A 57167-nucleotide genomic window follows, 5' to 3' on the forward strand; every position below is an offset into this window, starting at 1 on the left:
ACGACCCCTACCCTCCGCTGCGCCTCAGCTCAGCCGCTCGATCACCATCGCCATGCCCTGGCCGCCGCCCACGCACATCGTCTCCAGGCCGAACTGCTTGTCGTGGAACTGGAGGCTGTTGATGAGCGTGCCGGTGATCCGGGCGCCGGTCATGCCGAAGGGGTGGCCGACGGCGATGGCTCCGCCGTTGACGTTGACCTTGTCCAGTGGCAGGCCCAGGTCGCGGTAGGACGGGATGACCTGGGCGGCGAAGGCCTCGTTGATCTCCGCCAGGTCGATGTCGTCGATGGTCAGCCCGGCCCGCTTCAGCGCCTGCTTGCTGGCCTCGACCGGGCCGTAGCCCATGATCTCGGGGGAGAGGCCGGAGACGCCGGTCGACACGATCCGGGCCAGCGGGGTCAGGCCCAGCTCCCGCGCCTTGGTGTCGGACATGATCACGAGGGCGGCGGCGCCGTCGTTCAGCGGGCAGCAGTTGGCCGCGGTGACCAGGCCGTCGGGGCGGAAGACCGGCTTGAGGCCCTGCACGCCCTCCATCGTGACGCCCGCGCGCGGGCCGTCGTCCTTGGCGACGACGGTGCCGTCGGGGGTGGTCACCGGGGTGATCTCCCGCTCCCAGAAGCCGTTCTTCAGGGCTTCCTCGGCGAGGTTCTGCGACCGTACGCCGAACTCGTCCATGTCCTGGCGCGTGATGCCCTTGAGCCGCGCCAGGTTCTCCGCGGTCTGCCCCATCGCGATGTACGCGTCCGGGACCAGGCCCTCCTCGCGCGGGTCCTGCCAGGTCGCACCGGACTCCTCGGCGCGGGCGGCCGTGCGGGCCTCGGCCTCGGCGAAGATCGGGTTGTGCGTGTCCGGCCAGTTGTCGGAGTTGCCCTTCACGAAGCGGGACACCATCTCGACGCCCGCCGAGATGAAGACGTCGCCCTCGCCCGCCTTGATGGCGTGCAGCGCCATCCGGCTGGTCTGGAGCGAGGACGAGCAGTAGCGGGTGACCGTGCAGCCGGGAAGGTGGTCCATCCCCATCTGGACGGCGATGATCCGGCCCAGGTTGTTGCCCTGCTCGCCGCCGGGCAGGCCGCAGCCCAGCATCAGGTCGTCGATGTCCTTCGGGTCCAGCTCGGGGACCTTGGCCAGCGCGGTCTGGATGATCGTGGCGGTCAGGTCGTCCGCGCGCAGGTCCTTCAGGGACCCCTTGAAGGCCCGGCCGATCGGCGAACGGGCAGCAGAGACGATCACGGCTTCGGGCATCACGCGGCTCCATGAGGGCTGGAAGGCTGGCTGGACTGGCGGAACTGTCTTGGAAGTTACCCGGACGTATCGCCGGGGTCACCCGGCAGGCCATGTGATGCGGGACTCTTTTCTAAGCGCCCGCTCAGGTCGATCGGGCCCGGCGTGCACCGGGCCCGGCCCGGCCGGGTGCTCCGCCGCCGGTCATGTGCGCCGGTGTGCGGCGTCCGGGTGCGGGTGCGGGGGATGCGGAGGGTGCGGGGCCGGCTCCGTGGGCGCGGGCAGACGCCGCCGCCTGCGGTGCTTGAGGAGCGCCCAGGGGGCTCGGGCGCCCGTGACCTCCGTACCGGCCTCCCTGGCCGCCTGGGAGGCCGCCTTGGCCACCGGAAGCATGTCCTCGCGCCGCGACCCGTCCAGGTGATCGGTCTCCGGCCACAGCCCCAGCACCGCGCACAGGGTGGGCAGGACCGCCATCGCCGCGGTCGCGTACCCCTCCGCCGAGGGGTGGTAGTTGTCCGGGCCGAACAGCTCCCGGGGGTTCGCCTCGAACTCCGGGCCCAGCAGGTCCCCCAGGGACACCGTCCGCCCGCCCTGCTCCACCGAACCGATGGTCTGCGCGGCGGCCAGCTGTCTGCTCACCCGCCGGGCCAGCCAGCGCAGCGGCTGGTAGACCGGTTCGATCGTGCCCAGGTCCGGGCAGGTCCCGACCACCACCTCCGCACCCGCCGTGCGCAGCCTGCGCACGGCGGTGGTCAGACAGCGCACCGACTGGGTGGCCGGCATCCGGTGGGTGACGTCGTTCGCCCCGATCATGATCACGCAGACGTCCGGCGGACGGGCCGGGTCGGCCAGCAGCAGCGAGACCTGCCGCTCCAGATCGTCGGACCTGGCCCCCGGCAGTGCCACGTTCCGCAGATCCACCGGCCGCTCGGCCACCGCCGCGAGACCCGAGGCGAGCAGCGCCCCAGGGGTCTGCCCGGCCCGGCGCACCCCCTGCCCGGCCGCCGTCGAATCCCCGAGCAGCGCGAGCCGCAACGGGTCCGCGGGTCCGGCGAACGCCACCCCGTACCGCCCGTCCGCGCTCGGTGGAACCGGTGCCGTACCGCCGCCGACCTGGCGCTTGGCGAGCTGCACCTCGGCCAGCACCACGCCCACGGTCGCCGCTCCGATCAGCCCGATGCTGCCGCCGCCGTAGGCCGCGCCCGCCGCGATCCGCCGTGCCACCCTCGCTCTTGACACAGTCCGGTCCACCTCCTCCTCGCAGTCCCGCCGTACACGTACCTACCTGCCCCGTGGAGGGCGGCCTCCAATCGCTTCGCCCAATCTCGCCCCCGTACGCATACCCTGGGCCGGACCATCTCGGAGATCCCGGAGTACACGGTGCAATTCCACGATTCGATGATCAGTCTTGTCGGCAACACCCCGCTGGTGAGGCTGCGCAATGTCACGACGGACATCCAGGCGACGGTCCTGGCGAAGGTCGAGTACTTCAACCCCGGCGGGTCGGTGAAGGACCGCATCGCGCTGCGCATGATCGAGGCGGCCGAGGAGAGCGGGCAGCTGCTGCCCGGCGGCACCATCGTCGAGCCGACCAGCGGCAACACGGGTGTCGGCCTCGCCATCGTCGCCCAGCAGAAGGGGTACAAGTGCATCTTCGTCTGCCCGGACAAGGTGTCCACGGACAAGATCAACGTGCTGCGCGCGTACGGGGCGGAGGTCGTCGTCTGCCCCACGGCCGTTGACCCCGATCACCCGGACTCGTACTACAACGTCTCCGACCGCCTGGTCCGCGAGACGCCGGGGGCCTGGAAGCCCGACCAGTACTCCAACCCCAACAACCCGCGCTCGCACTACGAGACCACCGGTCCGGAGCTGTGGGAGCAGACGGAGGGGAAGATCACCCACTTCGTCGCGGGCGTCGGCACGGGCGGCACGATCAGCGGCACCGGGCGCTATCTCAAGGAGATCAGCGGCGGCGCGGTGAAGGTCGTCGGCGCGGACCCGGAGGGCTCGGTCTACTCCGGCGGTTCCGGACGTCCGTATCTGGTCGAGGGCGTCGGCGAGGACTTCTGGCCGACGGCGTACGACCGCACCGTCACCGACGAGATTGTCGCGGTGTCCGACAAGGACTCCTTCCAGATGACCCGCCGCCTCGCCAAGGAGGAGGGCCTGCTGGTCGGCGGCTCCTGCGGGATGGCGGTCGTGGCGGCGCTGGAGGTCGCACGGCGGCTGGGCCCGGACGACGTCGTGGTGGTGCTGCTGCCCGACAGTGGCCGCGGCTACCTGAGCAAGATCTTCAACGACGAGTGGATGGCCGACTACGGCTTCCTGGACGACACGGGCACCTCCGCCCGCGTCAGCGACGTCCTGGACCACAAGGACGGCCCGCTGCCGACCCTCGTCCACATGCACCCGGAGGAGACGGTCGGCGAGGCGATCGAGGTGCTGCGCGAGTACGGCGTCTCCCAGATGCCGATCGTGAAGCCGGGCGCCGGTCACCCGGACGTGATGGCCGCCGAGGTCATCGGCTCCGTCGTGGAACGGCAGCTGCTGGACGCCCTGTTCACCCAGCGCGCCTCGCTCACCGACCCGCTGGAGAAGCACATGTCGTCCCCGCTGCCGCAGGTCGGCTCGGGCGAGCCGGTCGAGGACCTGATGGCCGCGCTCAGCGGTGCGGACGGCGCGGACGCGGCGATCGTGCTGGTCGAGGGGAAGCCGAAGGGCGTCGTGAGCCGGCAGGACCTGCTGGCGTTCCTGGCGAAGGACGCGGTCGCTAAGCCGTAGACGCGGCCGAGGACGCGGTCGTGGTCGCGAAGCCGTGAGGAAGGGCTGCGGTCGGGGAGCCGCGGGCGGGCCGTGGGCGTTGGCACGGGGGAGGCGTCACACGGTGGGCCGGGGCTTCGCGAAAACGGTACGAGCGTGTCACGTCCGCGCAGCACCCGCTTAACACGGCTTTGGCACATTGGTGGGTGTCGGCGGGGAAACCCGCCGGCCCCACCTACGGCGACCTGGACTACGGAGCGGCTCCCGGACCTCCACCGTCGCCAGGACGCGCGAACCCGGCCCTGACCCGGACCGCGTCCCTCGCGGGGACCGCCGTCGTCCCGCCCCCCGGGCGACCGGGGGTGCGGCGGTCCCCGCGACATACCCCGGTGTCCCCGTCGGACCCGCGGCGGTGTCAGTCCTCCCAGTCGTCGGCCCCGGAGCGGTCGCGCCGCCGCAAGCGCCACCCGCCCCGTGCCGCCTGCAACGCGTTCACGCCGACGATCCCGAGCCAGGCCACGACGAGCCCCTTGAGGCCCGCGTTGGCGACGCCGATCGCGGAGAGCGGGATGGCCAGGACCAGCGAGATCACCCCGAAGCCGAAGCGCTCCCCGAAACTCCCCAGCGGCTGGGGCGTACGGGAGCCCCGGGCGACGGTCACCCGCTGTTCGGCGAGGTGGCGCCGGACGCGACGGTCGAGTGTGGTGTCGAGGCGCTGCTCGACCTTCTCCAGGAACGAGTCGATGAGCGCGGACTCGTACTCCGCCCCCAGTTCACCGCGGGCCTGGAGGGTGGCGTCGAGCTCCTTCTTGAGCTCGTGGTCACGGGCTTCCATGCTCCTCACCGTACGAAGCCGAAGGGGGCCCGCGCAGTGGGGCTAACCCCCCTGTTGGGCGTTCCGCCCGGCGGACTGTATATGGACATGCAGGCCGTCGGCTGGCTGAATAGACGCGTCGGTGACGGATTTCGGAGGGGACACCATGAGCGGGAGCAGCCCCGCTGCGCGGTTGCAGCGGCTCTTCGAGGGGCACCGGCTCACGCCCACCCAGCGGCGCATCGCGCACTGCATGGTGCGCCGGGCCGCCGACGCCCCCTTCCTCTCCAGCGTCGAGCTGGCCGAGCTGGCCGGGGTCAGCCAGCCCTCCGTCACCCGGTTCGCGGTCGCGCTCGGGTTCGACGGCTACCCGGCACTGCGCCGGCACCTTCGTGAGGTCGCGCCCGCCGACACGGGCGGGCCCGCCGCCGAGGACACGTACAACGAGTACCAGCAGGCCGTCCGGGCCGAGATCGAGAATCTGCGGCAGCTGTCCGAACTGCTCGCCGACCCCGGGCCGGTGGAGCGGGCGGGCCGACTGCTGGCCGGGTCCTGCCCGTTGCCGGTGCTCGGGCTGCGGGCCGCGTCCTCGCAGGCCCGGGGCTTCGGGTACTTCGCCGCCAAGGTGCACCCCGACGTCCGGGTGCTCGACGAGGGCGGCACCATGCTGTACGACCGGATCGACGCCGCTCGCCGGGCGGGGGCCTCCGCGCTGATGTGCTTCGCGCTGCCGCGCCACCCGAAGGAGGTCGTGGACGCGCTCGCGTACGCCCAGGGCGTGGGGCTGACCGTGGTGACCGTCGCGGACTCGGCGTTCGCCCCGGTGGCCGGACACAGCGATCTGCTGATCCCGGCGGCGGTCGGGTCCGGGCTCGCCTTCGACACCGTGTGCGCGCCGATGCTGCTGGGGCGGGTGCTGTTGGAGGCGATGTGCGACGGGCTGCCGGAGGCACAGGCGCGGCTGGAGGCGTTCGACGCGCGTGCGGCGGCGCGCGGGCTGTTCGTGGAATAGCGGCCGGGGAGCGGCGGGGCCGTGGGTGCCGCCGGGCCGCTCGGGTCTTCCGCGCTTTCTCAGACGCCGCTCATCTGCGCCGATTAATCTCCGCGCCGAGAAGCACACGGGCAGGCGCGGAAGAGGGGTACGGACATGGGGCGCGGAGCGCAGTCGTTGGCACGGGTGGCCGTGATCGTGCGGGCCGGGGCCGCACCGATGTGGTGGCCCGGCCTGTTGGCCGCCGCGGTGGGCGCGCTGCTGCCGGGACTCACCGGGCGGCGCATCGGCCTGCTGGCCGGGGCCGCGCTGTTCCTGGTCACCATGGCGGTGGTCGCCCTGGTGCGCGGCGGGCGGTACGCGGAACTGGCCCGGGGGGCCACCCGGGCGGGGCGCACCGACTTCCTCCAGGACCGCGCCGTGACCGTACGCGAGTGGCGTCGGGCGCACCGGTGGTGGCTGGCCGGCGCGTTCGTGGCGGCACTCGCGGCGGGGCTCGTCCTGCCCGGGGCGGGTGGGCTGCTGCTCGCCGGCGCGGGCGCGGGGCTCTGGGCCAAGGCCGTACGGATCGGGCAGCGCGAGCGCCGGGACGACGTCCTGTACTGGGTGCGCACCGACTGGGTGGAGCGCGGGCGGCCCACCGGCAAGCGCGTGAAGGCGTACCGGACGACGGGGCCGGTGGCGGGGGACGCCGCGCCGGGCGGGGCGCGGCGTCGCCGCTGAGGCCGGGCGGCCCGGCGCCGGGCTCAGACCTCCAGGTCCGTCTCGATCCGCTTCAGCTGGTGGCGGGCCATCGCCAGATTGGCGCGGCCGGAGTCCAGTACCAGATAGAGGAAGAGACCGTTGTTGCCGTGGGCCCCGAGCAGCCGGATCAGGTGGTACTGCGTGCCCAGGGTGATCAGGATGTCCTCGATCTTGTCCTTGATGCCCAGGTGATCCATGGTGCGGAGCTTGGAGCGGACGACATCGGTGTTGCCCGCCGCCGCGACCTCCAGGTTGAAGTCCTTGCTGCCGCCGAGGGTGCCCAGAGCCATGCCGCTGGTGTAGTCGACGAGGGCGACGCCGAGGGCTCCCTCGATGGACGTCATCGCTTCCTTGAGTGCCGCTTCGGTGTTGGCCATGAGTACGTGTTCCCTTTCCCTGACCGGTCGGGATGACCGGTGCCTCTGTGTGTGGTGGGTCTCTGTCCGGTGGCTGCGGCGGGGCCGCTACATGGGGCGCCGCGGCAGCCCGCGGGGGTGTTCGGTACGCGGTTGCGGGGTGCGCGCCTTCGGGGGCGCGGTGCGGGCGGCGCGGTCGGGGCTCTCCCGGGACAGGGCGGCTTCGACGAGTTCGCCGATGCGGGCTCCCGCCCGGCGGCCCTCCAGATGGAGCCGTCCGACGTTGACGCGGTCCGCGGCCAGCAGGGTGAGTACGGCGGAGGGGCCCGCCGCGTAGGTGGCGATGTACCCGTTCTCGCCGCGGACCAGGAGTTCGCGGAAGCCGCCCCGGGAGGTCGCGTCGGTCATCCGGATCGCGACGCCGAGTGCGGCGGCGGTCAGTGCGGCCACCCCTTCCGCCTCCACGCCGGGGGTGTCATGGGCCAGGACCAGGCCGTCGGTGCTGGCCGCCAGTGCGCCGGTCAGGAGCGGCACCCGGGCCCGTAACCGCTGGAGCTCGTCGAGGACATCGCGCGCTTCGGCCTCGGGCACCATCAGCTGTCTCCTCCCGGCACGCTGTCTGAGCGCGCGTATCACAGGGCCTCCAGTGCGTCTCTGAGCCGGCGCAGCAGGGCGACATCGGGATCGGCCGTGACCTCGGGCAGCGCGAACCGGTCCGCGGTCGCCCCGGCCCCGCTCGCGGCGGGCCGGGCCGCCTCGACGAGTCCGGCCGCCGCGAGCCGCCGCAGGTCGACCAGGAGGTGGAACGTCGAACGGCCCAGCTCCCGCGCGATGTCCGGGGCCGTACGCACGCCGTCGACCAGGTCCAGGGTCCGGCGCCGGCGGTCCGGCAGCGGGGTGTCGACGGGGTGTGCCGTCCTGGCGAGCGGGGCGCTGTCGGTCACCGCGTCGGGCCAGATCCGGTCCAGCAGCTCCCGGCGCCGGAGCGTCTCGCGGTGTACGGCCGCCACCGCCACGGGGCGTACGGGGCCGATCCAGTGCGACACCCCGTAACGGAATCTGGCCGGGGTACCGGTCGGCCCGAGGGCGAAGAACGCCGCGTCGTACAGCGCGCCCAGATGGCACAACTCCAGTGCGCCGCCCGGCACATGGCCGCTCTCCACCAGATAGCGCCCGACCCGCCGCCCGGCCCCCGCCTGCGCGACCGCGTCCCACCAGCCCTCGGGCCGCAGCGCCCCGCCCGTGGTGAGCAGTACGTCGATGCCGGGGGTGGCGGGGCTCTCGGCGTGCACCACCCGGCCGTCCGCGAGGTAGAGCGTGCCTCGGTCCCGCATCAGGGCGCCGGTGGCGCGTTCGGCGGCGAGGCGCTGGAGCATCGGGGAGAGCACGGGGTGCCGGGGGGACTCCTCGCCGGGGCCGGGTAGGGCCGTGGTGCCGGAGTCGGGTAGGGCCGTGGTGCCGGAGTCGGGTAAGGCCGTGATGCCGGGGTCGGGTGGCCGGGCGTTCATCCCAGGACCAGCCGCTCGGCCGTCTCACCGAGCCGGATCCGGGCGAGCGCGAGATTGCCCTGGGCGCGGTCCAGCCAGAGGTGCAGGAAGACGCTGCTGTCGAAGGCCGTTTCGACGAACCGGAGGATGTGGTAGCCGGTGCGGGTGGTGACGATGACGTCCTCGACCGGCGTGCTCGGCGTGCTCGGCGGGCGCGTCGCCGGGTCCGGTATGCCTGACTGGTTCGGTATGCCTGGCCCGTCCGGTGCGCCCGGCCGTTTCGCGGGACGCTCATGTCCGGTCGTGGGCCGCCCGTGCTCGTCCGGCGGCGGGAGGAGGGCGAAGACCGGCTGCTCGGCCGCCATCCTCGCCACCTCGGCGGTCTCGGCCGCGGTGGCCTCATGGTCGCCGTTGGGCGAGTCCCCGATGGTGCCTAGGGCGAGACCGCTCGTCCAGTCGACCACCGAGGCGCCGCGGGCACCGGGCAGCCTCATGACTTCGAGCAGGCACTCGTCGATTCCGGGCACGCGCACTCCCCTCCCGACACGGCGTTCGGCTGTGACCCCGAGGCTACGCAACGTGCTCGCGGCAGGTGGAGGTTTGGCATTTCCCGGTGGTACATGCGCCGCGGCGTGTATGGGGCTCCGGGCACCGCTACGCGTGCCGGTCGTCAGGAAGGTCCTGGGCGCTCCCCTCACGGGTGGCCATCACCACCTTGTTGACCACCCACAGGCCGATGCCGATCAGCAGCAGCACCCCGGCCCGGACGTAGACGTCCGCGTCCCGGTCGGCGAGCGGGCTCGCCAGGATCAGGGCCGTGACCGCGCCGAGCACGGGCAGCGCCGTCGGCGTACGGAAGTGCCGGTGCTCCACGCGGTCCTTGCGCAGTACGAGTACGGCGATGTTGACGACGGCGAAGACACAGAGCAGCAGGAACGAGGTGGTGTCGCCGAGCCCTTCGATCTCACCGGTGGAGACCAGCCCCACGGCGAGCAGCGAGACGAGGACGATGCCCACCCAGGGGGTGCGCCGGCCGGGCAGGACACGGCCCAGGGCACGCGGCAGGACGCGTTCGTTCGCCATGCCGTAGCAGAGCCGTGAGGCCATCATGATGTTGATCAGCGCGGAGTTGGTCACGGCGAACAGGGCGATCAGCGCGAACAGCCCGGGCGGGAAGTCGACGCCGCCCGCCTTCACCACTTCGAGCAGCGGTCCGCTCGACCTCTCCAGGGTCCGGTGGTCGACCAGCAGCGAGGAGACCAGGGCGACCAGGACATAGACGGTGCCCGTCACGGCCACGCCGATGAAGATGGCCCGGGGGAAGGTGCGGACCGGGTCCTGGGTCTCCTCGGCCATGTTCACCGAGTCCTCGAAGCCGACGAAGGCGAAGAAGCCGAGGGCGGTGGCGCCGAGCACCCCGGTGACCAGGGCGTATCCCGTACCGCTCGCCTCGAACTCGGTCAGCCGGGCGGGCTCGCCGTCGCCGTTCAGGACCGCGTACGCGCCGATCGAGAGGATCACGAGCAGGCCGGTCACCTCGACCACCGTCAGGACGACGTTCGCCTTCACGGACTCGGCCACGCCGCGCAGATTGAGCGCGGCCAGGACCAGGAGGAACAGGATCGCGACCAGGGTGGGCGGCAGGGCGGAGGTGAACTCGCCGAGGTAGTCACCGCCGAAGGCGCGGGCCGCGGCGCTCGCGGACGACAGGCCCGAGCACATCACCATGAAGGCGACGACGAAGGTCAGGAACGGGACCTTGAACGCCTTCTGCGTGTAGAGCGCGGCCCCGGCCGCCTTCGGATACTTGCCCACGAGTTCGACGTACGAGGCCGCCGTCAGGATCGCGACGGCGAAGCCGATCAGGAACGGCAGCCAGAGCGCGCCCCCGACCTTGCCGGCCACCTTGCCGGTGGTGGCGTAGATGCCGGTGCCCAGGATGTCGCCGATCACGAAGAGGATCAGCAGCCTGGGCCCGATGGCCCGCTTCAGGGCCGTGTTCTCCGGCGGGCCGGGTGCGGTCGGTGGCGCGGGTGTGCCTGGAGCGGTCACAGGAGCCTCCCCGGTGGGTGATGGCAGAGGTCTGCCCGGCCCCGGCGCGCCACGCACCTGTTGACTACAAGTATTCAGACCTCCAGGATGTGAATACAGGATTCACAGTCGCGAGGAGGCATTGCCATGTCAGGACCCCGCCCCGTACGGGCGCCGCGCGGTACCGCACTGACCGCCCTGGGATGGCAGCAGGAAGCCGCCCTGCGCATGCTGCAGAACAACCTCGACCCCGAGGTCGCCGAGCACCCCGACAAGCTCGTCGTCTACGGCGGTACGGGGAAGGCGGCCCGCGACTGGCGCTCGTTCGACGCCATGGTCCGTACGCTGCGGACGCTCAAGCAGGACGAGACGATGCTCGTCCAGTCAGGGCGGCCGGTCGGCGTCATGCAGACCCATGAATGGGCCCCGCGTGTCCTGATCGCCAACTCCAACCTGGTGGGGGACTGGGCGAACTGGGAGGAGTTCCGCCGCCTGGAGGCGCTCGGACTCACCATGTACGGCCAGATGACCGCCGGGTCCTGGATCTACATCGGCACCCAGGGCATCCTCCAGGGCACGTACGAGACGTTCGCCGCCGTCGCCGCGAAGAAGTTCGGCGGGACGCTCGCCGGGACGATCACGCTGACGGCCGGGCTCGGCGGCATGGGCGGCGCCCAGCCGCTCGCCGTCACGATGAACGACGGCGTCGCGATCTGTATCGACTGCGACCCGCGCGCCATCGAGCGCCGGATCGAGCACCGCTTCCTCGATGTGAAGGCCGACAGCCTGGAGCACGCCCTCCAGCTCGCCGTCGAGGCGCGCGACGCCCGGCGCCCGCTCTCCATCGGGCTGCTCGGCAACGCGGCGGAGCTGCTGCCCCGCATGCTCGCCGAGGGTGCCCCGGTCGACATCGTCACCGACCAGACCAGCGCGCACGACCCGCTGGCCTATCTGCCGCTCGGTGTCGACTTCGACGACATGGCCTCGTACGCCGCCGAGAAGCCCGCCGACTTCACCGTGCGGGCGCGGGAGTCGATGGCCGCGCACGTCGAGGCGATGGTCGGCTTCATGGACGCCGGGGCGGAGGTCTTCGACTACGGCAACTCCATCCGGGGCGAGGCCCAACTCGCCGGATACGCACGGGCCTTCGACTTTCCGGGCTTCGTCCCCGCGTACATCCGGCCGCTCTTCTGCGAAGGCAGGGGGCCGTTCCGCTGGGCGGCGCTGTCGGGCGAGGCGTCCGACATCCACAAGACCGACAAGGCGATCCTGGAGCTCTTCCCGGAGAACGAGTCCCTGCACCGCTGGATCAGGATGGCGGGCGAGCGGGTCCACTTCCAGGGACTGCCCGCCCGGATCTGCTGGCTCGGCTACGGCGAGCGGGACAAGGCGGGGGAGCGCTTCAACGACATGGTGGCGAGCGGTGAACTCGCGGCGCCGCTGGCCATCGGCCGCGACCACCTCGACTGCGGCTCGGTCGCCTCGCCGTACCGCGAGACCGAGGCCATGCTCGACGGATCCGACGCCATTGCCGACTGGCCGCTGCTGAACGCCATGGTCAACGTGGCCTCCGGCGCGTCCTGGGTCTCCCTCCACCACGGGGGCGGCGTGGGCATGGGGCGCTCCATCCACGCGGGACAGGTCACCGTCGCCGACGGGACGAAGCTCGCGGGCGAGAAGATCCGCCGGGTCCTGACGAACGACCCGGGCATGGGCGTCATCCGGCATGTCGACGCCGGATACGACATCGCGGAGTCCGTCGCCTCCGACAAGGGCGTACGCGTGCCGATGGCGGAGGGCGAGCAGTGACGTCGACGGACAGCGGCGGGCGGACGGCACCCACTCCCGGAGCCCCCGAGCCCACCCGCGAAACCCCCGAGCCCGCTCCCGGGGCCCCCGCGCCCGCTCCCGGGGATGCGCGGTCCGCCCCGTCCCCCGCGGTCGCGGCATCGTCCTTCCTCTCCATGTGGCGCGAGCTCGCGCCGCTCGGGCGGCACGCCGACAGCGGTGGATACCGGCGGTACGCCTGGTCCGGGGCCGACGCCGACTGCCGGGCCTGGTTCCGGGAGCAGGCCGAGTCGCGCGGGCTCACCCATGAGGTCGACCGGAACGGCAACCAGTGGGCCTGGCTCGGCGACCCCCTGGCCGGCGACGCCGTGGTCACCGGATCGCACCTCGACTCCGTACCGGACGGCGGCGCCTTCGACGGGCCCCTCGGTGTGGTGTCCTCCTTCGCCGCGCTCGATGAACTCCGCCGCAGGGGAGTGGAGATCACCCGGCCGTTGGCCATCACCAACTTCGGTGACGAGGAGGGCGCCCGCTTCGGTCTCGCCTGTGTCGGCTCCCGGCTCGCCGCCGGGCAGCTGACCGTGAGGGACGCCCACCGGCTGCGCGACGGTGACGGGATCAGCCTCCCCGCGGCCATGGAGGCCGCCGGATACGACCCCGAGGCCATCGGCCCCGATCCGGAACGCCTCGCCAGGATCGGCGCGTTCGTCGAACTCCACGTGGAGCAGGGCCGCGCCCTCGACCTCAGCGGTGACCCGGTCGGGATCGCCTCCGCCATTTGGCCCCACGGCCGCTGGCGGTTCGACTTCCGGGGGGAGGCCAACCACGCGGGCACCACGCGCCTCGCCGACCGGCGCGACCCCATGCTCACGTACGCCGAAACGGTGCTCGCCGCCCGCCGCGAGGCCGAACTGACCGGCGCCCTCGCCACCTTCGGCAAGATCGCGGTCGAGCCGAACGGGGTCAACGCCATCCCCTCCCTCGTACGCGGCTGGCTCGACTCCCGCGCCGCCGACCAGGCCACACTCGACGCCGTCATCACCGGGATCGAGCGCGCCGCCCGGGAGCACGCCGAACGGGCCGGGATCGATCTGGATGTCGTACGGGAGTCCTTCACCCCCGTGGTGGAGTTCGAGCACGCCCTGCGCGACGAGCTCGCCAGGATCCTCGAAGGCGGCCGGGGCGCGGGGCGCGACACCGGCGACACGGGGCGCGCCGTGCCCGTCCTCGGCACCGGCGCGGGCCATGACGCGGGTATTTTGTCCGCTTCGGTGCCTACCGCCATGCTGTTCGTACGGAACCCCACCGGAATCTCGCACTCGCCGGCCGAGCACGCCGCCGAGGACGACTGTGTGACCGGGGTGATCGCCCTCGCCGACGTACTGGAAGGACTCGCGTGCAGCTGACAACGGAGCCCACCGGCAGGCCCGTCACCGCCACGTATTGGATGTCCCACGCCTGGCTCGGCACCCATGTCGAGCCGGGCGTCACCCTGGACGTCGCCGGTGACCGCATCGCAGGGGTCCGCACCGGCGTCGGGACACCGCCGCCCGGCGCCACGGCCCTGCACGGCCTGACCCTCCCCGGGCTGGCCAACACCCACTCGCACGCCTTCCACCGGGCCCTGCGCTCCACCGTCCAGGTGGGCTCCGGCACCTTCTGGACCTGGCGCGAGCTGATGTACCAGGCGGCCTCCCGGCTCACCCCCGACACCTATTTCGACCTCGCCCGCGCCACGTACGCCGAAATGGCCCTGGCCGGCATCACCTCCGTCGGTGAATTCCACTATCTGCATCACGCGCCCGGCGGCACGCCCTACGACAACCCGAACGCGATGGGCGAGGCGCTCATCGCCGCGGCCGCCGAAGCGGGCATCCGCATCACCTTGCTGGACACCGCCTATCTCGCCGCCGGATTCGGCGAGAAGCCCAACCGGCACCAGCTCCGCTTCTCCGACCGCACGGCCGACGCCTGGGCCGAGCGCGCCTCCCTCCTCAAGGGTGACGACCACACGCTGATCGGCGCCGCCATCCATTCCGTACGGGCCGTCCCGGCCGCGCAACTGGCCACCGTCGCGCAATGGGCCGAGGAACGTCGGGCACCGCTCCATGTCCACCTCTCCGAGCAGACCGCGGAGAACGAGGCCTGCCGCACCGCGCACGGCCGCACCCCCACCCGGCTCCTCGCCGACCACGGCGTCCTCGGCCCGCGCACCACCGGCATCCACAACACGCACCTCACCGCGGAGGACATCGAACTGATCGGCTCCTCCGCCACCGGCACCTGCATGTGCCCCACCACCGAACGCGACCTCGCCGACGGCATCGGCCCCGCCGCCGCCCTTCAGCGGGCGGGCTCGCCGCTCTCGCTCGGCAGCGACAGCCACGCCGTCATCGACCTCTTCGAAGAGGCCCGCGCGATGGAGCTCAACGAGCGTCTGCGCACCCACCGCCGAGGCCACTGGACGGCCGCCGCCCTGCTGCGCGCCGCCTCCGCGGACGGGCACGCCGCACTCGGCCGCCCCGACGCGGGCACCCTGGAACCGGGTGCGCCCGCCGACCTCACCACCGTGGCCCTGGACTCCGTCAGAACAGCGGGGCCGGTGCCCCGGCTGGGAGCCGAAGCGGCCGTATTCGCCGCCTCCGCAGCCGATGTGCGGCACACGGTCGTGGGCGGACGGCACATCGTCCGGGACGGTCTGCACGCACGGATCGAGGATGTCCCCGGAGCACTCGCCGCAGCCATCGCCGCCCTGCACAGCTGACACCGGAACGGTCCGTGCCACCGGCGGAACGGTCCGGGCCGCGGAGGGAACGCTCCGGGCCGCCGGCCGGGGCGCTCCGACCGTGCGACCTGTCCGACCTGCCCGAACCCAAGGAGAACAGTCTCCAGATGACGACGACCGCCATCACCAAAATCGCCAGCCTGGTCACCAACGACCCCTCCCTCGGAAACGGGACCCCCCTGGGCCTGATCCAGGACGCGGCCGTCGTCATCGAGGGCGACCGCGTCGTCTGGACCGGTGAATCAAGCAAAGCACCCGCCACTGACAACGCCGTCGACGCGGCCGGCCGGGCCGTGATCCCCGGCTTCGTCGACTCCCACTCCCACCTCCTCTTCGCGGGCGACCGCACCCAGGAGTTCAACGCCCGGATGTCCGGCCGCCCCTACTCCGCGGGCGGCATCCGGACCACGGTCGCCGCCACCCGCGCGGCCTCCGACGACGAGCTCTCCGCCAACGTCGCCCGCTACCTCGCCGAGGCCCTGCGCCAGGGCACCACCACGTTCGAGACCAAGTCCGGCTACGGCCTCACCGTCGAGGACGAGGCACGGGCCCTGCGCATCGCCGCCCGCCACACCGACGAGGTGACCTACCTCGGCGCCCATGTCGTGCCCGCCGACTACGCCGACGACCCGGCGGGCTACGTCGACCTCGTCACCGGTCCGATGCTGAACGCCTGCGCCCCGCACGCCCGTTGGATCGATGTCTTCTGCGAGAAGGGTGCCTTCGACGGCGACCAGGCCCGCGCGATCCTCACGGCGGGCAAGGCCAGGGGCCTCCACCCCCGCGTCCACGCCAATCAGCTGACGTACGGCCCCGGGGTCCAGCTCGCCGTCGAACTCGACGCCGCCTCCGCCGACCACTGCACCCATCTCACCGACGCCGACGTCGACGCCCTCGGCCAGGGCGGCACGGTCGCCACGCTGCTCCCGGGCGCCGAGTTCTCCACCCGCGCGAACTGGCCCGACGCCCGTCGCATCCTCGACGCGGGCGCGACCGTCGCGCTCTCCACGGACTGCAATCCGGGCTCCTCGTTCACGTCCTCGATGCCGTTCTGCGTCGCGCTCGCCGTACGGGACATGGGCATGACCCCCGACGAGGCGGTCTGGTCCGCCACCGCGGGCGGCGCCGCCGCGCTGCGCCGTACGGACGTCGGCCGTATCGCGCCCGGCGCCCGCGCCGACCTCGTGCTCCTCGACGCGCCCAGTCATGTCCACCTCGCCTACCGGCCGGGAGTCCCGCTGGTCAGCGCCGTGTGGCAGCGCGGCGAACGAGTCCTCTGACCGTGCCGGGGGCCGTACACGCGGAAGGACCCGCGCCCATCGCTGGGGCAGGTCCTTCCGCAAGTGATCCAGTGATCTCCGGTGACTTCCGGCGCCGGGGCGGGCCGGTCACTCCTCCAGGGTCAGGCCCTTCCGGAGTCCGGCCAGGGTCCGGGAGAGCAGCCTGGACACATGCATCTGTGAGATGCCCAGCTCGTCGCCGATCTCCGACTGGGTCAGATTGGAGACGAACCGGAGCGAGAGGATCATGCGGTCCCTCGGGTGCAGCGCGGCGATGAGCGGCTTCAGGGACTCGACGTACTCGATGCCTTCGAGCCCGTGGTCCTCGTAGCCGATGCGGTCCGCGAGGGCGCCCTCGTGCTCGTCCTCCTCGGGCTTGGCGTCCAGCGAACTCGCGGTGTACGCGTTGCTCGCGGCCATGCCCTCGACGACCTCGTCGGTGGTGATGCCGAGGCACTCGGCCAGCTCGGACACGGTGGGTGAGCGGTCCAGCCGCTGGGCCAGCTCGTCGCCCGCCTTGGCCAGGTCGAGCCGCAGTTCCTGGAGCCGGCGCGGTACGCGGACGGACCAACTGGTGTCCCGGAAGAAGCGCTTGATCTCGCCGACGATGGTCGGCATCGCGAACGTCGGGAACTCGACGCCGCGGCTCAGTTCGAACCGGTCGATCGCCTTGATCAGGCCGATGGTGCCGACCTGGACGATGTCCTCCATCGGTTCGCTGCGGGAGCGGAACCGGGAGGCGGCGAACTTGACCAGGGCCAGGTTGAGTTCGACCAGGGTGTTGCGGACGTAGGCGTACTCGTGGGTGCCCTCTTCGAGGGATTCGAGCCGTTCGAAGAGCGTCTTCGACAGCGCCCTGGCGTCCAGTGCCCCGACTTCCGCGTAGGGCGGGATCTCGGGAAGTCCTTCGAGCCCCTCGCCGCCGATGTCTGCGGCGGCGGGGTTCGCGGCGCGGTCCGTGGCGGTGTCCGCCGTGGTGTCCGCGGTGCGGGTGGTGCCTGGGGTGGTGCTGAGGGTGGTGCTGGTGCGCGGGCCGGGAATGGCGGCCGCGGCAGGGGAGTCGGAATCGGTCGGTCCCTGAGGACATGTCGACGGCGCGTTGTGGGTACGCGGATCGTCGAGCCGGGGTGACATGCTTCTCCTCCATCGTTCTCGGCATATGGCTGCCGATGCCCATACGTGTTCCTGCGGTGAAGCGGCGCCTCCAAAGCCGGCCGTGTTTTCGGTGTCCCTCTACCCTTACCCGGTTCGTGCAGGCACTTACAAGCGCCAATTACTGCCATATGTCCGGTTTGTTGAGTTCTTCGACTACCGCGTGGCGTACGGAACGCGTACTGTTTTACGGACGTCGGCGGCAGCTACGCATACAGCCGCACAGGCAGTGACGCGCACAGTGACGAGCGGCGAAGAGGGACGGGCATGGACCGCGGGACGGTCGGCAGTGCGAACCGGGGTCGGCTTCAGGTCGAGGCCCGGACCGAGGGGCGCAGCGAGATTGTGACGCCGGTGGGTGAGCTCGATCACCACACCGCCGATCTGCTGCGCGAACCCTTGGAGAGCGCGGTCGAGCAGGGGCGTGCGCGCCTGGTGGTCGACTGCTCGCGCCTCGAATTCTGTGATTCCACCGGGCTCAATGTGCTGCTCGGTGCCCGCCTCAAGGCGGAGGCGGCCGGGGGAGGGGTCCATTTGGCAGGCATGCTGCCCGTCGTGGCGAGAGTCTTCGAGATCACCGGGGCCGAGGCGGTTTTCACCGTCCACGCCACTCTCGCGGAGGCCCTGGACACCTGACCCGCGCCCCGATCCGCGGCCCCGGGAGCCTTGAGTGTCGCCCGTGTCACGCGATCGCGTGGATGAAGTGGGTGTTGTCACGATTCGGCCGGGCAGGAGACACCCCGGCGGCGTCATGGATGGCCCGCACACTCAGTATCTGATCAGTTTCTGTTCGATGGCGACATGGCGACATGGTGAATCGGTGAGGTGAAGCGCTGATGAGCACCACCCGGCAGCATCCGCCGGGCGACCTCGGCCGCGAGCCGGACGACGAGGGCGCTGCCTCGTCCGTCCCGGCGGAGCGGCAGTGGCGCACGCTCGCACTGGGGCAGGCCAGTGGCATCGTGCCGATGGCCCGCGACTTCGCCCGGCAGGCGCTCCATGACTGGGGCTGGCTCCCGGCGGTCGGTGCCGACCGGCGTGCCGCCGCCGAGGATGTCCTGCTGGTCGTCTCCGAGCTGGTCACCAACGCCTGCCTGCACGCGGAGGGCCCCGAGGAGCTCCGTATCGGCCGCATGGCCAAGGTGCTGCGGGTGGAGGTCGTCGACCGCGGCGCCGGACAGCCCGCGCCGCGCACCCCGCACCGGGCGGGCCGGCCCGGCGGACACGGCATGTTTATCGTGCAGCGGCTCTGCCTGGACTGGGGCGTGCAGCGTACGCCCGACGAGCCGGGCAAGATCGTCTGGGCGGAGCTGGCCGCCCCCGGGTAGCCGTACCGCGTCTGCCGCGGACGACCGGACCCGCCGGTTCGGACCCGCCGGATCCACCGGTTCGGACCCGCCGGACGCGCTGGTTCGAACGCGCCGGGGTGAAATGCCCCGGTGGCGCCGCGCCCCCTCCACTCCCGTCCCGTACCCGTACACCCGTCCCACCCGTCCATATCCATGGGCACCCAGGAGCGCGCCGGATCGGCGCGCTCTTTGTCTTCCCTCCACAAGGCCCCGGGCGTACCTTGAGCGCCCAATCTGATGTGTCGTCAGTAACGTGCGCCGGTAGAGACCGTGGCGCGTGGCGACGTCCGGCATGAGGGGAACACGAGGTGTCGAACCAGAAGCGGACAGCTCTCGCGCTGGCGTCTGCGCTGGCGGGCTCGGTGGTGCTGATGGCCGCCCCCGCCGCGCACGCCGAGGTCGTGGACGTCAACTACCAGTGCCAGACGCCCATCGGGCCCAAGGGGGCGGTGTCGCCCATCGACATCAAGGGCGTCAAGAGCGGCGGCGGGTACCAGCTCACCATGTCCTTCCAGAAGGGGGTCTCCTCCAGCCCGGTCGAACTCGGCAAGGGCGCCATGAAGCCGAGCGCGGTCATCGTGCTCGGTGGCGCCGAGAAGGGGCAGGTCCAGGTCACGGGTCCGGCGAACGCGGAGGCGATCCCGGCCAACACCCCGATCAGGATCAGTGACTTGTCGGGTACGTACACACCGAAGAAGAGCGGCAAGGTCACCTTCACCGCCGGGGTGCTCACCATCAAGGCACTCGGTACGACCACCACCTGTACGCCCAAGAACAGTCCCGGACCGTCGCTGGAGCTCGATGTCCAGGGCGCGGGCGGGTCGGGCGGTTCAGGGGACTCGGGCGGTTCGGGGGACTCGGGCGGGAACGCGTCGACCTCCTCGGCGGGCGGCGGTGAGCTGCCCAAGACCGGTCCGCTCGACTCGGCCGTCGCACTCGGCACGCTCGGCGGCACCGTGCTGCTGACCGGGGCGGCCGGGGTGCTGTGGCTGACCCGGAGGGGCCGGCGCGCCGCGGGCTGAGCGCGCGGTACGGGCTCAGGCGCGCGGTACGGACGGCCGAGCGGTACGGGCATCCGAGGGTACGGGCATCCGAGGGTACGGGCGGAAGCCGGAGCGCACGCCGTGGAGCCGGAGTGCACGCGTGGAGTCAGGGAGCACGCACGGACCCGGAGCGCACGCCGTGGAGTCAGGGCACGCACGGAGTCGGGGAGCGCCACAAGCGCCAAGGGAGCGGGAGTCGTCCATGCCGTCGTTGACCTCGTACGCCGCCCGAGCGGCGCTCACCGTACTGCTGTGCGCCCTCCCCGTGGCCCCGGCGACGGCGGCCGACGGCGCTCCGCGTTCCTCCGCGCCGTCCGGCTGGGAGGCGCGGCCGGCGTCCGGGGTCACCCGTACGGGCGACAGCGGGCGGCCCTACTTCTACCTGGAGGGCGCACCCGGAACGGTCCTCCAGGACCGGCTCACGGTGACCAATCCCGGCCGGACCCCGCTGACCGTACGACTGCGGGGAGCCGACGCGGACCGGGGGCGGGCCGGGGAGCCCGCCGCACGGGAAGCGGGGAAGGGTGCCGGGGCGTGGCTGCGTTTCGCCTCAAGGAAGGTGACCGTGCCCGCCCGGACCCGCGCCGACGTGCCGTTCACCGTGACCGTGCCGCCGGACACGGTGCCCGGCGACCATCCCGGGGCGATCCTGGCGGAGGGCGGGGGCCGTGCGATGGACGTCCGGGTCCATCTGCGGGTCAGCGGACCGACGTTGGCGGCGCTCAGCGTGGAGGACGTCGCGGTGTCCGGGCGGACCATCCGCTACACGCTGGTCAACCGTGGCAACGCGGCCCTGACGCCTCGTCTGTCGGTCAGCGCAGACGGGGTGTTCGGCGCATTGCTGCGCCGTGAGGCCCGCACGCTGCCGAGGGAGCTGAAGCCAGGACAGCGGGTGAAGCTCACCGAGCCCTGGCCGGACGCCCCCGCCCTCGACTCCGTCACCGTCCGGCTGCGGGCGACGGCCGCGGGCGGCGCGCACGGTGAGGCGTCGGCCTCCGCGACGTACCTTTCCCCGGCCCCTCTGGCGGGCGGCGCGCTGCTGATCCTCGCGGCCCTCGCCGCGGGCGCGTACCGGCGCGGACGCCGCCCCGGGCACAGCCTCCCCGGGCGCAGGCTCCGGTTTCGTCTCCGGCCCGGACGCGGGCGGACCGGTCCCTCGCCGGGCGACAGCACGGGCGACGGGCCGGGCGACGGCACGGGCGGCGGGACGGCCCTCCGGCACGAACAGGACTCCGACGACAGGCACGTGGCGAAGGCGGGAGCGGAGACGTGAGGGATGAGACGGACATGCGGTGTGCGGGAGCCGCGGGAGGTGCGAGGGACATGAGGGAACCGGCCGGGCCGTCACGCCCGGCACGGAACGGCCGTCGCGGAGGCTTCGCACCGCTGCCCGCGCTGCCCGCGCTGCCCGCGCTGCCCGTGGTGCTTGCCGCGCTGGTGCTCGTCCCCCTGCTCCCGGTGCTGTTGCTCCTGGGCTCCTCCGGTGCCCGCGCGGCGGACGGTGAACCGAAGATCACCCTCTCCAAGAGCGAGGCGGGCAAGGGTGGTGCGATCACCGTCAAGGGCAGCGGCTGGCGCGCCGACACGCTGCTGATGCTCCTGATCTGCGGGCAGTCCACACCGGACAGGGGGGTGATCGGCGGCACCAACTCCTGCGCCAACGCCGAGGGCCGGGCCGTCACCACCGGCAAGTCGGGCGCTTTCAGCAAGAAGATGCCGGTTTCCGAGCCGCCGAAACCCTGCCCGTGCGTGGTGCATGTCGCCACGGTCACCGGGGAACGGGCCTCGGCCGAGGCGGTGTTCACGGTCGCCGGGCACCCGACGGCACCGTTGCCGCAGCCGGACGGCGGGAAGCTCGCGGTGCTGGCCACCACCCGCCTGGAAGGGGACAGCTCGCTCCTCACCTGGTTCGGCGCGCCGGCCTCCCGGCGGCTGGTCCTCACCGTCGGCAACCTCGGCTCCGCTCCGGTCAAGGACCCCGTGTTCCAGGTCGGCACCTCCCACGGTGTGTACGCCCCGCGGTGGGAGGAACACCAGTGGCGCGGCACCGTCGCGCCCGGCCGCAAGGCGCAGATCAAGCTTCCGGTCGAACTGGCCGCCGGAGCCCACGGCGACTACCGGATCTCCCTGAAGTACGGCACGAAGGTGCTGGCCGAGCAGCCATGGGGAGTGGGCCGCCCCTGGGGCGTCACGCTCTTCTGGATCCTGCTCTGCGTCGTCGTGCCGGCCGCCGTCTTCCGTATCGGCATGGCGATCGTGGACAAGGTACGGCCCCGCCCGGACCGGGCGGGGGCCCGGACGGGACGCCACCGCCATCCGCAGCTGTCCGAGGTGACCGCGAGACTGCCCGGCCTGCGCCGCGGGGACGGCACCGCGCCCGAGCGGCCCTCCGCCGCGGACCCGGCGGCCACGACCACGACCACGGCCGCGCTGCCGTGGTTCACCCCGGATTCCGCACCGTCAGACAACAGACCCACGACGAAGGGACATTCGTGAGTACGCAACGGAGGATGAGCGCGGCCGGAGTCGCGCTGATGCTCGGCGGCGCGGGCATACTGCTGGCCGCGAGCCCGGTCCAGGCCGCTGACGTCTCGTACGCGACGGAGTGCGTTCCGCCGCCCATCTCGGGACTGCCCGCCGTGCAGGGCACCACCGAGGTGAAGCTGACCGCGCCCGCCGAAGCCAAGGTGGGCGACGAGATCGAGGTCGTCTGGAAGACGGTGGCGGCCGCTTCCAAGAACCCCGACATACTCGACCTGGACGAGAACACGGTGAAGCCGACCGGCACCGTCAAGGTGGGCGGTGCGGCGAGCGGTGAGCTGAAGATGGAAGGGCCGCGGCAGAACCCGCCGATCCCGAAGAACAGCGCCATGCTGCTGCCGGACATGAAGGGCACGCTGAAGCTGGAGAAGGCCGGCGAGATCACGCTGACCCCGGACGCGTACAGCATCAACGTGTCCAAGCCGATCTCCACGGACACCAAGTGCGCTCCGAAGGAGGCCGTCCGGCCCGGAGCCACGATCAAGGTGACGGAGGGCGGCGGCACGTCCACCGGCGGCACGTCCGACGGGGGGACCACGGACGGCGGCACCACGGACGGCGGTACGAACGCCGGAGGGACGACCTCCGGAGGCACGGCGGCCGGCGGTACGGACTCCGGGGGCTCCGCCGCGTCCGGCGGTTCCAGCGGGGGCGGCGGTGGCGAGACGGACTTCCCCGGCAAGGAGGTGTCCGTCGCGTACGCCTGCAAGACGCCCATCGGCGACAAGAACGCCACTTCCCCGGTGAAGATCAGCGCCAAGAAGAGCGGCGGCAGTTACGCCCTCACCGTGAAGTTCAGCAAGTCGGTGATGGACAGCCCGATCGACATCCCGGCGAACCAGGTGAAGCCCTCGATGGAGGTCAAACTCGGCGGCGCGGACAAGGGGACCGTCCATGTCGAGGGCCCCCTGAACAAGGAGGTCATCAAGACCGGCGCACCGATCGACATCCCCGATCTCACCGGTACGTACAAGCCGGGCGCGAGCGGCAGGTCCACGCTCAGTCCCGGTGTCCTGACCGTGATGGCCGCCGGTACGAAGACGACCTGCACCCCGCCCTCCGGGGTCGCGGTCTCGCTGGAACTGGACACCTCCGCCCAGCCGGGCGGCGCGTCCGGCGGTGACACGGCGGGCTCCGGCGGCGCCGGGGCATCCGGTGGCGGTACGGACTCCGGCGGCGGTCTGGCCGACACCGGGGCCGAGAACGACGGCGCCCTGCGGGCACTCGGCCTGGTCGCCGGTACGGCGATCCTGCTGGGTGGCGCGGTGTTCACGTTCACCCCGTGGCGCAGGCTCCGCGGAACCCGCTGAGGCAGCACACGACGAAGGGCCGCCGCGCCGGTCTCCCGGTGCGGCGGCCCTTCCCCGTACAGGCGCCTACGGCCTACACATCAGACGCGTCAGCAGGCATCGGCAGGCGCCTGTGCAGGGCGTCATGTGTCTTTACGGGCCGCTGCGCGTCAGCGCACATCGCCCATGAGCGCGGTGACCTTCTTGCGGTACATCCAGATCGCGAACCCGGCCAGGACCGCGAGCGCCGCCTCCAGCCCCACCATCCCGGTCCTGTTCAGATCCACCCCGGCCAGCGAGAGCAGGCTGGTGGTGCAGTCACCCGCGGTGACGGCAAGGAACCAGACACCCATCATCTGGCTGCCGTACTTGGCCGGAGCCATCTTCGTGGTGACCGAGAGGCCGACCGGGGAGAGACACAGCTCACCGACGGTCTGGAGGAAGTAGATCGAGACCAGCCACATCGGGCTGACCTTGTCGCCGTCCGAGGTCAGCGTCAGCGGCATCATGAAGACGAGGAACGAGACACCGACCAGGAACAGGCCCGAGCCGAACTTGACGACCGTGCTCGGCTCCTTGCCGCGCCGGTTGAGCGCCAGCCAGATCCAGGCCACGACCGGAGCCAGCGCCATGATGAAGACCGGGTTCACCGACTGGTACCAGGAGGTCGGGAAGTCCAGGCCGAACAGGCTGTTCGTGGTCGAGGACTCGCCGAACAGGGACAGCGTCGAGCCGCCCTGGTCGTAGATCATCCAGAAGACGGCCGCCGCCACGAAGAACCAGATGTATCCGGACATCTTCGACTGCTCGGTGGCGGAGAGGTCCTTGTCCCGCTTGATCCGCACCAGCACGGCGACCGGAATGACCAGACCGGCGATGGTGATCGGGACGAGTGCCCAGTTCAGCGTGTAGACATCCGTGGCCACCAGGACGCCGTAGAAGACGACGGCGGCGATCAGCCACAGCAGACCCTTGCGCAGGGTGGAGCGGCGCTCCTGGTGCGACAGCGGCTTCGGGACGACGCTGGAGCGTGCGTCCAGGTGCCGCGTACCGATGAGGAACTGGGCCAGACCCAGCGCCATGCCGAGCGCGGCGATGGCGAAACCGAGGTGCCAGTTCACCTTCTCGCCGATCGTGCCGATGATCAGCGGGGCGGCGAAGGCACCGAGGTTGATGCCCATGTAGAAGACGGTGAAGCCGCCGTCGCGGCGCGGGTCGTCCGGGCCGGAGTAGAGGTGGCCGACCATCGTCGAGATGTTGGCCTTCAGCAGCCCGGAACCGAGCGCGACCAGTCCCAGACCGGCGAAGAAGGTGCCGGTGCCGGGCAGGGCCAGCGTCAGATGGCCGAGCATGATGACCGAGGCCGAGATGGTGACCGTCTTGCGCGGCCCCCAGACACGGTCGCCGAACCAGCCGCCGGGCATGGCGAGCAGGTAGACCATCGCCATGTAGATGGAGTAGATCGCGGTGGCGGTGGCCGCGTTCATGTCCAGCCCGGAGCTGGAGACGAGGTAGAGCGGGAGCAGGGCCCGCATGCCGTAGAAGCTGAAGCGCTCCCACATCTCGGTCATGAAGAGAGTGGCCAGGCCGCGGGGGTGGCCGAAGAAGGTCTTTCCGCCGGCAGTACTGGCCGAGTCCTTCGTCAGGCTGGACGCCATGGTCGATCCTTGCTGGTCGGGACGCGTCGCCTGGTGAGCGTTACGCGCCCGGTGGGGGGTGGCCGGCACCGACACGGTGAGCCCCGTCCCCTGCGCCTGGAAGGGGATTCGCCCCGTGCGCCGGACCCGGTTGGGGAGAGTCCGGCGCCGTGGGCGGGGGAAGAACCGCGTCGGGATCCACGCCCGGCGCGCGTCCTCGCGCTCCGGGCCCGGCCCACAGGTCATTCACTCACGTCAGGACTGGCGCTCGGCCAGCCCGCACACAAAAAAGACCTTTGGCGCTTAAAGCTGCCCAAAGGTCTTTGAGTAGTGCAACAGGCGTCGGGACACCATACGACACGCCACGCCCCGATATGAAAGGACATGAGATGTGGATCACAGGGATTAGTGGAATCGCAGTCGCATATTCGAAGGTTGCGAACCGCCTTTCGGGTCTGACCCGCAGGCCTTGGCGAGCGCCTCACTCCCAGCGGCCCGTGCGGTCTACCATCACCACATGACCCGTGTACTGCTCGCCGAGGACGACGCATCCATCTCGGAGCCACTGGCCCGCGCACTGCGTCGGGAGGGTTACGAGGTCGAGGTCCGCCAGGACGGTCCGACCGCGCTCGACGCCGGACTCCAGGGCGGTGTCGACCTGGTCGTCCTCGACCTGGGCCTGCCCGGGATGGACGGTCTCGAAGTCGCCCGCAGGCTCCGTGCCGATGGTCACACCGTGCCGATCCTGGTGCTGACCGCCCGCGCCGACGAGGTCGACACGGTGGTCGGGCTGGATGCCGGGGCCGACGACTACGTCACCAAGCCGTTCCGCCTCGCCGAACTCCTGGCCCGGGTCCGCGCCCTGCTGCGCCGCGGCGCCACCGAGCCCGCCGCGCAGCCCGCCACCCACGGGGTCAGGATCGATGTCGAGTCCCACCGGGCCTGGATGGGCGAGGAGGAGCTCCAGCTCACCGCGAAGGAGTTCGACCTGCTGCGGGTCCTGGTCCGGGACGCCGGCCGGGTCGTCACCCGCGACCAGCTGATGCGCGAGGTCTGGGACACCACGTGGTGGTCCTCCACCAAGACGCTCGACATGCACATCTCCTGGCTCCGCAAGAAGCTCGGCGACGACGCGGCCAACCCGCGCTACATCGCGACCGTCCGGGGCGTCGGCTTCCGGTTCGAGAAGAGCTGATCCGGGAAGAGCCGGTCCGGAGGAACCGATTCAGGACGGACGGGTGCGGGAAGGGCTGGTCCGGGAAGAGCTGGTCCGGGAAGTCCGGGATCCGAGAGCCGAGAGCCGTTCCGAGAGCCGTTCCGAGAAAGAGCTGACGAGGCGAAGCCCCCATGCGCCGTCGACTGATCAACTCCACGCTCGCCGTGGTGCTCGTCGTGATCGCCGTCTTCGGTGTCTCCCTGGTCATCGTGGAGACCCGCACCATCAGCGCGGGCGCCCAGGAGAGCGTGGACACCGAGGCGCTGCGGCTGATCAGCGTCGTCGAGAGCCGGCTGCTGGGCGAGGAACGGATCAACCCCCGGGTGCTGGCCGAGCAGGTCGACTCCAGCCGCTACGCGCTGGTCGAGATCCCCGGCCGCGACCCCATCGAGGTCGGGGAGCGCCCCACCGGGAATGTCATCCGCAGCTCGGAGCGGGGTGAGCAGGGCGAGAAGGTCACCGTCGAGGAGTCCCGCTCGGCCGTCACCCGTGAGGTCGGCCGGACCCTGCTGATCATCGGCGCGGTGGCGCTGCTCGCGATCGTCTCCGCGGTGCTCCTGGCCGTACGCCAGGCCAACAGGCTGGCCTCGCCCCTCACCGACCTCGCCGAGACCGCCGAACGCCTCGGCTCGGGCGACCCGCGCCCCCGCCACAAGCGCTACGGGGTGCCGGAGCTGGACCGGGTCGCCGATGTGCTGGACTCCTCGGCCGAGCGGATCGCCCGGATGCTGACGGCCGAGCGGCGGCTCGCCGCCGACGCCTCGCATCAGCTGCGCACCCCGCTCACCGCGCTCTCCATGAGGATCGAGGAGATCTCCGTCACCGACGACCCGGACACGGTGAAGGAGGAGGCGAACATCGCACTCACCCAGGTAGAGCGGCTCACCGACGTGGTGGAGCGGCTGCTGACCAACTCCCGGGACCCGCGTACGGGCTCCGCCGTCGTCTTCGATCTGGACGAGGTCGTCAAGCAGCAGATCGAGGAGTGGCGCCCCGCCTACCGCAGCGCGGGCCGGGCCATCGTCTGCTCGGGCAAGCACGGGATGCGGGCCGTCGGCACCCCCGGCGCGGTCGCCCAGGTCCTGGCGGCGCTGATCGAGAACTCCCTGATGCACGGCGGCGGCACCGTCGCCCTGCGGACCCGGGTCACCGGCAACCAGGCGGTCATCGAGGTGACGGACGAGGGCCCCGGCGTCCCCGCCGACCTCGGGGCCCGGATCTTCGAGCGCACCATCAGCGGCCGCAACTCCACGGGAATCGGCCTGGCCGTCGCCAGGGATCTCGCGGAGGCGGACGGCGGGCGGCTCGAACTGCTCCAGCAGCAGCCGGCGGTCTTCGCGCTCTTCCTCAGCCGGGTCGCGCTGAATCGCAAGGACCCGGACCGCCCGGTCCGCTGAGCGGCCACGCCCCTTCCGGTGAGCGGTCGCGCCCGGTCCGCCGGAAGCCCCCGCCCGGCGTCAGCGGCGTACGGGGTTCGGCGCGGCGGCGCCCGGGGTCATCGGGTCGGACGGTCCTCGCTGTTCCAGAAACTTCTCCGCGCTGAGCACGGCCTCCTCGGCGGGCAGCGCCTTGAACACCCAGGTGCGGTAGGACCAGAAGCGGAACAGCGTGGCGATCCCGATACCGAGGATCTTGAAGACATTGCTCTGGACCGGGCTGTTCCAGCCGAAGCCGTACGTCGCCGCGTACAGCACCCCGGTCTCGATGACCGCGCCCACCGCGCTGAACAGCAGGAACAGCATCAGTTCGCGGGTCCGGCCGGTCTTGTCACGGTCCCGGTAGGTCCAGTGTCGGAAGCCCACGTAGTTGAAGAGGATGGCGACACAGGTCGCCATCAGACCGGCCCGCACCACCGGAATGTCCGTGGTTCGCCAGATCAGGTTGGAGACGGCGATATTGACCACGAGGCCGAGCGCGCCGACCGCGCCGAACTTGGCGACCTCCCGGGCCAGCAGATCAAGCCGGGTCCGCAGTGCGCCCCGTTCGCTCATGGTGATCGCTCAGCCCCGTCCGTAGGTCTCGTCAACTCCGTCATGCTATCCAGCCCTCCCGTGTGATGCCTGTGTGATGCCTGTGAGCGGCGAAGATGCCGGTGTGATGCGGGTGATCGGGGGACGATCCGGACAGCGGCGGGGGAGTACCGGCACGGCGGATACCCTGGGAGCGTGACGTTCCCGGTAGTCGGCATGGTCGGCGGCGGTCAGCTCGCCCGTATGACCCACGAGGCGGGCATCCCCCTCGGCCTGAAATTCAAGCTCCTCAGTGACACTCCCCAGGACTCGGCCGCCCAGGTGGTGAACGAAGTCGTCATCGGCGACTATCGCGACCTGGACACGCTGCGTGCCTTCGCACAGGGCTGTGACGTGATCACCTTCGATCACGAACACGTCCCGACCGAGCACCTGCGTGCCCTGGAGGCGGACGGCATCCCCGTGCGCCCCGGCCCCGAGGCCCTGGTGCACGCCCAGGACAAGGGGGTGATGCGCGCCAAGCTCATGGAGATCGGTGTGCCCTGCCCCCGCCACCGCATCGTGAGCGACCCGGCCGATGCCGCGGCGTTCGCCGAGGAGGTCGGGGGTTTCCCCGTCGTCCTCAAGACCGTGCGCGGCGGCTACGACGGCAAGGGCGTGTGGGTGGTCCGCTCCGAGGCGGACGCCGCCGACCCGTTCCGGGCCGGTGTCCCGGTCCTGGCGGAGGAGAAGGTCGACTTCGTACGGGAGCTGGCGGCCAACATCGTCCGCTCGCCGCACGGCCAGGCCGTCGCCTACCCGGTCGTCGAGTCGATCCAGACCGACGGCGTCTGCGACACGGTCATCGCCCCGGCACCCGGACTCGACGAGAAGCTGGCCGGAGAGGCCCAGCAGCTCGCGCTGCGCATCGCGGCCGAGCTCGGCGTCGTCGGCCACCTCGCGGTGGAGCTGTTCGAGACCCGGGGACCCGACGGGAAGCCCGGCATCCTGGTCAACGAACTGGCGATGCGCCCGCACAACTCCGGGCACTGGACCCAGGACGGCGCGATCACCTCGCAGTTCGCCAACCACGTGCGGGCCGTCCTGGACCTGCCGCTGGGCGACCCGCGCCCGCGCGCCCCCTGGACCGTCATGTGCAACGTCCTGGGCGGCGACTACCCGGACATGTACCAGGCGTATCTGCACTGCATGGCCCGCGACCCGCAGCTCAAGATCCATATGTACGGCAAGGACGTGAAGCCCGGCCGCAAGGTCGGACATGTCAACACCTACGGCGACGATCTGGCGGACGTGCGGGAGCGCGCCCGGCACGCGGCCGACTACCTGCGAGGAACGATCACCGAATGACTTCCCCCGGCACCGCCACCGGCACCCCCGCGGGCACCTCTCCCGCCACCGGTCCCGTCATCGGCATCGTCATGGGCTCGGACTCCGACTGGCCCGTGATGGAAGCGGCCGCGAAGGCGCTCGACGAGTTCGAGATCCCGTACGAGGTCGATGTCGTCTCCGCGCACCGCATGCCGCGCGAAATGATCGCGTACGGCGAGCGGGCGGCCGGCCGCGGGCTCAAGGCGATCATCGCGGGCGCGGGCGGCGCGGCGCACCTGCCCGGCATGCTGGCCTCCGTCACCCCGCTGCCCGTCATCGGTGTTCCGGTTCCGCTGAAGTACCTGGACGGCATGGACAGCCTGCTCTCCATCGTGCAGATGCCCGCCGGGATTCCCGTCGCCACCGTCTCGGTCGGCGGAGCGCGCAACGCGGGCCTGCTCGCCGCGCGCGTCCTCGCCGCCCATGACGACGAGCTCCGGACCCGGATGGAGGACTTCCTCCAGGAGCTCAACGACCAGGCGACCGAGAAGGGCAGAAGACTGCGCTCCAAGGTAGAGGGTTCCGATTCCTTCGGCTTCGGAAAGTAGGCGCCCGGTGGACCACCTGGACCGGGCCCGGGAGATCCTCGCCGCCCACCCCGTCGTCGACGGCCACAACGACCTGCCGTGGGCGCTGCGCGAGCAGGTCGGCTACGACCTCGACGCACGCGACATCGCCACCGACCAGACCGGCCTCCTGCACACCGACATCCCCCGGCTGCGGGCCGGCGGTGTCGGCGCGCAGTTCTGGTCGGTCTACGTGCGTACGGACATGCGCGGCGACGAAGCCGTCAGCGCCACCCTCGAACAGATCGACGTGGTCGCCGAACTGCTGGCCCGCCACCCCCAGCATCTGCGGCGCGCGCTGAGCGCCGATGACATGGAGCGCGCCCGCGCCGAGGGCCGGATCGCCTCCCTGATGGGCGCCGAGGGCGGCCACTCCATCAACAACTCGCTGGGTACCCTGCGCGGCCTGTACCGGCTCGGCGTCCGCTACATGACGCTGACCCACAACGACAACATCGACTGGGCGGACTCGGCGACCGACTCCCCGCGCCTCGGCGGCCTCTCGAAGTTCGGCCGCGAGGTCGTACGGGAGATGAACCGCATCGGCATGCTGGTCGACCTCTCCCATGTCGCGGCCACCACGATGCGGGACGCGCTCGCCACCAGCACCGCGCCGGTGATCTTCTCGCACTCCTCCGCCCGGTCGGTCTGCGACCACCCGCGCAACATCCCGGACGACGTGCTGGGCGCGCTGCGGGCCAACGGCGGTGTCGCCATGGCGACGTTCGTCCCGAAGTTCGTGCTGCCCGCGGCCGGTGCCTGGACGCTGGCCGCCGACCGGAACATGCGTGAGCACGGCCTGCACCACTTGGACACCACCCCGCAGGCCATGCGTGTCCACGAGGACTTCGAGGCGGCCTACCCCCGCCCGGTGGCCACCGTGGCGACCATCGCCGACCACCTCGACCACATGCGCGCGGTCGCCGGTGTCGACCACATCGGCATCGGCGGCGACTACGACGGCACGGCGTTCCTGCCGCGGGGTCTGGAGGATGTCTCCGGCTACCCGCGCCTGATCGCCGAACTCCTCGCCCGCGGCTGGTCGGAGACCGACGTGGCCAAGCTGACCTGGCGGAACGCCGTACGGGTGCTGCGGGACGCGGAAGCCGTCGCCCGGGACATCCAGACCCGGCGCGGCCCGTCGCACGCCACGATCGACGATCTGGACGGCCCGGTCGTCTGACCCGTGGTCGCGGGGGCCGGGTCCGGACGGGACCCGGCCCCCGCACACGTACGACGGCCGGGCCGGTCGAGCGCCGGGACACCCCGGCCGTCAGGCGGCCGTCCGGCCGAACCGTCCGGCCGTCAGGCGGCGCACAGACAGAACGGGTGACCGGCGGGGTCCGCGTACACCCGGAACGACCGCTGCCGGTCCGCCGCGTCCAGCACCCGCGCCCCCAGCGCGAGCACCTCGCTCTCCGCCGCGTCCAGATCCGGCACGGTCAGGTCCAGGTGGAACTGCTGGGAGCCGTCCGCGTGCGGCCAGCGCGGCGGTACGAAGCCGGGCGCCGCCTGGAACGCGAGCGGAGTGCCGGTGCCGCCGGAGAGCTCCACCCAGCTGTCCCCGGAGTCCTCGACCCTCTTGACGGCGCCGCCCAGCACGGCGGCGTAGAAACCGGCGAGCGCGACGGGATCGGGGCAGTCCAGTACGACGGTGCCCAAGGTGGCGATGGCCATGATGCTTCTCCTCCAGGGTCGGAACCGGGCGTCCAAGTGGTTACCTGTAAAGCGGTTCAATGGGTAACCGTTACCCCATGCTCCCGTATCGGGGGTAACGTCGCAACCATGAATGAGCGGGCCGCCGCACCCGGAGCACTCGTACTGATCGAGGACCTGGTGAACACGCTGAACATCGAGACCGGCGCGGATGCCCTGGACACCGCGGATGGCCGCGCCGCGTACGGCCTCACCGCGGCCGAGGTACCCGCCGCCCGTGAGCTGCGCGAGGCGCTGCGCGGCGCCTGTCTGGCCCACGCGGGCCACCGGCCCCCCGCGGGCGCGTCGGCGCGGCCCCCGCTCGACGGACTGCTGGCCGCGGCGCCACTGCGCGTATCGGTGGACGCGGCGGGCGCGGCGGCGCTCCGGCCCGTCACCGCCGCCTCCGGGTCCACCGGCGCGGCGGCCCTCACCGCGCGGGTCGCCGAGGCCATCGCCGCCGCGGCGGCCGACGGGACCTGGCCGCGGCTCAAGGCCTGCGAGGCGGAGGACTGCCGCTGGGTCTACTACGACCGCAGCCCGGCGGGACGACGCCGCTGGTGCTCCATGTCCGTGTGCGGGGCCCGCGCCAAGATGCGTACGTACCGGGCCAGGCGCGGCTGAGGGCAGCCGCGCGCCGGGCCGCGACCCGGGCCCCGGCACCCCGGGGCCTTCGGGCAGCCGTGACCCGGGACCGGCGTCCTCAGTCAGGCCTTCGGACGGCCCATCGCCCGGTAGGTCCAGCCGGCCTCGCGCCACACCGAGCTGTCCAGCGCGTTGCGGCCGTCCAGGATGATCCGGTGGGACGCGACCTCGCCCAGCGCCGCCGGGTCCAGCTCGCGGAACTCGCGCCACTCCGTGAGGTGCAGCACCACATCCGCGCCGCGCACGGCGTCCAGCGCCGAGTCCGCGTAGCCGAGCGTCGGGAACAGCCGCCGGGCGTTGTCCATGCCCTTCGGGTCGAAGACCGTGACCTGGCCGCCCTGGAGGTGGATCTGCCCGGCCACGTTCAGGGCGGGCGAGTCCCGTACGTCGTCGGAGTCCGGCTTGAACGTCGCGCCCAGCACCGCCACCCGCCTGCCCAGGAAGGAGCTGCCGCCCACTGCCTCCCGGGCGAGCTCCACCATGTGGCCGCGGCGCCGCATGTTGATGGAGTCGACCTCGCGGAGGAAGGTCAGCGCCTGGTCCGCGCCCAGCTCACCGGCGCGCGCCATGAACGCCCGGATGTCCTTGGGCAGACAGCCTCCCCCGAACCCGATCCCGGCCCGCAGGAACTTCTTCCCGATCCGCTCGTCGTACCCGATCGCCTCGGCCAGCTTCACCACATCGCCGTCGGCGGCCTCGCAGACCTCGGCCATGGCGTTGATGAACGAGATCTTGGTCGCGAGGAAGGAGTTGGCGGAGGTCTTCACCAGCTCGGCGGTCGGGAAGTCGGTCACCACGAACGGCGACCCCTCGGCGATCGGAGCCGCGTACACCTCGCGCAGCAGCTTCTCGGCCCCCTCGCTCGCCACGCCGACGACGAGCCGGTCGGGGTGCAGAGTGTCCCGCACGGCGAAGCCCTCGCGCAGGAACTCCGGATTCCAGGCCAGCTCGGCGGCCCGGCCCACCGGCGCCAGCTCCGCGAGCCGGGCGGCCAGCCGGGCGGCGGAGCCCACCGGCACGGTCGACTTCCCGACGACGAGGGCGGGCCGCGTGAGATGCGGTGCGAGCGACTCGAAGGCGCTGTCCACGTAGCTCATGTCGCAGGCGTACTCGCCGTGCTTCTGCGGTGTGTTCACACAGACGAAGTGGACGTCGCCGAAGGCACCCACCTCCTCCCAGGAGGTGGTGAACCGCAGCCGGCCGGTGGAGCCCTCGATGCCCTCGACATGCTTCTGGAGGATCTCCTCCAGCCCCGGTTCGTACATCGGCACCCTGCCGGCCGAGAGCAGTGCGATCTTCTCCGGCACGACGTCCAGTCCGAGGACTTCGAAGCCCAGCTCCGCCATGGCCGCGGCATGGGTGGCGCCGAGGTAGCCGGTGCCGATCACGGTGATCCTGAGGGCCATGGAGTGCTCCTGGAGAGGTGGACGGACATGCGGAGCCGAGCATAGTCGGGCCTCCTGCCACGGGAATTTCCCTCTCCATTTGCCCTGGGTATCCCATATGCCCCACCCCTGTCGTGAAGCTCACTCGTCGTTCTCGTAGGCCATCGCGCGGCCGGGCCACTAAAATTGGGTTACTTAACGGTAGTTAGCACCCTGGGGAGTGAGCGTCTTGGCGGGTTCGACCGATTTCGACCTGTACCGTCCGGCGGAGGAGCACGACATGCTCCGCGAGACGATCCGTTCCCTCGCCGAGGCGAAGATCGCCCCGTTCGCCGCCGCGGTGGACGAGGAGGGCCGCTTCCCGCAGGAGGCGCTGGACGCCCTGGTCGCCTCGGACCTGCACGCCGTCCATGTCCCGGAGGAGTACGGCGGCGCGGGTGCCGACGCCCTGGCCACGGTCATCGTGATCGAGGAGGTGGCCCGCGCCTGCGCGTCCTCCTCCCTCATCCCCGCCGTGAACAAGCTGGGTTCGCTCCCGGTGATCCTCTCCGGTTCCGAGGCGCTGAAGAAGAAGTACCTGGGCCCGCTCGCCAAGGGCGACGCGATGTTCTCGTACGCGCTCTCCGAGCCGGACGCGGGATCGGACGCGGCGGGCATGAAGACCAAGGCCGTCCGCGACGGTGACTTCTGGGTCCTCAACGGGGTGAAGCGCTGGATCACCAACGCGGGCGTCTCCGAGTACTACACGGTCATGGCCGTCACCGACCCGACCAAGCGCTCCAAGGGCATCTCGGCCTTCGTGGTCGAGAAGTCGGACGAGGGCGTCTCCTTCGGCGCCCCGGAGAAGAAGCTCGGCATCAAGGGCTCCCCGACCCGCGAGGTCTACCTCGACAACGTCCGTATCCCCGCCGACCGCATGATCGGCGAGGAGGGCACCGGCTTCGCCACCGCGATGAAGACCCTGGACCACACCCGCATCACGATCGCGGCCCAGGCCATCGGCATCGCCCAGGGCGCCCTGGACTACGCCAAGGGCTACGTCCAGGAGCGCAAGCAGTTCGGCAAGCCGATCGCCGACTTCCAGGGCATCCAGTTCATGCTGGCCGACATGGCGATGAAGCTGGAGGCGGCCCGCCAGCTCACCTACGCGGCAGCCGCCAAGTCCGAGCGCCTCGACGGCGACCTCACCTTCTTCGGCGCCGCGGCCAAGTGCTTCGCCTCCGACGTGGCGATGGAGGTCACCACGGACGCGGTCCAGCTGCTCGGCGGCTACGGCTACACGCGGGACTACCCGGTGGAGCGGATGATGCGCGACGCGAAGATCACCCAGATCTACGAAGGCACGAACCAGGTCCAGCGGATCGTCATGGCCCGCAACCTGCCGTAGCGGGGTTCCGGATCCTGCCCCGGCGCAGGGCTCCGGACCGCGTCCGAACCGCACAAGAGGTACGGCCCCCGGCATGACGCCGGGGGCCGTTCGCGGTGCCTGCCGTCAGTTTTCGGTGACGGTGACCTTCTCGTCGTTCTTGAGCTGCTGGACGAGCTGCTTGACCTTTTCCTTGTCCCAGACCAGGTTCCCGCCGACGCTGCCCGAGATCGGCATGTTCATCGAGGTGCCGTCGCCGCCCGTGACGCCCTTCATCGCGAAGAACATCTGGCCCAGCGACCAGAGCGACATGTCCTTGTCCACGATCAGCGTGTCCAGGCCCGCGCCCATCGTCGGGTACAGCGTGAACGGGTTGAGGATCGTGGACGCCGTCGCCGTCTGGCTCGCCAGCGCCGCGAGGAACTTCTGCTGGTTCTTCGTACGGTCGAGGTCGCTGCCCGCGAACGCGTACCGGGTACGGACGAAGGCGAGGGACTGCTCGCCGTTCAGCGTCTGCTTGCCCGCCTGGAAGTCGGCACCGGACTTCTTGTCCTTGAACGCCTTGGGGATGTCCAGCTCCACCCCGCCGATCGCGTCCACGATCTTGGCGAAGCCGCCGAAGCCGATCTCGACGTAGTGGTCGATGCGCAGCCCGGTGTTGAACTCGACGGTCCGGACCAGCAGTTCGGGGCCGTCCTCGGCGTACGCCGCGTTCAGCTTGACGGTCCGGCCCCTGCCCTCGTACTTCTTGCCCGACTCCGAGCCCACGAACGAGGGGATCTCGACGTTCGAGTCGCGCGGCAGGGAGACCAGCGTCGGGCCGTTGGATCCGTCGTGCAGGATCATCATCGAGTCGGTCCGCTTGCCCTCGGCGGAACCGGTGTGGAGCTTCTTCTTGTCCTCGGCCGTCATGCCGGCCCGGCTGTCGGAGCCGACGATCAGGTAGTTCGTGCCGTCGCCGCCCTCGGGCCGCTCGATGACCTTGGAGAGGTCGACCTCGCGCTTGAGCTTGGAGTCGGCCCAGAAGTACGTGGAGATGGAGACGGCGAGCACGACGACCACCAGGGTCAGCGCGCCCACCTTGATCCGGCGGCGCCAGTCGGGAGCGGGGCGGCCCTGGACGTAACCGCCGTCGCCTCCGCCACCGCGTCGGCCACCACCGCCACCGCCACCGCCGTGGCCGGAGCCGCCGCCGTAGACCTGGCCCGTGTTGTAGCCGCTGTCGTAGGAGGAATCACCTTCGCGACCGCCGTAGCGGTCGTCGTACCCCTGGCCCTGCGGCGGTACCTGCGGTGCCCGCGGCGGGGCCGGTCGACGCTGGATGTGCGGCATCGCGCGGGCGCTTTCGGGCTGGGGGCTCGCACTGCCCTGCCCGTAGCGGTCGCTGCGGTCACCGGTCCGTCGATCGGGCCAATCGTTCATGTCGACCAGTGTGCCGTCCGGGCGCGTCGTTATTACAGGGTGTAAGGGAAATCGGTCCAGGGCTGTTGCCAAGCTGATGCATTCCGCGGGACACAAGCCCGCGCATAAGGTGGAGGGCATGACAGATCAGGCCCCGCACCCGGAGGGTGAGATTCCGGGCAAGCCGACCGCGGCTTCCCGGACCACCCTCAGCCACATCATGACCGGAAACGACACCAACCTGCTGGGTACGGTGCACGGCGGCGTGATCATGAAACTTGTCGACGACGCCGCGGGCGCCGTGGCCGGCCGGCACTCCGGAGGACCGGCCGTGACCGCGTCGATGGACGAGATGGTCTTCCTGGAGCCGGTGCGCGTAGGCGACCTCGTCCATGTGCGTGCCCAGGTGAACTGGACCGGCCGCTCCTCCATGGAGGTCGGCGTCCGTGTGATGGCCGAGCGCTGGAACGAGTCGACCCCCGCGCAGCAGGTCGGCAGCGCCTACTTGGTGTTCGCCGCCGTCGACGGGGACGGCAAGCCGCGCGCCGTACCGCAGGTGATCCCGGAGACGGAGCGCGACAAGCGGCGCTACCAGGAGGCCCAGATCCGGCGCACGCACCGGCTGGCCCGGCGCCGCGCGATCAAGGAACTGCGCGAGAGGCGCGTGGCCGACGGCATCGACGACTGACCGGTCACGGGCGGACCGCCTCGGCCGGACGAACCGCCGGCACCGGCACCGGCACCGAGGTCCCCGCGGGCACGGTCACGGGCAGACCACCTCGTCTCCCGTCACCGTGCCGAACTGTCCCTGCTCCGGGTTCTCCGACCGCACCCGCTGCACCGTGCCGAAGTCCGCGCCGGCCGTCACCTTCATCGTGCCGCCCTGCCCCTTCACCGCCCTCAGCTCGCTCCCGGGCAGCGCGGTGGCGAGGGACTTCGCCGACCGGTCCCACCGGGGGTCGTACGTCACCAGCGTCCGCTTCAGATCGCGCAGCTCCCCGTTGAGCGGGGCGCCCGAGGTGTTGAACCCGGTGGCGCGCAGCGCCGCGTCCACCTCCTTGCCGAGGCCGTCCTTCAAGGTTCCGTTGTAGACCTGCACCCGGATCTGCTGCGGTGCCACATCGACCGGCGTCGCCTTCGGCAGCGCCGGCCTGCCCGGCTTGTGCGGGGCGAGCGGCTTGTCGTCGCGCAGCGCCCGGAACAGCTTCTTCGACTTCTTCTCGTCCCACCGCACCGTGGAGCCGATGCCCTGGACGGGGAAGCTGACGTTCCCCACCGGTACGGAGGTGAACTCGGAGGAGGCCGGACTGAAGCCGCGCATCGCCTTGCCGAGGGCCAGCATCTGCTCCGTACCGAACTCCTTGTCGGCCCGCAGCGAGCTGAGCACGGACGAGGAGACCTGCTGGAACTTCACCGGGTTCAGCAGTACCCCGCTGCTGGTGGCCTGTTTGATCAGCGCCGCCATGAACTTCTGCTGGCGCTGCATCCGGCCCAGGTCGGAGGCCCCGTCGATATGCCGGGACCGTACGTACTGAAGGGCCTGGCCGCCGTCCAGCTCATGGGTGCCGGCCGCCAGATCGAGCCCGGTGTACGAGTCCTTCATCGGTCCGGCCGTACAGATCTTCACCCCGCCGAGGGTGTCGACCGTCTTCATGAAGCTGGTGAAGTCGACCTCCAGATAGTGGTCGATCTTGACGCCGGTCATGTGCTCGACGGTCCGTACGGTCAGGGTCGGCCCGCCCTCCGCGTACGCCGCGTTCAGTTTCACCGGATGGGTGGCGTGGTGCTTGCCCGTGTTCCGGTCGGTGTGCTCGGGGACCTCGGCGTAGCTGTCGCGGGGGAGGCTGACGACGCTCGCCCGCTCCTTGTCGGCCGACAGATGCACCAGCATGATCGTGTCGGTGCAGTGGCAGGGGGCGCCGCCCAGCCGGTACTTCTTCTTCTCCTCCGCGGTGATCCTGTCGCGGCCGTCGGTCCCGACCAGCAGCAGATTCATGCCGTGGCCCCCGGCGGGGCGGTTCTTCATGTCCTTGAACGGGTCGACGCGATTGATCCCCGTCTCCAGACTGCTGACCATGGCATGGCCGATCCCCCCGGCGCCCAGCACGAGCACGGAGAGGCCGGTGGCCACCCGCATGCCCCAGCGGGGCCGTTCGTCCTGCTTCCGGCTCCGGGTGCGGGGACCGGAGCGCTGCGGGGGTCTGCGCTGCGGGGGAGTGGTGCGGGGGTGCGGCGGTCGGGACGGTCGGTGAGGCGTGGGCACGGGGGGACACCTCCGCGGTGCAAGGGGGACCGTTCGCACCGTAGGCCCATACGATCTGCATAACGGGCCATGAGCCGGCGGCGCGCGACCCTATCCCCCATTCGCGGTAACGTGGCGGCCGAATAACGACGCCTTGCGGGGTGGGAAACCCCTGGCGCCCCCGAGGACCCCCGAGGACCACATGTCTGCCGCGCAGCACCCCGCCGTCTCCGTGATCATGCCGGTACTCAACGAGGAACGCCATCTCAGGAACTCGGTCCGGCACATCCTGGAGCAGGAGTACGCAGGTGAGATGGAGATCGTCATCGCGCTCGGCCCCTCCACGGACCGGACCGACGAGATCGCCGCGGAGCTCGTCGCGGAGGACCCCCGGGTCCACACCGTGCCCAATCCCACGGGCCGTACCCCTGCCGCCCTCAACGCCGCGATCGAGGCTTCCGGTCACCCGATCGTGGTACGGGTCGACGGGCACGGCATGCTCTCGCCGAACTACATCGCGACCGCGGTCCGGCTGCTGGAGGAGACCGGTGCGCAGAACGTCGGCGGCATCATGCACGCCGAGGGCGAGAACGCCTGGGAGGACGCCGTCGCCGCCGCGATGACCTCGAAGATCGGCGTCGGCAACGCGGCCTTCCACACGGGCGGCCAGGCCGGTCCGGCCGAGACGGTATACCTGGGCGTCTTCCGCCGCGAGGCCCTGGAGCGGGCGGGCGGCTACAACGTGGAGTTCATCCGTGCCCAGGACTGGGAGCTGAACTTCCGCATCCGCGAGGCGGGCGGCCTGATCTGGTTCTCGCCCGAGCTGAAGGTCCAGTACCGCCCACGTCCCTCCGTGCGGGCGCTCGCCAAGCAGTACAAGGACTACGGCCGTTGGCGCCATGTTGTCGCCCGCTACCACTCGGGCTCGATCAACCTGCGCTACCTGGCCCCGCCGACCGCCGTCTGCGCCATCGCGGCGGGCATCGTGGTGGGCGCCGCCGTCACCCCGTGGGCCTTCGTCGTCCCGGCCGGTTATGTCGCGGCCATCGCGGCCGGGTCACTGCCCGCGGGGAAGGGTCTGCCGCTGAAGGCCCGTGCCCAGATCCCGGTGGCCCTCGCCACCATGCACATGTCCTGGGGGTACGGCTTCCTCACCAGCCCCCGCTCCCTGGCGCGGAAGGTCATCGCCAGCCGCCGCCCGGAGGCTCCCCGGCAGACCGTCTGACGCCGAATCCGGCCCCGCGCCGCCGGAACGACGACGTACGACGAAGGGAGGGGCCCCACCGTTCGCGGTGGGGCCCCTCCCTTCGTCCGGTCGCGGCCGGCCGGGCGGGCCGTACGGTCGCTGCCGGTCAGGACCAGATGTAGTTCGGGTTGACCTTCATGCACGCCTCTTCCTCGCCGTTGAGCGCCTCGGCCGAGTCCGGGGTCTTCTCCTGGCCCTTGGGCGCGGGGTAGGCCCCGTTTTCACGCCAGTCGGCTCCCACCGCGAGTGAGATGCCCGAGACATCGGTGGACTTCTTCACCAGCGAGACCGGGATGCCGAGTGCCTTGGCGACCGCCTGGGCATCGCCCTCCATATCGGCGCTCGGGTACAGGATCCCGGTCCGAGCCGCTCCGGTCATGTTCTGCGAGTCGACCGTGGCCTTCGCGAACCCGGCGTCCTTCAGCGTCCTCACCACCGCGGCGGCACGGCCCCCTGCCGAGCCGAGGGTGTCGGAGCGGGTCGCGTTGCGCACACTGACCGCGATCTCGCCGACCGGTGCGGAGGGGTCCTTGGCGACCGTCGCCTTGCGCTTGGACGCCTTGCCGTCGAGCGGGATGTCCTCGCGCACCATCCGGAACAGCTGCTCGGCGTCACCCGCCTTGGGGAACACCCGGCCCTTCAGCGTGCCCGTGCCGTACACATTCGGCATGGTCGACATGGTGATGCGCTTGGTCGGGACCTTCTTGAGCTCCTCGGCCAGGTCGTACAGCTTCTTGACCGTGTCGAGGCCCTTGTCGACCGTCAGCGCGTCGGTGGCGGCCTCGGCGAGGTTCATCAGCTTCGCGGGGTCCGTCAGCTTGGTGCCCTTGCGCAGCTCGCGGACCATCGAGTTCATGTACTGGTGCTGGGCCTTGGCCCGGCCGAGGTCGGTGTTGTCCTCGAAGCCGTACCGGGTGCGCAGCCACTGGAGCGCCTGCTTGCCCTTGATGGACGTGGTGCCCTTCTCCAGCTTCAGCCCGGACCCCTTGCCGTCGCTGGAGCGCGATTCGATGTTGGCGTCGACGCAGACGGGGACGCCGCCGATCGCGTCGGCCATCGAGACCACGCCCGCGAAGTCGATCATCATGAAGTGGTCGATCGTGATGCCGGTGAGTTCGTACCAGGTGGCCACCGTGCAGCCGGGGCCGCCGCGGCCCAGGCTCGCGTTGGTCTGTACGTCGCCCGTGCTGGCCGGATACACCTTGTTCGTCTTGGGATCGGTGCACTTGGGCATCTTCAGCATCGTGTCGCGCGGCATGCTGACCACCGAGAGATTGCTGCGGTCCGCTGAGAGATGGAGCAGCATCTGCACATCCGCGAGCGGCTGGGCGCCGAAGGTCTCCTTCGCGCCGCCGAGCTTCTGGTTCTCCTTGGAGTCCCGCGCGTCGGAGCCGATGAGCAGGATGTTCAGCGGGGTCTGACCGGCGGCGTTGGCCTTGTGATCGGCCATCTTCTTGTCGCCGAGGGTCAGGTCCTCTTTCTTGATGTTGCCGTTGAGGTGCTCGTAGTAGAGATAGCCGGCGCCACCGGCACCGAGTATCAACAGGGCGAGCACGGACGCGACCCAGCGCAGTATGCGTCGTTTGCCGCGTTTGGCCGCGCGTCGGCCGCGACGGTGGGGCCCGCCGCCCCGGTGCCCGCTCCCGGATGAACCGGAATGGTTGCCTCCGCCGGCGTTCCGGCCTCGGCCCCTCTCCTTGCTTCCGCTCCCGCTTCCGCCCTCGCCGTCACCCTCGTAGAGACTCTCGTCCCAGCCGAGTTGATCGGCATGCCGGACGCGTGGCCGCGTCCCCTCCCCGGGCGTGCTGCTCCGTCCCACCGGATCCCCCCTGCTGCTCAGTCTCTTGCTGTAGCGCGGTGACCCGGTGTCACTTGGCGCATTCCGCCTTGTCGGCGCTTGCTCTCTGGATGTCGGCCGGTGCCTTCGTCGGACCGGTGATGGGCGTTCCCGCGCCCTTGAAGTCCGCCCCCAGCGTCAGCACCATCGCCTGAAGTCCCTCGGCGTCGGTGGTGCCCTGCTTCAGCGCGGTGGCGGGCAGCCCCATCATCTCGGCGAGCGTGCGCGCCTGGTCGGCCTGATTGGGCGCGTACGCCAGCGTCGTCTTGTCGATCTTCGGGCCGTTGGCCTTGTTGGTGGACTTCAGTACGCCCTTCTCGACCTGGAGCCAGGTCACGGTGGTGCCCGCGGCACCGGCGATGTCGCCGCCGTTGAGGACATCCACGCGTACGTCCGCCGCGTCGGCCTTCGGTCCCTTGAGGAGCTCGGCCTGCTTGCTCTTGGCGGCCTTCTCCTTCTTCTTCACCTCGGTGAGCGAGGTGTCCGAGCGCATCATCGCGAACAGCTGCTCGGCCTTCCCCGGTGCCGGGACGACGGTGATCGGGGTCGGCTCGGCCGGGTTGTCGATCACCGGCATGGTCACGAAGGTGATGTTCTTCGTGTCGACCTTGCCGATCTCCTGGGCGAGGCTCGTCAGCTTCGTCACGCTGCCGATACCGGAGTCGACCGTGAGCGCCTTGGTCGCCGTGTCGGCCAGCTTGTACAGCTTCGGGGCACTGGTCAGGGTGTCGTCCGACTTCATCTGCCGGATCATCGAGCCCAGGAACTGCTGCTGCACCTTGATCCGGTCGAGGTCGCTCTCGTTGCCGAAGCTGTGCCGGGTGCGCAGCAGGGCGAGTGCTTCCTCGCCCTGCACGGTCGACTCGCCCTTGGGCAGCTTCAGATGGGACTTCGGGTCGTCGATCGGCTTGGCCATGCAGACCTTGACGCCGCCGACCGCGGTGGACAGCTCCTTGACCGCGTTGAAGTCGACCATCATGAAGTGGTCGACCTGTATGCCGGTGATCTGCTTGACCGTCCGCATGGTGCAGCCAGGGTCGCGGCCCTCCTGGCCGAGGCTCGTGTTGAAACGGTCGAGCGCGCTGCCCTGGATGACCTTGGTCGTGCCGTCCTTCTGCTTCGTCTCGCAGTCCGGGATCGGGATCTTCAGGTCGCGCGGGATGCTCATCGCCGTGGCGTTGGTGCGGTCCTCGGAGACGTGGAAGAGGATGTTGGTGTCGGCGTGGCCGGTACTGCCCTTGTCGCCGTAGCCCTCGTTGCCCTTGCCGGTGCGCTTGTCGGTGCCGATGATCAGGATGTTCATCGGGCCGTCGGCGGTGACGCTCTTGCTGCCCGCGTCACCCACGTCGATCGTGTTGAGGTTCCCGTTGAAGTGCTGGTACAGGGCGTAGGCCCCGGCCGAGCCGGCGACGACGACGAACGCCATCACCCCGCCCGTCCACAGCAGCGCCTTCTTCTTGCGGGCCTTGGGGGGCTTGCGCTTGCGGCGGCCGGCGGGTGAGGGGCCGGCGGCGGTGGCCGTCGTGCCCCGGCGGCCCTGTGCCGAACGGCGGCTGCGCTGTCCGGGCACCTCGCGGCGCGGGGCGTCCGCCGTGCCGGGGCTGTCGCCCGCGGCCGGGCCGGGACGTCCGGACCCGCTGCTACGACCGGATCCACGGGGTGCCGCCACGCCTGGCGCGTGGGACGACTCCCCTGCGGATTGGTCCAGTCGCAGTTCGTAGTTGCCGGTGTGCGGGTTGAGTACCCACTGGTCTGCGGGGTCGATCTCGTCCGCCCGCCCACGGCTTTGCGCATCCACGGTTGCTTGAGTCCTCCGTCGGTGCCACGCGAGGCGCCTCCCCCGACAAGGCGCTCGTTCTTTCGCTCCAGCAGTGCACGACCGAATGGCCGGAAGCACCGGATCGCGTCACACTATCCGCCCGGTTCGGAGTCGAGCGACGTGCGTGACACATTCCACGCCGCTTACAACCGGGCATTCTTCCCATTATGAGTCGATTGCCGTGCGCGACTTGGGAATTGCTTTACTGCTTACACAGGTCGTCGGCCGCATTCGAGCCCGAATACGTGGGTTCCGGCGTCGGGCTTCCCGAGCTGGCGCTGTCCGGCTTCGTGTCCCGCGTGCCGTCTCCGGTGCCCACGCCCTCGTTCTTTTCCTTGAGTTCATCGGCCGGTACCACGGCGACCGGCTGGTCCTCGCGCAGTTGCTTGAACAGCCGTCCGGCGTCCGGTTCGACGAGTTCGTCCCGGTTCCTGTTCTGGCTGTACGGCTGCCGGGGGACCGTCAGGAACTGCACCTTGTCGGTCGGTACGTCGCGCATGCTCCGTACCAGGTCGTACAGGTCCCTCAGCGAGTCCAGACCCGGGTCCGTCGTCAGCGACTTGGTCGCCGCGTCCAGCACCGGGTACAGGCGGGTCGGGTTGAGCAGGACGCCGTTGCTCTGCATCTTGTTCACCAGGGCGCCCAGGAATCGCTGCTGGCGGTCCATCCGCTCGGTGTCGCTGCCGTTGCCGAGCGACTTGCGGGCCCGTACGTAACCGAGCGCCTCCTCACCGTCCAGCTTCTGCCGCCCCGACGGGAGCTTGAGGTGCGCGTCGGCGTCGTCGATCGGCTCCTTGAGGCAGATCTCGACCCCGTCCACGGCGTCGACCATGTCCTTGAAACCGTTGAAGTCGACGACCATGTGGTGGTCGACGCGGATGCCGGTCATCCGCTCCACCGTGCGGATCGTGCAGGCCGTGCCGCCGAGTTCGAAGGCCGAGTTGAACTGGGCGAACTGTTCCCCGGTGGTCTTCTTGCCCGCGGTGTGGCAGCTCGGGATCTCCACCATCAGGTCACGCGGGACGGACATCGCGGTGGCGCTCTTCCGGTCCGCCGCGAGGTGCAGCAGGATCGTGGTGTCGGAGCGCTGGCTGCCGCCGTCGTCGCGGCCGTACTCACGGTTGTCGCCGGATCTGCTGTCGGACCCGATGAGCAGGATGTTCTGGGCATCCTGCGCGACCGGAGTGGGGCGTTCCTTCTCGTACGCCTTCAGTTCGGCGGCGGCGCTCGTATCGGTCCTGATGTTGCCGTCGAGCTTCTTGTAGAGCCACCAGCCGGCTCCCGCGGCGATCAGTACGAGGAACGAGGCGGCGAGGGCGGTCCAGCGGAGCCAGTGGCTCCGGTGCCCGGCGGCGATGCCGTCCGTGGGCCGGTCGGCCCAGGTCCGCACGCCGCCGCCGTCCGCGGCGCCGCTCCCCGGGGAGCCGCCGGGGCCGCTGTCCCCGGTGTCCGCGCCCGCGGCTCCCGCGTCGTCCGCGGTCTCCGTGGCGGCGGCTCCGTCCCCGGTGTCCGCGCCCGCGGCTCCCGCGGAGTCCGCCGTGCCCGGCTCTTGATTCCCGTCGGCCTTGCCCGGCTGTGCCGTCCCGTCCGCCTCGTCCTGCGCGGCGGCGGCCCGGGAATCTTCCTGCGCCCCGTCCTGCCGCTTGTCCTCGGCCGGGTGCTCCGGGTCGGCCGGCGTGCCAGCGCTGTCGGTCACGTATGCGTCCATCCTTCACGTTCGGCGGCGCGATAGGCCGCCGGTCGCAGGAGTAGACGGCTGAACCTCACGCTTGGTTGTGCATCCGGGGAGAGTGGTCCGTACCGCCGATCATGTACCTGAGTGGATGCTCAATCCTGGGGACTCGGCCCGCCGTAGGCCGGACGAGTGACACTCAGGGTGCTTGTCATACCGCGGTGTTGGTGACCCGCTCGCTCTCGACGCGCTTGGCGAGGCCGTCCTCGCCGAGCTGTCCGAGGTGCCGGCACAGGACCACGGAGCCTCCGGCGGCCAGCGGCGCGAAGAGTCCGGCGCTGAGCCCCTCCCAGCTGTCGTACGTATGTCCGGTGAGCAACCGCGATCCGGGCGTGAGCCCCAGGGCGGCGGCATCCTCGCGGGCCTTCGCGACCAGTTGCGCCCCGGTCAGCGCGACCTCGCCCACGGTCAGCGCGGGTGCGTCCGGGTCCACCGGTGCGAACGGAGCGAAGCGGTCGCCCTGACCGGGCACCTCCACCGCGTAGTCCGCGAATCCCTGCGGCGGCTGCGGGAACCGGCCGCCCAGCGGGCGCAGCGCCAGCGCGACCCGCTCGCCGCCACAGGCGCGGGCGCGCTCCAGCGTGTCCGGGCCGCTGACGACGAGGTCGGCCGCGGCCGGGTCGCCCTGCACCTCGGCGACCACTCCGACCGAGGAGCAGGCGAGCAGCCAGACCGCGGACTGCCAGTGCGCGGGGAGCAGCAGCGCGAGCCGGTCGCCGGGCTCCGCGGCCAGGTCTCCCTGGAGCAGGTTGGCGGTCTTGGCCACCCAATTGGCGAAGGTGGCCACCGACAGTTCGACGCGCTCTCCGGTGGCGTCGTCGTAGAAAGTGACCAGTGGGCGGGCCGGGTCCGAGGCCAGTGCGGATCGCAGCAGGTCGGCGGGGGTGCGGTCGCTGGAGTTCATCCGCGCAAGGGTACGCGGCGGCGGTGGACGGGGGTGGCGCGACGGGCTTCCCGTACACCGGTTCGGCAGACGGGCCATCAATTCAGGGCGTATGTCTGGGTAGACGTAGTTGTTCCTATATGGCCAGGATCATGTGTATGCGTGCTCTTCTAGCAACCTCGATCGGCGTCACCTGCGCGGCGGCACTCACCCTGCCGCTCGCCGCACCCGCGTCGTCCACGTCAGATTCCGTCGCCGGCCGGGCCTCCGCCGCCCACGGCCCCGCTTCCACCGCCGCCGGCCCGTCCGACGGCTCCGCCGCCTCCACCCCGGCCGGGCCCGCCGCCGAACTGCCGGGCTCGACGCAGTCCCTGCCCCTGTCGCCGCTCCCCTCCGCGGCCACCCGGGCCACCGGCTCACCCGCCAGGGGCACCGTGCGGGGACTGCCCCGGAGCGACGCCCGGCCCTTCTCCCTGGTCGGAGTGGTCTGGGACGACGTGGACACCGAGCTCCACGGGACGGTCCAGATCCGGACCCGCGCCACCGGCACCACCCACTGGTCCGACTGGCAGAACGTCGAGACGCACAACTCCGAGCATGCCGCCGACCCGGGCAGCGCCGAAGGGAAGGCGCGCACGGTCCGCGGCTCCACGTCCCCCCTCTGGGTCGGTGACTCCGACGGCGTCGAGGTCCGTGTGAGCCCGGAGGCGCCCGGCCCGCAGGACCGCGCCGCCACCCCCGTCGAGCTCCCCGGAGGTCTCCGCCTGGAACTGGTCGACCCCGGCGAGGACCCCCGGCAGCCCACGGCCGGCCGCGCCCGCGGGGCCACCCGGGCCGGCGCGGTGATCCCCGCGGCGACGAAGGCCGATTCCGGGGCGGAGGCCTTCCTCGCGGCGGGCGCGAAGCCGTACATCGGTCCGCGCCCGCGCATCATCACGCGGAAGGGGTGGGGCGCGAACGAGAAGCTCCGCGAGCGCCAGTTCGCGTACACCAAGTCGGTCAAGGCCGCCTTCGTGCACCACAGCGCCACCGGCAACAACTACAGCTGCTCCCAGGCGCCCGCGGTCCTGCGCAGCATCTACCGCTACCACGTCCAGAGCAGCGGCTGGCGCGACTTCGGCTACAACTTCGCCGTCGACAAGTGCGGAAACATCTACGAGGGGCGCGCCGGGGGCGTGACGAAGGCCGTTCTCGGGGCGCACACGCTCGGGTTCAACACCAACAGCATGGGCGTCGCGGTCCTCGGCACCTTCACCTCCAAGAATCCGCCCGCCGCCGCGGTGAACGCCATCGCCAAACTCACCGCCTGGAAGCTCGGGCTGTTCGGAGCCAACCCCAAGGGCAAGACCACCCTCGTCTCCGGCGGCGGCAACCGGTACAAGAAGGGCAAGAAGGTCAAACTCAACGTGATTTCCGGTCATCGGGACGGATTCGCAACCGAATGCCCCGGAGGGCGTCTCTACAAGAAGCTCGGCACGGCACGGACCAGCTCCGCCCGTCTGCAGGGCCGCTGACCGGGGGCGATCCGACCGGTCTGCATACACTGGCCAGCCGAAACGAGGCCAGGCCCCAGCAGGAAGCAGAGACGGTGCTGTGACAGAGGCAAAAGAAGCGATTCTTCTGGTCGGTGGCAAGGGCACCAGGCTGCGCCCGCTCACGGTGCACACGCCGAAGCCGATGGTCCCGGCGGCGGGCGTCCCGTTCCTCACACACCAGCTGGCACGCGCTCGGGCGGCCGGGGTCGAGCACATCGTGCTCGCGACGTCCTACCTCGCCGAGGTCTTCGAGCCGTACTTCGGCGACGGTTCCGCGCTCGGACTCCACATCGAGTACGTCACCGAGCGCGAGCCGCTGGGGACCGGCGGCGCCATCCGCAACGTGGCGTCCCGGCTCACCTCGGCCCCGGACGACCCGGTCCTCATCTTCAACGGCGACATCCTGACGGGACTCGACATCCGGGCCCTGGTCACGGCGCACGCCACCTCCGGGGCGGATGTCTCCCTCCATCTCACCCGGGTCGAGGACCCGCGCGCCTTCGGTCTCGTACCGACGGACGGCACCGGCCGGGTGACGGCCTTCCTGGAGAAGCCGCAGACACCCGAGGAGATCGTCACCGACCAGGTCAACGCGGGGGCGTACATCTTCCGCAGGTCGGTCATCGACACCATCCCGGCCGGCCGCCCGGTCTCCGTGGAACGCGAGACCTTCCCCGGGCTGCTCGCCTCCGGCGCCCACCTCCAGGGCATGGTCGACTCCACCTACTGGCTCGATCTCGGCACCCCGCAGGCGTTCGTACGCGGCTCCGCCGACCTGGTGCTGGGCCGCGCCCCGTCCCCCGCCGTCCCCGGCCGCTGCGGCGACCGGCTCGTCATGCCCACCGCCTCCGTGGCCCCCGACGCCAAACTCACCGGCGGTACGGTCATCGGCGACGGCGCCCTGATCGGTGAGGGCGCCCGCATCGACGGCTCCACGATCCTGTCCGGCGCGGTCGTGGAACCGGGCGTGGTCATCACGGACTCCCTGGTCGGGGCCGGTGCCAGGATCGGCAGCCGTACGGTGCTGGCGGGCGCGGTGATCGGTGACGGAGCCCGGGTGGGCGCCGACAACGAGCTGCGTGACGGGGTACGGATCTGGTGCGGAGCCGTCATACCGGCCGCGTCGGTCCGCTTCTCCTCGGACCAGTGACACCGGCCCGGCCGTACCCTCGATAAGCACCCACCCACCCACACCGAGGGCTTCATCAGTGGCAGGACGATTCGCACCCCGCGCCGCGCGAGCGGCTGTGCCGCATCAGGCCGCCCCGGCGGGAGCCGCCCCGTCCCCGGCCGCTTCGTCCACCACCGCCCCGGCCGGACCGGCGGCGCGAGAGGTGACCAGGGAGTGGACCCCGCCGGGCCCGCTGGACCTGCGCCTGATCCTGGGGCCGCTGCGCCGAGGTCCCGCCGACCCCACGTTCCGCATGATCGCGGACGGCACCTTCTGGCGGGCCACCCGCACACCCCAGGGCCCCGGAACCCTCCGCGTCGCGGCACGCGGCGGCCGGATCGAGGCGGCGGCCTGGGGGCCGGGCGCCCCGTGGCTGCTGGACGGGCTCCCCGATCTCCTGGGCGCGGCGGACGACCCGGACGCCTTCGTCCCGCGTCACCGGCTGCTCGCCCTGACCCGGCACCACCGCCCGGGGCTGCGGCTGCTGCGCACGGGCCTGGTCCTGGAATCCCTGATCCCGTCGGTGCTGGAACAGAAGGTCACCACCGACGAGGCGTACCGCGCCTGGCGATACCTGGTCCGGACGCATGGGACCCCGGCCCCCGGGCCGGTCACGGACCTGGGCCTGCACGTGATGCCGGACCCGCGCGGCTGGTCGATGATCCCGTCCTGGGAATGGCACCGGGCGGGCGTCGACAGCAAGCGTTCCTCGACGATCCTGCGAGCGGTCCGGGTGGCCCGCCGGATGGAGGAGGCGGCCGGGATGGAGCTGCCCGAGGCGAAGGCCCGTCTGGAACTGATCCCCGGTATCGGCCCCTGGACCTCGGCCGAAACGCTTCAGCGTTCCAACGGCTCGCCGGACGCGGTCACGGTCGGCGACCTCCACCTCCCGGGCATCGTCGGCCACGCGCTCGCCGGCGACAGGAACGCCGACGACGCGGCCATGCTGAGTCTGCTCGCCCCGTACGAGGGGCAGCGCCACCGGGCGACCCGGCTGATCCTGCTCTCGGGCCACACCCCGAAGAGGCGCGCACCCCGGATGACCCCGGGCAACATCGCGCCCCTGTGACGAACAGCGGCCCCCGCCGCCTCACCGCGTGGCCCAGGCCGCTCCCCGCACGGGCACTTCTCCCCGGGCACGTCTCTCCGTACGGGCCCTTCTCACCGCACGGTGACGAACTCCGCCACGTCCCGGACGCCCCGCTCCCGCGGAGCGCCCGCCGCGTGCCCGATCGCCACCGCGCCCAACGGATCCCAGGACTCCGGAAGCTCCAGCACCTCCCGCACCACGTCCCGGCAGAACATCGTCGAGGACACCCACGCCGAGCCCAGCCGCTCACCCGCCAGCGCCACCAGGAAGTTCTGCACGCCCGCTCCGGCCGCGACCACGAACATCTCGCGCTCCGCCGTGTCCCGGCGCTCGTCCCCATAGGTGTGGCAGCCGTCCATCACCAGGCACGGCACCGCGAGATACGGCGCGTTGCGCAGCACATCGCCCCGCCGCACCCGCTTCGTGATCGACTCCTCGTCCTTGCCGTCGCGCCGCAGATCCGCGGTCCACGCGTCCCGCATCGCGTCGAGCAGCCGGGTCTTCGACTCGGCGGACTCCAGCAGGACGAACCGCCACGGCGTCGTGTGGTGCGGCGCCGGAGCGGTCAGCGCCGAGGCCACGGCACGCCGTACCGCCCCCGGGTCCACCGGCTCGTCCGTGAACTCGCGCACCGTGCGCCGCAGGGACACCGCCTCGCGCACCGCTTCCGAGGTCCCGAGCCGGAACATGTCGTCGGCCGCGACCCGCACCAGGGCCCGTGCCCCCGGATCCTCGTCACCGGGTGCGCCCACGACATGCGAAAGCCCCCGCACCACCGCGACCGGCAACCCCGCCGCCTTGCCCTTGACCAGGTCGCCCGCCGCGGCCAGCTCGTCCGCGGTCGCGACGACGGTGGCGCTGAGCGGATTGCCGTACGTGTCCGTCCCGCCGCGCAGATCGTCCAGCACCCGGACCCCGGCCGCCCCGATCGCGACATCGGTCAGCCCGTTGCGCCAGGGCCGCCCGAAGGTGTCCGTGACGACCACGCCGATCTCGACCCCGAGCGTGTCCCGCAGCCCGTCCCGTATGGCCCGCGCCGAGGCGTCGGAGTCCTCGGGCAGCAGCAGCGCGGTCCCGGCGGGTGTGTTCGAGGCGTCGACACCGGCCGCGGCCATGACCAGCCCCTGCCGGTTCTCCACGATCCGCAGGGGTCCGCGCCGCGCCACCACACGTACCGTCTCGGCGTCTATCGCCGCCTCCCGGTCCGCCGCCTCGACGATCCGGCCCTCCGCCTTGGAGACGATCTTCGAGGTGACGAGCAGGACATCGCCGTCCACCAGCCCCGGCTCCGCGGCGGCGATCAGCTTCGCGAGGTCGTCCCCCGCCCGCACCTCGGGAATCCCGGGCAGTGCCCACACCCGGAAGGAGGGCGTCCCGGTGCCGGCGCCGCTCATGCCCGGACCTCCTCGGCCAGGACCAGCGCCTGGCGGGCCATCTCGGCCGTCGCGTCCACGTCCGTCATCATCAGCGGCACCGCGCGGCAGCGGATCCCCGCCGCCTCGACCTCGCCGACCGCCCCGGCGTCCACCGTGTCGACCAGCCAGCCGTCCAGCAGTCCCGAACCGTAGTGCTGGGCCACCGCCGCGGCCGTCGACTCTACGCCCACCGCCGCCAGCACCTTGTCCGCCATGCCCCGCACGGGGGCGCCCCCGACGATGGGGGAGAGGCCGACGACCGGCACCCCGGCCTCGGCGATGGCTTCCCGGATCCCCGGCACGGCGAGGATCGTCCCCACCGACACCACGGGGTTGGACGGCGGGAAGACGATGACATCGGCCGCGGCGATGGCCTCCAGCACCCCCGGGGCCGGCTTGGCCTGCTCCGCGCCGACCGGCACGATCGCCTGCGCCTCGACCGAGGCCCGCAGCTTCACCCAGTACTCCTGGAAGTGGACGGCCTTGCTCTCGCCGTCCACATCGACCGCGACATGAGTCTCGACCCGGTCGTCGGACATCGGCAGCAGCCGGACCCCCGGCTGCCAGCGCGCGCAGAGCGCCTCGGTGACCGCGCTCAGCGGATAGCCCGCGCCGAGCATCTGCGTACGGACGATGTGGGTCGCGAAGTCACGGTCGCCGAGCCCGAACCAGTCCGGTCCCACGCCGTAGGCCGCCAGCTCCTCCTTGACGTGGAAGCTCTCGTCCGTGCGCCCCCAGCCCTGCTCCTCGTCGATGCCACCGCCGAGGGTGTACATCACGGTGTCGAGGTCGGGGCAGACCTTCAGCCCGAACAGATGGATGTCGTCACCCGTGTTGCCGATCACCGTGATGTCCGCGTCGGGCGAGGCCTGCTTGAGGCCACGCAGAAAACGAGCACCACCGATACCGCCGGCCAGAACCACAATGCGCATGGACAGCAGTTTGTCAGGCCGGTACGACATCCATGGCCGCCGGGGCGCATTGGGCGGAGTGCATCGGCATGTCGGTCAGACCCGGGTAGTAGATGTGCAGACTGACGGCCGGTTCGAGCGAGTCGTTGACCACTTCGTGGACGTACCCGGGGGCGAACACCCGCTGCGCGCCGGAGCCCAGGACGCGGCTGCCGCGCCCGCTGTGTTCGGTCAACTCGCCCTCCAGCACGGTCAGCGCGCCGGAGGACGGACCGTGGTCGTGCCGTCCGCTGCCCTGTCCGGGAACCCAGCTGAGCAGCCAGACCTCGTAGCCGGGGCCGGTGCGCAGCCGGTGGTACCAGCGGGTGGTCGTGTCGAACCGCACGAGCGGGGCCCACTGCGCGCGGTCGGCGGCGATGGAGCGGGCGAGTCCGGCGAACTCGGCCACGGTGGAGGGGTGTTCACGGGCCGGCTGGAGAAGGTGCTGGACCTCCAGGATGTCGCCGGCGATCTGAAGGTCGCTGTCGCTGTTCATGGGTGAGGTGGTCCTCGGCATGGGGGGTGCACGTGCGGGGAGCCCGCGACGAGCGGGAGACGGCCGGGTGCGGCCGTCGGAGAACGGGATGCGCTGCGGAGAGTTGTGCTGGATCAGAGCTGGAGCCTCAGGGGCTTCAACAGCTGTGACAGCTGGAACAGCAACAGCGGGCCTGAACAGCGGTACGGAACCCACGGACGTGGGTGACGTGCATCGCTGAGGTCGCTGGCATGACATCAAGGAGACCGGCTGGATCGCCCCCTGTCAACCCATTGACCGATTTGGGGGGTAATGTTTCACCCCTTCCGGTTGCCAGGGGTGAAGAAAGGTTTCTTCACCTGTGGCGCAGGAGATGTGGCGCATCGAGCGCGCCTTCAAAACGCCGCTGGAATCCCGTGACCTGACTGTGATCCTGGTCGCTTCAGTGATCGAATCGCAACACGGGGAGGGGCTTACTCGTCTCACCTGGTGAGGGCGCGTCGCGGCAGGAGCCTGTGGCACATGTCAGGTTTTTGGTGATTTGCACACTTTCCGCATAGGCTTGGTTCCGCAGAGTGAATACCTGGGCCAATAGCAGATCCTCGCTTGACTGGCTCGGAGCTACACACTTGTAATTTCACTCGTGTCGTTCGGCCGCCATCAGTAGCGGCCGCATCACGGGACGCAAGAGACAGACGAGGGGCGCACATGACCGAGCTGTTCCAGCAACTGCTGGTCGAGGACGCGGACGAGGAACTCGGCTGGCAGGAGCGCGCACTGTGCGCCCAGACCGATCCCGAGTCCTTCTTTCCCGAGAAGGGCGGATCCACCCGCGAGGCGAAGAAGGTCTGCCTCGCCTGTGAAGTCCGTTCGGAATGCCTTGAGTACGCCCTTGCCAACGACGAACGTTTCGGTATCTGGGGCGGGCTCTCCGAGCGGGAGCGAAGGCGCCTCAAGAAGGCCGCCATCTAGCAGCCGTCCAGCCGCCGTCCAGAGGCGTCACCCGGGGCGTCCCCCGGGGTGCCGTCCGCCGCACCGGTCGCCGCGCCGGCCGGGGACGCACATGAGGGCGGCACGCGGGGCCGCCGTGACGGGGCAGCCGCCCGAGGCCGCCGTCGGAAGGCCCCGCCCGAATCTCCGGTCGTAGCCCCGCTCGCGGCCGTGCCGGGGGCAGTCGTCCCCGTCGCCCCGGCCGGGCCCGCACGCGGCCACGCCGACGGCCCGTCCTCCGTATCCTCCCGCAAGGGTCCGGGCGACGGGCCGTCCGTGTGTCCGCCCCCGTTCCGCTGCTCGGCGACACCCCCGCCCACCCGTACCGTTAGTGTGGGGCCCCGTCCGAGACGCGCCAACGCCCCGCCGGGGCGCGCGTGTACACCGATGCAGCCCCCGGGGGGACGCCCCCCGGACCCGGCCGGAGGGCCCGTACCTCGATGTCCGTGCACAGCCACTCGGCGGCGCCGAACGCGGTCGCCGCCGCCCCAGAGTTCCCCCGGCACGTCGTCACCGCCGTGCTCGTCTCCCATGACGGCGCACGCTGGCTCCCCGACGCGCTCTCCGGGCTGCTCGGGCAGGAACGCCCCGTACAGAACGTCGTCGCCGCCGACACCGGCAGCGCCGACGACTCCGCGCGGCTGGTCACCGAGGCACTCGGCGACGAACGCGTCCTGCACCTCGCACGCCGTACGAGCTTCGGCACCGCCGTCGACGAGGCGGCCCGCACGGCCGGTGTCCTCACCCCCGACGACCTGCCGTACCTCAAGCGCCCCAGCGGCTGGGACCCCGTCAGCCGGACCTGGGTCGACGAGAACTACGACCTGCCGGAACTGCCGCACGGCGAACCCGTCCAGTGGCTCTGGCTGCTGCACGACGACTGCGCACCCGCGCCCGACGCGCTCGCCGCGATGCTGCGAGTGGTGGACACCGACCGGCACGCCGCGATCGTCGGACCCAAACTGCGCGGCTGGTACGACCGCAAGCAGCTCCTCGAAGTCGGCGTCTCCATCGCCAACAGCGGGCGCCGCTGGACCGGGCTCGACCGCCGCGAACAGGACCAGGGCCAGCACGACCAGGTCCGTACCGTGCTCTCCGTCTCCTCCGCCGGCATGCTGATCCGCCGTGATGTGTGGGAGGAACTCGGCGGCTTCGACCGCAGACTCCCGCTGATGCGCGATGACGTCGACCTCTGCTGGCGCGCCCACATGGCGGGACACCGGGTGCTCGTCGCCCCCGACGCCGTCCTGCGGCACGCCGAGGCATCCGCCCGGGAACGCCGTCCCATCGACTGCGCCGGCCGCTCGGTCTCCAGCCCGCACCGCGTCGACAAGGCGGGCGCGGCCTACACCATGCTCGTCAACACCGCGGGCAAGGCCCTGCCCTGGGTCCTGCTCCGGCTCGTCGTCGGCACCCTGCTGCGCACCCTCGCCTACCTGGTCGGCAAGGTGCCCGGCCAGGCGCTCGACGAGGTCGCCGGACTCTTCGGCACCCTGCTGCGGCCCGGCCGGATCCTCGCCGCGCGCCGGAGCCGGGGCAAGGGATCGGTGGACGCCGCCGAACTGCGCGCGCTCTTCCCGCCGCCGGGCGCCACCGTCCGCGCCACCGTCGATCAGGTCGCGGGCAACTTCGGTGGCCGCGCCGACGCCGACTCCGGCGGCTCCCGGCACGGAGCCGTGGAGTCCGGACCGGGCGGGGACGACGCCGACTTCCTGGAGATCGACCAGTTCGCCCGGCTCAAGAAGGTCGGCCGCAAGCCGGGTCCGGTGCTCTTCGCGCTGCTGCTCGTGGTCTCCCTCATCGCCTGCCGTGGCCTCCTGAGCGGCGGCGCGCTCGCGGGCGGCGCGCTGCTGCCCGCGCCCGGTGACGTCGCCGACCTCTGGGGGCGGTACGCCGACGCCTGGCACCCGGTCGGCACCGGCAACACCGAGTCCGCGCCGCCGTACCTCGCCCTGATCTCGGCGCTGTCCGCACTGTTCCTCGGCTCCACCGGCTTCGCGCTCACCCTGCTCCTGGTCTGCTCCGTCCCGCTGGCCGGACTCACCGCCTACTTCGCCTCCCGGCCGCTGCTCGAATCGCGGCTGCTGCGGGCCTGGGCGAGCATCGCGTACGCCTTCCTGCCGGCCGCGACCGGAGCACTGGCCACCGGCCGCCTCGGCACCGCCGTACTGGCCGTGCTGCTCCCGCTGATCGCCCGCGCCGCCGTCGCCGCCCACGGGATGCGCGCGGGCAGCGGCACCGCTCGCGGCAGCTGGCGTGCCACCTGGGCCTACGCCCTGCTGCTCACCTTCACGATGGCCTTCACACCCGTCGTCTGGCCGCTCGCCGTGGTGCTCGGCCTCGGTGTGCTGGCGCTGCGCCGGAAGGACATCACGGCGTACGGGCTGCGCTTCCTCGCCGCCGTCGGCACCCCGATGCTGATCCTCGCCCCCTGGTCGCTGTCCCTGCTGACCAGCCCGTCCGCCTTCCTGAAGGAGGCGGGCCTGGATCTCGGTACGGGCACGGCCTCCGCGCTCGACCTGCTCGGGATCAGCCCCGGCGGCCCCAAGGCCGCAGGCGGCGTCCTGCTTCTCGGCATCGTGCTGGCGGCGCTGGCCGCGCTGATGCGCGGGGAGCGGCAGTTCGCCATCCGTACCGCCTGGGCCGTCGCGCTCGTCGCGCTGCTCTTCGCGGGCATCACCAACGGCTCCAGCTGGGCCGGACCCGCCACGCTCGTCTACGGCATCGCCCTGATCGCCGCCGCCCTGCTCGGGGCGGACGGCGCCCGGGTGCGCGTCGCCGCGCTCAGCTTCGGCTGGCGCCAGCCCGTCGCCGCGCTGATCGCGCTGGCCGCCGCCGCGGCTCCCGTACTGGCCGCCTTCGGCTGGATGTTCGGCGGCGCCGACGGTCCGCTGGA

The 57167-nt window shown here is 71.3% G+C and carries 50 protein-coding genes (1 of these 50 cut by a window edge); 28 read left to right on the plus strand and 22 right to left on the minus strand.

Annotated elements, in window-relative coordinates; genetic code table 11:
* Positions 1-24 precede the first annotated feature (24 nt).
* The gene (locus tag ABT170_RS16955; RefSeq protein ID WP_329943721.1) at positions 25-1245 is read right to left on the minus strand and encodes an acetyl-CoA C-acetyltransferase; all 1221 of its coding nucleotides are present in this window, start codon (positions 1243-1245) and stop codon (positions 25-27) included.
* 183 nt (positions 1246-1428) lie between these two features.
* Positions 1429-2448, minus strand: a complete 1020-nt coding sequence (locus ABT170_RS16960; RefSeq protein WP_329943927.1) for an SGNH/GDSL hydrolase family protein — start codon at positions 2446-2448, stop codon at positions 1429-1431.
* 156 nt (positions 2449-2604) lie between these two features.
* Here ABT170_RS16960 and ABT170_RS16965 point away from each other — a divergent pair, with 156 nt between their 5' ends.
* Positions 2605-4008, plus strand: coding sequence for a cystathionine beta-synthase (locus ABT170_RS16965; RefSeq protein ID WP_329943720.1), 1404 nt, complete (start codon positions 2605-2607; stop codon positions 4006-4008).
* Between the two features lie 394 nt (positions 4009-4402).
* Here the strand turns inward: ABT170_RS16965 and ABT170_RS16970 are convergent, their stop codons facing one another.
* A complete protein-coding gene (locus ABT170_RS16970; RefSeq protein WP_351868105.1) occupies positions 4403-4822 on the minus strand; it encodes a hypothetical protein in 420 nt (139 codons plus the stop codon).
* Positions 4823-4967: 145 nt separating this feature from the next.
* On the opposite strand from ABT170_RS16970, the gene ABT170_RS16975 reads away from it, so the two are divergent.
* Positions 4968-5813 carry a MurR/RpiR family transcriptional regulator gene (locus ABT170_RS16975; RefSeq protein WP_329943718.1) on the plus strand — a complete coding sequence of 282 codons (846 nt, stop codon included), beginning with the start codon at positions 4968-4970 and terminating at the stop codon, positions 5811-5813.
* A gap of 135 nt (positions 5814-5948) precedes the next feature.
* Positions 5949-6515 (plus strand): hypothetical protein, encoded by a 567-nt coding sequence (locus ABT170_RS16980; RefSeq protein ID WP_351868108.1) that lies wholly within the window; start codon positions 5949-5951, stop codon positions 6513-6515.
* Between the two features lie 23 nt (positions 6516-6538).
* Here the strand turns inward: ABT170_RS16980 and ABT170_RS16985 are convergent, their stop codons facing one another.
* The 5 genes from ABT170_RS16985 to ABT170_RS17005 form a co-directional block, all read right to left on the minus strand.
* A complete protein-coding gene (locus ABT170_RS16985) occupies positions 6539-6913 on the minus strand; it encodes a hypothetical protein (RefSeq protein WP_329943716.1) in 375 nt (124 codons plus the stop codon).
* A gap of 87 nt (positions 6914-7000) precedes the next feature.
* Positions 7001-7486, minus strand: coding sequence for a roadblock/LC7 domain-containing protein (locus ABT170_RS16990; protein ID WP_329943715.1), 486 nt, complete (start codon positions 7484-7486; stop codon positions 7001-7003).
* Positions 7487-7524: 38 nt separating this feature from the next.
* Positions 7525-8268, minus strand: coding sequence for a transcriptional regulator (locus ABT170_RS16995; RefSeq protein ID WP_351868188.1), 744 nt, complete (start codon positions 8266-8268; stop codon positions 7525-7527).
* Between the two features lie 128 nt (positions 8269-8396).
* A complete protein-coding gene (locus ABT170_RS17000; protein ID WP_351868112.1) occupies positions 8397-8906 on the minus strand; it encodes a hypothetical protein in 510 nt (169 codons plus the stop codon).
* 127 nt (positions 8907-9033) lie between these two features.
* On the minus strand, positions 9034-10431 hold the full coding sequence (locus tag ABT170_RS17005; RefSeq protein ID WP_351868115.1) for an APC family permease: 1398 nt from the start codon (positions 10429-10431) through the stop codon (positions 9034-9036).
* 126 nt (positions 10432-10557) lie between these two features.
* On the opposite strand from ABT170_RS17005, the gene hutU reads away from it, so the two are divergent.
* The 4 genes from hutU (at position 10558) to hutI (ending at position 16263) form a co-directional block, all read left to right on the plus strand.
* Positions 10558-12219: a urocanate hydratase gene (gene hutU / locus ABT170_RS17010; RefSeq protein ID WP_329943712.1), complete on the plus strand. Its 1662-nt coding sequence runs from the start codon at positions 10558-10560 to the stop codon at positions 12217-12219.
* A gap of 155 nt (positions 12220-12374) precedes the next feature.
* A complete protein-coding gene (locus ABT170_RS17015) occupies positions 12375-13604 on the plus strand; it encodes an allantoate amidohydrolase (RefSeq protein ID WP_329943925.1) in 1230 nt (409 codons plus the stop codon).
* The gene (locus ABT170_RS17020) at positions 13595-14962 is read left to right on the plus strand and encodes a formimidoylglutamate deiminase (protein ID WP_329943711.1); all 1368 of its coding nucleotides are present in this window, start codon (positions 13595-13597) and stop codon (positions 14960-14962) included. Before ABT170_RS17015 ends, ABT170_RS17020 begins: the two co-directional genes overlap by 10 nt.
* 128 nt (positions 14963-15090) lie before the next feature.
* On the plus strand, positions 15091-16263 hold the full coding sequence (hutI, locus tag ABT170_RS17025; protein ID WP_351868118.1) for an imidazolonepropionase: 1173 nt from the start codon (positions 15091-15093) through the stop codon (positions 16261-16263).
* Between the two features lie 108 nt (positions 16264-16371).
* Here hutI and ABT170_RS17030 read toward each other — a convergent pair whose 3' ends face one another.
* Positions 16372-17397 carry an RNA polymerase sigma factor SigF gene (locus tag ABT170_RS17030; protein WP_351868121.1) on the minus strand — a complete coding sequence of 342 codons (1026 nt, stop codon included), beginning with the start codon at positions 17395-17397 and terminating at the stop codon, positions 16372-16374.
* Positions 17398-17682: 285 nt separating this feature from the next.
* Between ABT170_RS17030 and ABT170_RS17035 the strand changes: the two genes are divergently transcribed.
* The 6 genes from ABT170_RS17035 to ABT170_RS17060 all read left to right on the plus strand — a co-directional run bounded on the left by ABT170_RS17035 (position 17683) and on the right by ABT170_RS17060 (position 23658).
* Complete coding sequence (locus ABT170_RS17035; RefSeq protein ID WP_266931650.1) at positions 17683-18051, plus strand: STAS domain-containing protein; 369 nt, start codon at positions 17683-17685, stop codon at positions 18049-18051.
* Between the two features lie 200 nt (positions 18052-18251).
* The gene (locus ABT170_RS17040) at positions 18252-18743 is read left to right on the plus strand and encodes an ATP-binding protein (RefSeq protein WP_329943708.1); all 492 of its coding nucleotides are present in this window, start codon (positions 18252-18254) and stop codon (positions 18741-18743) included.
* A gap of 329 nt (positions 18744-19072) precedes the next feature.
* Positions 19073-19786 carry a peptidase gene (locus tag ABT170_RS17045; RefSeq protein ID WP_329943707.1) on the plus strand — a complete coding sequence of 238 codons (714 nt, stop codon included), beginning with the start codon at positions 19073-19075 and terminating at the stop codon, positions 19784-19786.
* Positions 19787-20009: 223 nt separating this feature from the next.
* A complete protein-coding gene (locus ABT170_RS17050) occupies positions 20010-21080 on the plus strand; it encodes a COG1470 family protein (protein ID WP_329943706.1) in 1071 nt (356 codons plus the stop codon).
* Between the two features lie 50 nt (positions 21081-21130).
* A complete protein-coding gene (locus ABT170_RS17055; protein ID WP_351868126.1) occupies positions 21131-22303 on the plus strand; it encodes a hypothetical protein in 1173 nt (390 codons plus the stop codon).
* A 14-nt stretch (positions 22304-22317) separates the two neighbouring features.
* The gene (locus ABT170_RS17060) at positions 22318-23658 is read left to right on the plus strand and encodes a hypothetical protein (RefSeq protein ID WP_351868129.1); all 1341 of its coding nucleotides are present in this window, start codon (positions 22318-22320) and stop codon (positions 23656-23658) included.
* 149 nt (positions 23659-23807) lie between these two features.
* Here ABT170_RS17060 and ABT170_RS17065 read toward each other — a convergent pair whose 3' ends face one another.
* Positions 23808-25295 carry a peptide MFS transporter gene (locus ABT170_RS17065; protein ID WP_329943703.1) on the minus strand — a complete coding sequence of 496 codons (1488 nt, stop codon included), beginning with the start codon at positions 25293-25295 and terminating at the stop codon, positions 23808-23810.
* Positions 25296-25791: 496 nt separating this feature from the next.
* Between ABT170_RS17065 and ABT170_RS17070 the strand changes: the two genes are divergently transcribed.
* Both ABT170_RS17070 and ABT170_RS17075 read left to right on the plus strand, forming a co-directional pair.
* Positions 25792-26469: a response regulator transcription factor gene (locus ABT170_RS17070; protein ID WP_329943702.1), complete on the plus strand. Its 678-nt coding sequence runs from the start codon at positions 25792-25794 to the stop codon at positions 26467-26469.
* Between the two features lie 152 nt (positions 26470-26621).
* Positions 26622-27887 carry a sensor histidine kinase gene (locus ABT170_RS17075; RefSeq protein WP_329943701.1) on the plus strand — a complete coding sequence of 422 codons (1266 nt, stop codon included), beginning with the start codon at positions 26622-26624 and terminating at the stop codon, positions 27885-27887.
* A gap of 60 nt (positions 27888-27947) precedes the next feature.
* Here the strand turns inward: ABT170_RS17075 and ABT170_RS17080 are convergent, their stop codons facing one another.
* Positions 27948-28481, minus strand: a complete 534-nt coding sequence (locus tag ABT170_RS17080) for a GtrA family protein (RefSeq protein WP_329943700.1) — start codon at positions 28479-28481, stop codon at positions 27948-27950.
* A gap of 174 nt (positions 28482-28655) precedes the next feature.
* Here ABT170_RS17080 and ABT170_RS17085 point away from each other — a divergent pair, with 174 nt between their 5' ends.
* Genes ABT170_RS17085 through ABT170_RS17095 form a run of 3 tightly spaced genes read left to right on the plus strand, consistent with a single transcriptional unit; the run spans position 28656 to position 31577 of the window.
* Positions 28656-29807, plus strand: a complete 1152-nt coding sequence (locus ABT170_RS17085; protein ID WP_443034308.1) for a 5-(carboxyamino)imidazole ribonucleotide synthase — start codon at positions 28656-28658, stop codon at positions 29805-29807.
* Complete coding sequence (gene purE / locus ABT170_RS17090; protein WP_329943699.1) at positions 29804-30376, plus strand: 5-(carboxyamino)imidazole ribonucleotide mutase; 573 nt, start codon at positions 29804-29806, stop codon at positions 30374-30376. The genes ABT170_RS17085 and purE overlap by 4 nt, the downstream gene beginning before the upstream one ends.
* Before the next feature lie 7 nt (positions 30377-30383).
* Entirely contained in the window at positions 30384-31577 is a 1194-nt protein-coding gene (locus tag ABT170_RS17095; RefSeq protein WP_329943698.1) for a dipeptidase, read from the plus strand.
* Positions 31578-31699: 122 nt separating this feature from the next.
* Here the strand turns inward: ABT170_RS17095 and ABT170_RS17100 are convergent, their stop codons facing one another.
* Entirely contained in the window at positions 31700-32071 is a 372-nt protein-coding gene (locus ABT170_RS17100) for a VOC family protein (RefSeq protein WP_351868134.1), read from the minus strand.
* 108 nt (positions 32072-32179) lie between these two features.
* Between ABT170_RS17100 and ABT170_RS17105 the strand changes: the two genes are divergently transcribed.
* Positions 32180-32713 carry a CGNR zinc finger domain-containing protein gene (locus ABT170_RS17105; protein WP_351868137.1) on the plus strand — a complete coding sequence of 178 codons (534 nt, stop codon included), beginning with the start codon at positions 32180-32182 and terminating at the stop codon, positions 32711-32713.
* Positions 32714-32796: 83 nt separating this feature from the next.
* On the opposite strand, the gene ABT170_RS17110 is transcribed toward ABT170_RS17105, so the two are convergent.
* Positions 32797-34140 (minus strand): UDP-glucose dehydrogenase family protein, encoded by a 1344-nt coding sequence (locus ABT170_RS17110; RefSeq protein WP_329943695.1) that lies wholly within the window; start codon positions 34138-34140, stop codon positions 32797-32799.
* Between the two features lie 208 nt (positions 34141-34348).
* Here ABT170_RS17110 and ABT170_RS17115 point away from each other — a divergent pair, with 208 nt between their 5' ends.
* Positions 34349-35506, plus strand: coding sequence for an acyl-CoA dehydrogenase family protein (locus ABT170_RS17115; protein WP_329943923.1), 1158 nt, complete (start codon positions 34349-34351; stop codon positions 35504-35506).
* 105 nt (positions 35507-35611) lie between these two features.
* Here ABT170_RS17115 and ABT170_RS17120 read toward each other — a convergent pair whose 3' ends face one another.
* On the minus strand, positions 35612-36907 hold the full coding sequence (locus tag ABT170_RS17120) for an LCP family protein (RefSeq protein WP_329943694.1): 1296 nt from the start codon (positions 36905-36907) through the stop codon (positions 35612-35614).
* A 118-nt stretch (positions 36908-37025) separates the two neighbouring features.
* Between ABT170_RS17120 and ABT170_RS17125 the strand changes: the two genes are divergently transcribed.
* Complete coding sequence (locus ABT170_RS17125; protein WP_329943693.1) at positions 37026-37574, plus strand: acyl-CoA thioesterase; 549 nt, start codon at positions 37026-37028, stop codon at positions 37572-37574.
* Between the two features lie 75 nt (positions 37575-37649).
* Here ABT170_RS17125 and ABT170_RS17130 read toward each other — a convergent pair whose 3' ends face one another.
* Complete coding sequence (locus ABT170_RS17130; RefSeq protein WP_502970528.1) at positions 37650-39149, minus strand: LCP family protein; 1500 nt, start codon at positions 39147-39149, stop codon at positions 37650-37652.
* 181 nt (positions 39150-39330) lie between these two features.
* On the opposite strand from ABT170_RS17130, the gene ABT170_RS17135 reads away from it, so the two are divergent.
* Entirely contained in the window at positions 39331-40353 is a 1023-nt protein-coding gene (locus ABT170_RS17135) for a glycosyltransferase family 2 protein (RefSeq protein WP_351868142.1), read from the plus strand.
* A gap of 127 nt (positions 40354-40480) precedes the next feature.
* Here the strand turns inward: ABT170_RS17135 and ABT170_RS17140 are convergent, their stop codons facing one another.
* From ABT170_RS17140 to ABT170_RS17155, 4 genes are all read right to left on the minus strand, one after another.
* A complete protein-coding gene (locus ABT170_RS17140) occupies positions 40481-42193 on the minus strand; it encodes an LCP family protein (protein WP_329943691.1) in 1713 nt (570 codons plus the stop codon).
* A 49-nt stretch (positions 42194-42242) separates the two neighbouring features.
* Positions 42243-44009 (minus strand): LCP family protein, encoded by a 1767-nt coding sequence (locus ABT170_RS17145; RefSeq protein ID WP_329943690.1) that lies wholly within the window; start codon positions 44007-44009, stop codon positions 42243-42245.
* A 223-nt stretch (positions 44010-44232) separates the two neighbouring features.
* Entirely contained in the window at positions 44233-45738 is a 1506-nt protein-coding gene (locus tag ABT170_RS17150; protein WP_351868146.1) for an LCP family protein, read from the minus strand.
* A 175-nt stretch (positions 45739-45913) separates the two neighbouring features.
* Positions 45914-46666 (minus strand): TIGR03089 family protein, encoded by a 753-nt coding sequence (locus ABT170_RS17155; RefSeq protein WP_329943688.1) that lies wholly within the window; start codon positions 46664-46666, stop codon positions 45914-45916.
* 137 nt (positions 46667-46803) lie between these two features.
* Between ABT170_RS17155 and ABT170_RS17160 the strand changes: the two genes are divergently transcribed.
* The 3 genes from ABT170_RS17160 (at position 46804) to ABT170_RS17170 (ending at position 50420) form a co-directional block, all read left to right on the plus strand.
* On the plus strand, positions 46804-48159 hold the full coding sequence (locus ABT170_RS17160; RefSeq protein WP_329943687.1) for a peptidoglycan recognition protein family protein: 1356 nt from the start codon (positions 46804-46806) through the stop codon (positions 48157-48159).
* A gap of 79 nt (positions 48160-48238) precedes the next feature.
* Complete coding sequence (gene manB / locus ABT170_RS17165) at positions 48239-49330, plus strand: mannose-1-phosphate guanylyltransferase (RefSeq protein ID WP_351868150.1); 1092 nt, start codon at positions 48239-48241, stop codon at positions 49328-49330.
* A 58-nt stretch (positions 49331-49388) separates the two neighbouring features.
* Entirely contained in the window at positions 49389-50420 is a 1032-nt protein-coding gene (locus ABT170_RS17170; RefSeq protein WP_329943685.1) for a DNA-3-methyladenine glycosylase family protein, read from the plus strand.
* 92 nt (positions 50421-50512) lie between these two features.
* Here ABT170_RS17170 and ABT170_RS17175 read toward each other — a convergent pair whose 3' ends face one another.
* Genes ABT170_RS17175 through ABT170_RS17185 form a run of 3 tightly spaced genes read right to left on the minus strand, consistent with a single transcriptional unit; the run spans position 50513 to position 53302 of the window.
* Complete coding sequence (locus ABT170_RS17175) at positions 50513-51835, minus strand: coenzyme F420-0:L-glutamate ligase (protein ID WP_351868153.1); 1323 nt, start codon at positions 51833-51835, stop codon at positions 50513-50515.
* Entirely contained in the window at positions 51832-52788 is a 957-nt protein-coding gene (gene cofD / locus ABT170_RS17180; RefSeq protein ID WP_329943683.1) for a 2-phospho-L-lactate transferase, read from the minus strand. Before cofD ends, ABT170_RS17175 begins: the two co-directional genes overlap by 4 nt.
* A gap of 13 nt (positions 52789-52801) precedes the next feature.
* Positions 52802-53302, minus strand: coding sequence for a cysteine dioxygenase (locus ABT170_RS17185; protein WP_329943682.1), 501 nt, complete (start codon positions 53300-53302; stop codon positions 52802-52804).
* Positions 53303-53642: 340 nt separating this feature from the next.
* Between ABT170_RS17185 and ABT170_RS17190 the strand changes: the two genes are divergently transcribed.
* The 3 genes from ABT170_RS17190 to ABT170_RS17200 form a co-directional block, all read left to right on the plus strand.
* A complete protein-coding gene (locus ABT170_RS17190; protein ID WP_329943681.1) occupies positions 53643-53774 on the plus strand; it encodes a hypothetical protein in 132 nt (43 codons plus the stop codon).
* A gap of 215 nt (positions 53775-53989) precedes the next feature.
* Complete coding sequence (locus ABT170_RS17195) at positions 53990-54253, plus strand: WhiB family transcriptional regulator (RefSeq protein ID WP_014046372.1); 264 nt, start codon at positions 53990-53992, stop codon at positions 54251-54253.
* 458 nt (positions 54254-54711) lie between these two features.
* Positions 54712-57167, plus strand: the 5' portion of a protein-coding gene (locus tag ABT170_RS17200; protein ID WP_329943680.1) for a glycosyltransferase. 1465 nt of this gene lie beyond the right edge of the window; 2456 of the gene's 3921 nt are visible here — the first part of the coding sequence; its start codon is at positions 54712-54714; the stop codon falls past the right edge of the window.

It is taken from the genome of Streptomyces sp. NPDC001787 (assembly GCF_040297465.1).
In the GTDB taxonomy this organism is placed as follows: Bacteria; Actinomycetota; Actinomycetes; order Streptomycetales; family Streptomycetaceae; genus Streptomyces.

Excerpts from the sequence above, each read along its gene's own strand:
- ABT170_RS17110 (WP_329943695.1), bottom strand. The coding sequence starts at position 34,140 with ATGGCCCTCAGGATCACCGTGATCGGCACCGGCTACCTCGGCGCCACC.
- ABT170_RS17030 (WP_351868121.1), bottom strand. The coding sequence starts at position 17,397 with ATGTCACCCCGGCTCGACGATCCGCGTACCCACAACGCGCCGTCGACA.
- ABT170_RS17065 (WP_329943703.1), bottom strand. The coding sequence starts at position 25,295 with ATGGCGTCCAGCCTGACGAAGGACTCGGCCAGTACTGCCGGCGGAAAG.
- ABT170_RS17070 (WP_329943702.1), top strand. The coding sequence starts at position 25,792 with ATGACCCGTGTACTGCTCGCCGAGGACGACGCATCCATCTCGGAGCCA.
- ABT170_RS17105 (WP_351868137.1), top strand. The coding sequence starts at position 32,180 with ATGAATGAGCGGGCCGCCGCACCCGGAGCACTCGTACTGATCGAGGAC.
- ABT170_RS17195 (WP_014046372.1), top strand. The coding sequence starts at position 53,990 with ATGACCGAGCTGTTCCAGCAACTGCTGGTCGAGGACGCGGACGAGGAA.
- ABT170_RS17060 (WP_351868129.1), top strand. The coding sequence starts at position 22,318 with ATGAGCGCGGCCGGAGTCGCGCTGATGCTCGGCGGCGCGGGCATACTG.
- ABT170_RS17035 (WP_266931650.1), top strand. The coding sequence starts at position 17,683 with ATGGACCGCGGGACGGTCGGCAGTGCGAACCGGGGTCGGCTTCAGGTC.
- ABT170_RS16990 (WP_329943715.1), bottom strand. The coding sequence starts at position 7,486 with ATGGTGCCCGAGGCCGAAGCGCGCGATGTCCTCGACGAGCTCCAGCGG.
- ABT170_RS17135 (WP_351868142.1), top strand. The coding sequence starts at position 39,331 with ATGTCTGCCGCGCAGCACCCCGCCGTCTCCGTGATCATGCCGGTACTC.
- ABT170_RS17040 (WP_329943708.1), top strand. The coding sequence starts at position 18,252 with ATGAGCACCACCCGGCAGCATCCGCCGGGCGACCTCGGCCGCGAGCCG.
- hutU (WP_329943712.1), top strand. The coding sequence starts at position 10,558 with ATGTCAGGACCCCGCCCCGTACGGGCGCCGCGCGGTACCGCACTGACC.
- ABT170_RS17100 (WP_351868134.1), bottom strand. The coding sequence starts at position 32,071 with ATGGCCATCGCCACCTTGGGCACCGTCGTACTGGACTGCCCCGATCCC.
- ABT170_RS17185 (WP_329943682.1), bottom strand. The coding sequence starts at position 53,302 with ATGAACAGCGACAGCGACCTTCAGATCGCCGGCGACATCCTGGAGGTC.
- ABT170_RS16955 (WP_329943721.1), bottom strand. The coding sequence starts at position 1,245 with ATGCCCGAAGCCGTGATCGTCTCTGCTGCCCGTTCGCCGATCGGCCGG.
- ABT170_RS17150 (WP_351868146.1), bottom strand. The coding sequence starts at position 45,738 with ATGGACGCATACGTGACCGACAGCGCTGGCACGCCGGCCGACCCGGAG.
- purE (WP_329943699.1), top strand. The coding sequence starts at position 29,804 with ATGACTTCCCCCGGCACCGCCACCGGCACCCCCGCGGGCACCTCTCCC.
- ABT170_RS17125 (WP_329943693.1), top strand. The coding sequence starts at position 37,026 with ATGACAGATCAGGCCCCGCACCCGGAGGGTGAGATTCCGGGCAAGCCG.
- hutI (WP_351868118.1), top strand. The coding sequence starts at position 15,091 with ATGACGACGACCGCCATCACCAAAATCGCCAGCCTGGTCACCAACGAC.
- ABT170_RS17160 (WP_329943687.1), top strand. The coding sequence starts at position 46,804 with ATGCGTGCTCTTCTAGCAACCTCGATCGGCGTCACCTGCGCGGCGGCA.
- ABT170_RS17075 (WP_329943701.1), top strand. The coding sequence starts at position 26,622 with ATGCGCCGTCGACTGATCAACTCCACGCTCGCCGTGGTGCTCGTCGTG.
- ABT170_RS17055 (WP_351868126.1), top strand. The coding sequence starts at position 21,131 with ATGAGGGAACCGGCCGGGCCGTCACGCCCGGCACGGAACGGCCGTCGC.
- cofD (WP_329943683.1), bottom strand. The coding sequence starts at position 52,788 with ATGCGCATTGTGGTTCTGGCCGGCGGTATCGGTGGTGCTCGTTTTCTG.
- ABT170_RS17015 (WP_329943925.1), top strand. The coding sequence starts at position 12,375 with ATGTGGCGCGAGCTCGCGCCGCTCGGGCGGCACGCCGACAGCGGTGGA.
- ABT170_RS17175 (WP_351868153.1), bottom strand. The coding sequence starts at position 51,835 with ATGAGCGGCGCCGGCACCGGGACGCCCTCCTTCCGGGTGTGGGCACTG.
- ABT170_RS16985 (WP_329943716.1), bottom strand. The coding sequence starts at position 6,913 with ATGGCCAACACCGAAGCGGCACTCAAGGAAGCGATGACGTCCATCGAG.
- ABT170_RS17050 (WP_329943706.1), top strand. The coding sequence starts at position 20,010 with ATGCCGTCGTTGACCTCGTACGCCGCCCGAGCGGCGCTCACCGTACTG.
- ABT170_RS17120 (WP_329943694.1), bottom strand. The coding sequence starts at position 36,907 with ATGAACGATTGGCCCGATCGACGGACCGGTGACCGCAGCGACCGCTAC.
- ABT170_RS16970 (WP_351868105.1), bottom strand. The coding sequence starts at position 4,822 with ATGGAAGCCCGTGACCACGAGCTCAAGAAGGAGCTCGACGCCACCCTC.
- ABT170_RS16995 (WP_351868188.1), bottom strand. The coding sequence starts at position 8,268 with ATGCTCCAGCGCCTCGCCGCCGAACGCGCCACCGGCGCCCTGATGCGG.
- ABT170_RS17080 (WP_329943700.1), bottom strand. The coding sequence starts at position 28,481 with ATGAGCGAACGGGGCGCACTGCGGACCCGGCTTGATCTGCTGGCCCGG.
- ABT170_RS16975 (WP_329943718.1), top strand. The coding sequence starts at position 4,968 with ATGAGCGGGAGCAGCCCCGCTGCGCGGTTGCAGCGGCTCTTCGAGGGG.
- ABT170_RS17155 (WP_329943688.1), bottom strand. The coding sequence starts at position 46,666 with ATGAACTCCAGCGACCGCACCCCCGCCGACCTGCTGCGATCCGCACTG.
- ABT170_RS16980 (WP_351868108.1), top strand. The coding sequence starts at position 5,949 with ATGGGGCGCGGAGCGCAGTCGTTGGCACGGGTGGCCGTGATCGTGCGG.